Here is a 55,621-nt window from a genome sequence, read left to right as displayed (position 1 = left end):
TGCAGGAGGTCGCGGAGTCCTGCGACGTGGCGCGGAAGGTCGGCGCGAAGATCGAGCCGAACCTGCCGTCCTAGTCGGACAGTCCGGCGCTGACGATCGCCACGACGTGGCCGAGGTCGGAGCCCCGCCCGGTCGGGTTCAGCGAGTACACGACGCGGTGCCGGAGATCCCGCGTGGCGAAGAAGCCGTTGTCCCAGCCGGGACGCGAACCGGTCTTGCCCCACGCGTACTCGCCGTTCGCGAGCCGGTAGCGCATCAGCCCGCCGACGCTGAAGCACGCCTCGGTGCCGAAGCAGTACTTCGTGTTGGTCGCCGCTCCCGGCACGTCCGGCACGTCGAACAACAGCTTCTGCTGAGCCGGGGGCAGCAGACGGCCCCGGAACAGAGCGATGAGGAAGCGGTCGAGGTCGGCAGCGGTGGAGATGATGCCGCCCTCCGCCCACGGGTACGGGCTCTGCTCGGTCACGTCGTCCCCGTTGACGAACACCTGCGCGTGCGGTGCCGGAATCGCCGGGCCGTCGGGCAGGCTCGTGTGCCGCAGCCGCAACGGCCGGATGATCCGCCGCTCCAGCTCGTGGGTGAACGAGTGGCCGGTGACTTCCTCGACGAGCAGGCCGAGCACGAGCGAGTTGAGTCCGTTGTACTGCTGCTCGGAACCAGGGGCGGGCGGTACACCGGTGGCCCCGGCGAACGAGGCGGTCAAGGCGTCCCGCGGCGCCACCGACTTGAGCCACCACCCCGGCCCGTCCAGCGGGTTCGGGGTGGCGGCCGGCTTGGGCAGGCCGCTGGTGTGGTTGAGGAGCTGGCGCACGGTGACGCCGTCGTACTGGCCGGGCAGCAACCCCGGGACGTACCGCCGCGCCGGTGCGTCGAGGTGGACGCGGCGCTCGGCGACGAGCTGCAGCACCACGGTGTTGGTGAACACCTTGGTGACGCTGCCGATCCGGAAGTGCGCGTCGGCGGTGACCGGACCGGCCGCAGCGCCAATGCCGTCGTGCCTGACGAGCGCACCCGCGACGATGTCGTCAGGCAACCCGTCGAGGAGGTCACGGGTGGCAGCCGTGGCGGGGAACGCCGCGCTGACCGCGAAAGTTGTGGCCAGAACGGCGGAAGTGAGACGTTTGCGCATGGCGACGACTCTGCGGGGCCGGGCCGCCGACGCCCATCGGTGATCACCCCGGTCGTTCCCCTGACCCACCCCTGGGATCAGGCGTGCCTGGTGCTGTCGTCGAGGTTCAGCAGCTCCACGGCCTTGGCCCGCATCTCGACCTTGCGGATCTTGCCGGTGACCGTCATCGGGAACTCGTCCACCACGTGCACGTAGCGCGGGATCTTGTAGTGGGCGAGCTTGCCGGTGCAGTACTCGCGCACGGCCTCGGCGGTCAACGGCTCCGAGCCGTCGCGCATGCGCACCCACGCCATGAGCTCCTCGCCGTACTTGGCGTCGGGCACGCCGATCACCTGGGCGTCGAGCACGTCAGGGTGCGTGTAGAGGAACTCCTCGATCTCGCGCGGGTAGATGTTCTCGCCGCCGCGGATGACCATGTCCTTGATGCGCCCGGTGATGTTCACGTAGTCGTCGTCATCCATCACCGCCAGGTCGCCGGTGTGCATCCAGCCGGCCTGGTCGACCGCCTCCGCGGTTTTCGCGGGCTCGTTCCAGTACCCGAGCATCACTGAGTAGCCGCGGGTGCACAGCTCCCCCGGCACCCCGCGCTCGACCGTGCGGCCCGTTTCCGGGTCGACGATCTTGACTTCCAGCTGAGGGCCGACCCGGCCGACCGTCCCGACGCGACGGTCGAGTGAGTCGTCCACGCGCGTTTGCGTTGACACCGGGGAGGTTTCGGTCATGCCGTAGCAGATGGAGACCTCGCGCATGCCCATGCGTTCGACGACCTGCTTCATCACCTCGACCGGGCACGGGGAGCCCGCCATGATGCCGGTGCGCAACGACGACAGGTCGTAGTCGCCGATCAGGTCGAGCATCGCGATGAACATCGTCGGCACGCCGTAAAGCGAGGTGCAGCGCTCTTCCTCAACCGCCGCAAGGGTTCGAGCCGGGTCGAACGCCGGTGCCGGGATCACCACGCACGCGCCGTGGCTGGTGGCCGCGAGGTTGCCCATCACCATGCCGAAGCAGTGGTAGAACGGCGGGACCACGCAGATGCGGTCGTTCTCGGTGTAGCCCAGGAGCTCGCCGACGAAGTAGCCGTTGTTGAGGATGTTGTGGTGGCTGAGCGTCGCACCCTTGGGGAATCCCGTGGTGCCGGACGTGTACTGGATGTTGATCGGGTCGTCGCGGTCCAGCTCGACGTCGGGGATGACCTCGTCAGTCCACTGTGGATCGTCGATGAACACGACGTGCTGCAACGACGAGCAGCGCGGCTGGACCTCGGCGATCATCGCGGCGTAGTCGGAGGTCTTGAACGACCGCGCGGACACGAGGGTGTGGATGCCCGCCTGGTTCAGCACGTACTCCAGTTCGTGCACCCGGTACGCGGGGTTGACGTTGACCAGGATCGCGCCGATCCGGGCCGTCGCGTACTGCACGAAGACCCACTCCGCGCAGTTCGGCGCCCAGATGCCGACCCGGTCGCCCTTGCGCACGCCCAAAGCCACGAGCCCGGCAGCGGCGCGGTCGACCTCGACGCTGAGCTCCGCGTACGTCCACCGGCGATCTGTGGCCTTGTCGACAAGTGCCTCGCGGTCACCGAAGCGCGCGACGGTCGCGGCGAAGTTCGCATGGATCGTGTCGCCCAGCAGCGGGGCGGTGGACGTGCCCGAGGAGTAGCTGGCGGTCATCCACCCGACCGTAGTCAGGCCTCGACGTATGGCAAGGGGACGACCAGGCACGGACCGCCGCTGTAGAGGCCGGCGTCGATCGCCAGGACCTTGTCGTCGGCGTACAGGAGAGGGCCGTCGATCTGCTCCGGCGACACCCCGAGTTGATCAGCGATCACGCTGTGGCCGTGCACGATTTTGCTGCCACCCAACGTCGCGAGCAGCTCGTCTGCGATTTCCGGACCCTGCGGACCGCGGAACGCGTACCGGGTCGTCATCTTGCGCCAGCACTCCCACCAGTCGACGAGATCGTCGCCCTTGAGCACCTGGCGGACGGCCTCGTTGACCTCCTCGATCGAGGACCCCCATTCGAGGTAGGCCGCCGTGTCGGAGTGCATCAGCAGGTGGTCGTCGCGCAGCTTCAGCACCGGCCGCGTCGTGAGCCACTCGACGTGCTCGTCGGTCAGCCGGTCCTGGTCGCTGCGCAGGCCGCCGTTGAGCAGCCAGCTGCGCGCGAACGACCGCGGCCCCATGCTGTCCGGCACCTGCTCGTCGCCGAACCGGTACATGCCGAGCAGCAGCACCTCGTGGTTGCCGATCAACGAGTTGACCACGCCGCCGGCCTCGGCCGCCTCCGCGCTGAGGCGCATGACCAGGTCGATCACGCCGACACCGTCGGGACCGCGGTCGACGAAGTCGCCGAGGAACCACAGCTCGGCCTCGCCGCCGGTCCAGTGCCCTTCCTCGTCGCACAGCTCGGCGACGTGCAGGGCTCTGGTCAGTTCGGCGAGGTGCCCGTGCACGTCACCTACGACGTACATCGGGCGTCGATCCGTGTCCACGTCCGCGACGATAGGTGATTTGTCCTCGCGCGTCAGTGGCCAGGCCAGTTCAGGCGGTCGCCGGGCTGCGCAGGACGCGGTCCCAGTCGACGGTCCTCGCCCAGTCGGCGTAGCTGTGCCAGGTCACGCCGGGGTGATCGGCGTGGAGCGTGTCGATGTCGAGGAAGTCGGTGTTGTCCTCGAACCGCTGGAACATGTCGGCGATCTCGGCACCGGCCCACTGGCGCACCTGGTCCAACGGCATCTGCCGGTAGGGGATCTCGCGGCCGAGCACGTCGCTGAGGATCCGGGCCGCCTGCTCGCCGGTGACCCGGTCGGAGGCGATGTCGATCCGCTTGCCGACGAACCGGTCCGGATGCTCGACGGCGTGCACGGCGAGTCCGGCGATGTCCCGGACGGTGACCTGGTCCAGCGGCTTGCCCGCGGAGAGCGGGTTGACGAGGACGCCGTCGGCGAGCCGGCTGAAGCCGACGTTGAGGACGTTCTCCATGAAGTACACCGGCCCGAGCACGGTCGCCCGGACCTGCTGAGCGCGCAGGTGGGCCTCCACGAGCTGCTTGCTGTCGGCGTGGTCGATGTCGGTGGCCGCCAGCCGGTCGGCGCCCCGCACCGATGAGTAGACGAGGTGCGCATCGGTCTTCGCGGCGACGTCGACGAGGAGACGGCCCTGGGCGACCTCCTCGTCCTTGCCGCCGGAGCCGAACGGCACGGACAGCCCGAAGATCGCGTCGACGCCGCTGGCGGCACCGGCGAGTGCCAGAGGGTCCGCCAGGTCGCCGGCGACGAGCCGTGCACCGGCGGCGACCAGCGCCAGCGCGGATGGCGACTCGGGTGAGCGGACGTAGGCAGTGACGTCGTGGCCGTGGTCGAGCAGCAGCTCGGCGACGGCGCCGCCCTGCCTGCCGGTGGCGCCGATGACGAGAACGGAGGTCACGGATGCTCCTTGATCGCGATTGGTGAACGACCGCGATCCTCTGGCCTCAACTTTGGTTGAGGTCAAGTGCTACGTTCCCGATCATGCCGAGGGCTCGCACCACGTTCCACGAACTGACCGTCGGACAGGTCGCGGAACGCAGCGGCGTCGCCATCTCCGCGTTGCACTTCTACGAGCGCAAGGGCCTCATCCGCAGCACCCGCACGACCAGCAACCAACGCCGCTACAGCCGGGACACGCTGCGCCGGGTCGCGTTCATCCGCACCTCGCAGAACGTCGGCATCCCGCTGGCTGCGATCAAACAAGCCCTGGACCAGCTGCCCAGCGAACGCACGCCGACCCGTGAGGACTGGACGCGGCTGTCGAAGGGGTGGCGCGTCATCCTCGACGCGCGCATCGCACAGCTGCACGCGCTGCGGGACACCCTGGACGACTGCATCGGGTGCGGCTGCCTCTCACTGCGGGCGTGCCACCTGCGGAACCCGCGCGACGTGCTGGGCCGCGACGGGGCAGGCGCCCGCCGCCTGCCGCCCCCGTCCGAACGTCAGGAAGCCCAGTCGCCGAACGGGTCCTGGGAGTGACCGACCAGCTCGGCGATCGACTTCAGCACGCGCGTCGGCCGGTACGGGTACATCTCCGCGTGCTCCGCGGTGAAGATCCCGGACAGCACGAGGATGGTCGACAGGCCGGCTTCCAGGCCTGAGCGCACATCGGTGTCCATCCGGTCGCCGATCATCAGCGCGTTCTCGGAGTGCGAGCCCAGCGCGCGCAACGCCGACCGCATCATCAACGGGTTCGGCTTGCCGACGTAGTACGGCTCACGGCCGGTGGCGCGCTCGATCAACGCCGCCACGGCGCCGGTCGCGGGCAGCGAGCCCTCGCGGGACGGCCCCGTCGAGTCGGGGTTGGTCGCGATGAACTTCGCGCCCTCCTCGACCAGCCGGATGGCCTTGGTGATCGCGGTGAAGCTGTAGGTGCGGGTCTCGCCGAGCACCACGTAGTCCGGGTCGCGGTCGGTCAGCACGTAGCCGATCTCGTGCAACGCCGTGGTCAGGCCGGCCTCGCCGATCACGAACGCCGAGCCGTTGGGGCGCTGCGAGTCGAGGAAGCGCGCCGTGGCCAGTGCGGACGTCCAGATCGACTTCTCCGGGATGTCGAGGCCCGTGCGCTGCAACCGCGCGCGCAGGTCTCGTGGCGTGTAGATGGAGTTGTTGGTGAGCACGAGGAACGGGGTGTCGGAAGCGCGCAGCTCCGCGACGAACTCGTCAGCGCCGGGGATCAGGTGCTCTTCGTGAACCAGAACACCGTCCATGTCCATCAAGTAGTGCCACATGGCCTAAGTATCGATCACGCGCTTGCGGAACGTCTCCAGCGAGAGCTGGAGATAACGCTCGATCACCTGGAGTTCATCCGCGTCGAAGTGGCCGAGCACCTCGACCAGGCTCTGCTGGGCCGCGGCGAAGAGATGCCCGAACTTTTCGAGCTCACCCGGCGTGACCTCGACGAGGACCTTGCGGCGGTCGTGCGGATCCCGGACACGGCGGACGAAACCGGCACGCTCCAGACGGTCGATGACACCCGTGACGGCGCCGGTGGAGAGACCCGAGAGTTCGGCGATTCGACCCGCGGTGAGCGGCCCTTCTGCCCGGATGGCGAGATCGAGGCACTTCTCGTCGGTCGCCGACAGGCCCATCTGCTCGGCGACCTTCGTGTGGAACATGACGGTGAGCGCGCTCTGCTCACGCATGTACCAGGTGAACCTCTCGAGCGCCTCAGGTTCCATGTCGAACATCTTAGCCGCTAAGACAATTCCTTGTGACAGTGCTCCAAACGGGCGGAACGTGAGAAAGCCTATTTGTAGCGTCATCCACAAGAGGTTGTTCATTAGTCTTGATGGGGTGACAGCAGTGGACTTGGGACTACCGATCGTGCGCAGCACCCCGGACGGGTCGGCACGACCGGACACGCCGCTGCTCGTCGACAGGTTCGGCCGGGTCGCGAAGGACCTGCGGGTCTCGCTGACCGACCGCTGCAACCTGCGCTGCACCTACTGCATGCCCGCCGAGGGCCTCGACTGGCTGCAGAAGGACGAGCTGCTCACCGACGCCGAACTGATCCGCCTGATGCGGATCGCCGTGGTCGACCTCGGCGTCACGGACATCCGCTTCACCGGCGGCGAGCCGTTGCTGCGGCGCGGCCTGGAGCAGGTCATCGCCGCGACGGCCGAGCTGGAGCCGCGCCCGCGCATGTCGATGACGTCGAACGGCATCGGCCTGTCCCGCCGCGCCCAGTCGTTGAAGGACGCCGGCCTGAACCGGATCAACGTCTCGCTCGACACCCTCGACCCCGACCGGTTCGCCACGCTGACCAGGCGCGACCGGATCACGGACGTGCTGGACGGCCTGGACGCGGCCCGCGCGGCAGGGCTGGAGCCGGTGAAGGTCAACTCCGTGCTGATGCGCGGCGTGAACGAGGACGAGGCCGTCCCGCTGCTGCGCTTCTGCGTCGAGAACGGCTACCAGCTGCGGTTCATCGAGCAGATGCCGCTCGACGCGCAGCACGGCTGGACGCGCACGAACATGGTCACGGCCGACGAGATCCTCACGATGCTCTCGACCGCCTACACGCTCACACCCTCGGAGACCCCGCGCGGCGGTGCGCCGGCCGAGCGCTGGCTGGTCGACGGCGGCCCCGCGACCGTCGGTGTGATCGCGTCGGTGACCAGGCCGTTCTGCGCCGCCTGCGACCGCACCCGGCTGACCTCCGACGGCCAGATCCGCAACTGCCTGTTCAGCCAGGGCGAGACCGACCTGCGTGCGCTGCTGCGCGACGGCTCCCCCGACTCCGCGATCGCCGACGCCTGGCGTGCCACGATGTGGGCGAAGGCGGCCGGTCACGGCATCAACGAGGCGGGCTTCCACCAGCCCGACCGTCCCATGAGCTCCATCGGAGGATGACGTGACCGCCGTGAAGATCCGTTATTTCGCGGGGGCACGCGCTGCTGCCGGGGTGGCCGACGAGGACCTGCTGCTCGACACCGCCGAACCCACCGTGGCGCTCGTCGTGAGCACCATCGGCGAACGGCACGGCGCGCAGCTCGGCAAGGTCCTCGCCGCGTCCAGCTTCCTGCTGGACGGCGTGGCGGTGCGCGACACGTCGACGCGCGTGCCCGCTGGCTCTCAGCTGGACGTGCTGCCGCCGTTCGCGGGCGGCTGAGCCTCCAGCTTCCGCTCCCACGCCCGGCGTCCGGTCACGCGGGCCAGCTCCAGCGCACGCAACCGGCACCGTTCGGCTTCTTCCTCGTCACCCATCGCCCGGTGCACCTCGGCCAGTTCGGCCAGCGCGGGTACCTGCCAGACGCGCAGCTGCCCGCGTTCTGCCGCGGCGACGGCCTCGATGGCGCGCGCGAAGGCCTCGTTGAGGTGCCCGAGCGCGCGTTGAGCCGCGGCGAGACCGGTCAGCGCGCCGACCTCACCACGCAGAAAGCCGACTTTGCGGCACAGTTCGAGCGCCTCCTGGTGATGCGTCACCGCGTCTTCGAGCCGGCCCTGCGCGCGCGACGCTCGTCCGAGGGTGTTGAGGGCGTCCGCCTCGGACTTCGGATCGCCGTTCTCGATCGCCAGCGCGAGTGAGCGGCGGGCACCTGCCTCCGCCTCGTCGAAACGGCCGCGTTCGAGGTCCAACGACGCGCGGGTGTCGAGCGTGCGGAGGACGAACACGACTCCCAGCGACGGGTCGTCGAGCATCGGAGCGACTGCGTCGAGGTGCGCTGCGGCTCGATCGATGTCGCCGACGAGGAGGTTGCCGTCGGCGAGGTGTCCTTCCGCGAACGCGATGCCGCGCGGAATGCCCTGCTCGACCGACAGCCGCACGACCTTCTCGGCGTACGAGATGCCGAGGTCGAGCGGTCCGAGGTCCATGTGGATCCCGCTGAGGTTGTAGAGCGCGGGCGGGCTCTCCCCCATGATCTGCAACGCCTCGCTCACTGCGTCGGCAGCGACGGAGAGGCGACCGTACTCCCAGTTCACGATGCCGAGGTTGAGCAGCAACGCACCCAGCGTCTGCTCGTCGCCGAGCGGCCTGGCCGCCTCCACCGCCGCCTCGAACTCGGTCAGCGCCTCGGCGAACTGGCCACCCCGCCAGTGCGCGAGCCCGAGTGAGCCGCGCATGGAGGCCTCGGCGGCGCGGTCCTGGTGCCTCCTGGCCGCGCGCAGTCCCGTCTGAGCCGTGGCGACCCAGTCGACGAGATGGCTGTGGAAGTAGAAGTAGGCCCGCATGGCGTCGGCGAGCTGCCACGTCACGGGCTGGTCCGCGGCCGCGGCGACCGCCGCCACGGCGCCCGCCCGTTCCGCGTCGAGCCAGGCGAGCGCCTCGGCCGTGCCGGTCAGGTCGTGCCGCGGCACGTCGTCCGCGATCGGCGGCAACGGCAGCCTGCTGAACTCGGGGTGCAGCACCCGGCCGGCCGCGTCCGCGTTCACGAGGTAGTAGTCGTGCAGCCGGCCGAGCTCCGGCTCGCCGAGCCGCACCGCGTAGATGCGGAGCAGGTCGTGCAGGGAGTACCGGTCCTGCGCGCGGTGGACGAGGTTCGCGTCGACCAGCTGGCCGAGCGGACCCGCCGCGTCCTCGCCGAGCAACGCCGTCGCGCCGCCGACCCCGAAGTCCGGTCCCGGCACGTGTCCGAGCAACCGGAACAACCGTTGTGCCGCAGGGGATTGCGCGCGGTAGGAGAGGTCGAAGGTCGCCCGCACCGCCGCGTCGCCCTCGATCTCCAAGGCACCCAGCCGGTCGTCACCGCGCAGCTCGGTCAGGTAGTCGGGCAGGTGTCCGTCCGCCACGTTCGCCGCGGCGATCCGCAACGCGAGCGGCAGGTGCCCGCACAGCCGGGCGAGCTCGGCCCGTTCGTTCCGGCTGCCGCCGATGTGCAGGTGCGCCAACAGGTCCTGCGCCTCACCGTGGCCGAAGACGCCGATCCTGAGCTGCTCGTGCTCCGGCAGGTCGCTGCGGCTGGTGACGATCACCTTCGTGCCCTCGCCGCCCGGCAGCAGCGGGCCGAGCAGCTCGCGGGTGGCGTTGTCGATCACGACCAGCACCGCGCGATCAGTGGTCATCCGTTGGTACAACTCGGTTTGCGCCGCCAGGTCGACAGGCACCTCCTCGACGCCGAGCGCGCGCAGGAACCGCGACACCGCCTGCTCCGGCGTGACCGGGGCGCCCGGTGAGAACGCGCGGAGGTTCACGTACAGCTGGCCGTCGGCGTACCGCTCGCTCAGCCGGTGCGCGATGTGGACCGCCAGCGACGTCTTGCCGACACCAGGCGGCCCGGTGATCGTCAGCACCGGCGCGGTCGAGCCGAGAGCTCGGGCGATTTCCTCGGTGCGGCCCACGAAGTCCGGCAGATCGGCAGGCAGCTGGCGCGGGCCTGGCTTGCGCGGCACGAGCCGGTAGCCGGACGGCTCGGTGACCACCTCGTCGGTCACGCGCAGCCGCTGCACGAGGTTGCGCAGCGCGCTCCGGGGGTTCGACGGCTTGTCGTTGCCCCAGACGGCGTCGATCAGCTCGTCGAACGGCACCGGCTGCCCTGGCTTGGCCGCCAGTGCCGCGCGCAACGCATCGATCCTCATGGGTTCATCGTGCCGAACTCGCGCTCAGCCGCCGTTCCCATTCCTTCCGGCCGGTCAGGCGGGCCGGCTCCAGTGCCTCCCGCCGGTACCGCTCGGCCTCCACCGCATCGCCCGCAGTCGCATGAATCTTCATCAGCGCGGCCAGTCGCGACTCCTGCTCATGCGGACAGCATGATCCGGCCGCTCGAGAACCGTCCCTCGACGGGTGACGAGGGCGTCTCCGATGGCCCAACACGCGTGAGCCATGCCTCACTTTGAGTGATAGATCTCGGCCGATCTCAGAATGGAAACGGACCGATAACGACATATTTGACCTGCGGTTTTGTAGGGTCAGCACAACGTTCCAAAACGTTACTGTGATACGCGTCACAGTCGAATACGTTTGGTGCGAGGTCGGTCGGTTACGTACCGTCGCTCCTCGGCTGGACCCGACCAGCCACGAGCAAGACCGGAGGACCGAGCACCGAACCCAGTCCGAGGGTTCTCCGGAACGACCCCGAGCGAGAGAAACCGCCGGACTGGGACGCAGGAACATACCGGGCCCGAACCCGAGTTCCTGGCCGCAGGTGTGGTGGACCGAGAGGCACATGGCTTTCAACCGAGGCAAGCAGGGCAAGCAGGGTTCCGCCGCTCGCACTATCGCCAAGGTCGCGGCCGTCGGCATCATCGCCGGCGCCCCTCTGGGCCTGGCCGTTGGCACCGCCAACGCCGCCCCTGGAATGGACTGGGACGCACTCGCGCAGTGCGAGGCCAGTGGCAACTGGGCCGCCAACACCGGCAACGGCTACTACGGCGGTCTGCAGTTCACACCGAGCACCTGGAAGGCGAACGGTGGTACGGGCAACCCGGCCAACGCTTCGCGCGAGGAGCAGATCCGCGTCGCCGAGAACGTGCTCCGCACGCAGGGCAAGGGCGCTTGGCCGTCGTGCAGCCAGCGCATCGGGGCCTACGCGGGCAAGGCCGCGCCGGCCCCGAAGCAGAAGCAGGCCCAGCCGCAGCGCAAGGCGCAGCCGCAGCAGCGCACGGCCGCCCCGGTGCAGCAGGCGCCGGTGGTCTCGCTCGCCGCTTCGAAGACGAACCCGAACGGCAACTACGAGGTCAAGCCGGGCGACACGCTGTCGAAGATCGCCGAGGCGAACAAGGTCGCCGGCGGTTGGCAGGCCATCGTGGAGAAGAACAAGGACTTCCTCACGAACCCCGACCTGATCTTCCCGGGCCACAAGATCCTGATCTGAGCAGGGTTGTTGGCCGATTGATCGTCTGGCCCGCTGTTGTGGGCTGACACAGGACCAGGGATCTCACCGTCACCCCCCGACGGTGAGGTCCCTGCCTGCGTTTGTGGGCGCCGGGTTGCGGTTTGGTCGCCTTGCGTTGGTGGTTGCGCAGGTCGCCGGACGGGCTTGGGTTGCGTCGGGCTGGTTGGCTTGCGGTCATTACCGCTGGTCCGCGGTGGCACAGCCCTGTCCGGCTCGCTTCGCATCGCCACACGGAGTTGCCTTCGGCCCGCATTGCCATAGGAACATCGGCTCGGCGTCGCCATCGCCGCTTGCCTTCGGCTTCGCGAGATGTAGACGGAATCCTCGTGGCTCGCTCCCGGAATAGCGTCACCGAGTACCGCCAATACCTGAGCTAGCTAGCTTGGTCGCCGCGCCAACATCGGCTCGCGACCTCGCCGGTCCGCCATGGCTCACCATGCGGGCTGGCCGCGCCACCCCGGCCCACCATGCGGGTCGGCCGCGCCTGGTCGGTACGCCACGGTCCACCGTGCCGCTGGCTGGCAAGCTGCCCACCCCGGCAGGTTGCGGGTCGGGTCAGGGGCAGTTGACCCACTCGTCCGTGTTGTCGGAGAAGACCTGGCGCTTCCACACCGGTAGGCGGGCCTTGACCTCGTCGACCAGGTCCGCGCACAGCGAGAAGGCTTCCTTGCGGTGTTCGGCGGCCACCGCGCAGGCCAGGGCCACGTCGCCGATCTTGAGCGGGCCTACTCGGTGTGAGACGGCGATGCCGTGCACGCCCGAGTACTTGTCGGCCAGGGAGGCGACCACCTCGGCCACCACGTCCGCTGCGGACGGGTGGGAGTGATATTCGAGTTCGAGTACCGAGCGGCCGCCGTCGTGGTCGCGGACCACGCCGGAGAAGGTGACGATTGCGCCTGCTCGGTCTGAGGTGACCAGGGCCTCGTGTTCGGCCACTGAGAGGGGGTCTTCGGTTACGACTGCCCTCAGGACGACGCTCATTTGTGGTCACCTCCGCGCAGTTGGTCCAGGGCATGCTCCACGACGGTGGCCAGCACGTCCAGGCCGTCTCGGACTCCGCCGGTCGAGCCCGGCAGGTTCACGATCAGGGTTCGGCCCGCCACGCCTGCCACGCCGCGGGACAGGACCGAGCCCGGGACTCGGGGCCAGCCCGACATGCGGATCGCATCGGCCAGGCCCGGGATCTCGTAGTCGAGCACCGAACGAGTGGCTTCCGGGGTGCGGTCGGTCGGGTTGATGCCGGTGCCTCCCGTGGTCACGACCAGGTCGGCGCCCGAAGCGACCGCCTCCGACAACGCCTGCTTGACCGGGTCGCCGTCTGGCACGACTACCGGTGAAGAGACCGCGAAGCCGCGATCCGCCAACCAAGAAACGATCAGCGGGCCGCTGCGGTCCTCATAGACACCCGACGAGGCTCGGTTCGAGGCGGTGATGACCACTGCCTTCACGGACGCTCCCACAGGCCCGACTTGCCGCCTTCCTTGCGTTCGACGCGGACGGCGTCCAGGGAGGCGGCCGGGTCCACGGACTTCACCATGTCGTGCAGGGTCAGACCGGCGACCGAGACCGCGGTCAGGGCTTCCATCTCGACGCCCGTGCGGTCGGTGGTGCGGACCGTGGCCGTGATCAGGACTGAGTCCGCGGCCAGGGCCAGGTCCACCACCACCGACGACAGCGAGATCGGGTGGCACAGGGGAACGAGCTCCCAGGTGCGCTTCGCGGCCATGATGCCCGCGATCCGCGCGGTCGCCAGGGCGTCGCCCTTCGGCAGGCCGTCGGAGCCGAGCAGGTCAACCACCTCGGCGGTCGTGTGCAGGATCCCGGTGGCCACGGCCGTCCGGGTGGTCTGCTCCTTGCCGGAGACGTCGACCATGCGGGCCGCGCCTTGTGAGTCCAGGTGGGTGAACTGCTTGGTCATACCGCGATCGTATGCCGCGACCGGAGGAAGGGCCCCTACGAAGTCGCGGCCTTGCGGACGGCGTCGGCCACGGCGGGCGCCACGGTGTTGTCGAAGACCGACGGGACGATGAACGACGCGTTGAGCCGGTCGCCGTCCACCACGTCGGCGATGGCCTGCGCGGCGGCCAGCAGCATCGCGTCGGTGATGGTGCGGGCGTGCGCGTCCAGCAGGCCGCGGAAGACGCCGGGGAACGCCAGCACGTTGTTGATCTGGTTCGGGAAGTCCGAGCGGCCGGTCGCCACGACGGCGGCGTGCTGCTGGGCCTCCATCGGGTCGATCTCCGGGTCCGGGTTGGCCAGGGCGAACACGATGGCGTCCTTGGCCATCGTCGCGACCTGCTCCGCGCCGAACAGGTTCGGGGCCGAGACACCGATGAACACGTCGGAACCGACCAGGGCGTCGTGCAGCCGGCCCGACTGGTTCTCCTTGTTCGTGGAGGCGGCGATCGACTTCAGGTTCGCGTCCAGGCCGGGGCGGTCGCGGTGCACGATGCCGTCGACGTCCACGGCGATGATGTCGCCCGGCGTCTGGGCCTGCAGCAGGCGGATGATCGCGGAACCGGCCGCGCCGACACCGCAGACCGTGATGCGGCAGTCCTTGATGTCCTTGTTCACGACCCGCAACGCATTGCGCAACGCGGCCACGACGACGATCGCGGTGCCGTGCTGGTCGTCGTGGAAGACCGGGATGTCGAGCTTCTCGCGCAGGCGGGCCTCGATCTCGAAGCAGCGCGGTGCGGAGATGTCCTCCAGGTTGATGCCGCCGTACACGGGAGCGATGAGCTCGACCGCGCGGATGATCTCCTCGGTGTCCTGGGTGTCCAGGCAGACCGGCCAGGCGTCGACGCCGGCGAACTTCTTGAACAGGGCCGCCTTGCCCTCCATCACCGGCAGCGCGGCGGCGGGGCCGAGGTTGCCCAGGCCCAGCACGGCCGAGCCGTCCGTGACGACGGCGACGGTGTTGCGCTTGATCGTCAGGCGGCGCGCGTCGTCCGGGTTCTTGGCGATGGCCTCACACACACGGGCCACACCCGGCGTGTACGCGCGGGAGAGGTCGTCACGGTTGCGCAGCGGAACCTTGGACGAGATCTCGATCTTGCCGCCGAGGTGCACGAGGAACGTGCGGTCCGACACCTTGCGGACGACGATGCCGGGCAACGTCTCCAGCGTGTCGGTGATGTCCTTGGCGTGGTTCGCGGACAGGGCGTTGCAGGTGAGGTCGATGACGACGCGGTCGTTGTGCGACTCCACGACGTCGAACGCCGTGATCACCCCGCCCGCGCGGCCGACGGCCGACGTGAGGTCACCCGCGGCGCTCGCTGACGGCGGCGCCTCCAGGCGAACGGTGATCGAGTAACCAGGGCCGGGGACCGGCATCGTCTTCCTCCCACGAAGTGCAGCTCAAGCGGGAAGTGAGCCTATCCCCGGCCCATTTGCGGTACTCACGCGACTCGACAGAGTTAAGACGGCTCTGACAGTCGCGTGTGTCCACTCAGGACTTGTTGATCTCGGTCACCGGGTGCGTGTAGCCGAGGTCCTCGACCGGCAGCGGGAACGTCACCGTGCCGAACGGCGAGAGCGCACCCTGCACGTCACTGGTCAGTTCGGTGACGGGGTGGCCGCCGTCGGGGCCCTCCGGCCAGTGCGGGTCGACCCGTCCAGGGCGTCCTTTCGCCACGTTCTCCTCCTCGGTGATGCCCAATGACGCGACAAGTGTGACAGAGCACGATGTGAAGTCGACCGGCCCATATACCGTGGTGAGAATGTCCGGCATCACTCTCGCCGACTGGCTGCGCGCCCAGGACGACGCCGCTCTCGTGGCACTGCTGCGCGCGCGTCCTGACCTGGCGACGCCCCCACCTGCCGATATGTCCGTGCTCGCGACACGGGTCGGCACCAGGGCTTCGATCGCGCGCGCCTGCGAGGACCTCGACACGTTCACGCTCGCGGTCCTCGAAGGCCTGGTCGTGCAGGGCGCGGACGCCGAGCCCGTGGCGTTGGCCACACTGGCCGGGGTGCTCGGGGCTGACGTGAAGCCGAAGCCGCTCAAGCAGGCCGTCACGAAGCTGAGGTCTCTCGCGCTCGTGTGGGGCGATGACGACGCGATGTCCGTCCCACCCGTCACGCGCGAGGCGTTCGGCACGTATCCAGGCGGGCTGGGCCGCGCGACCGGGCAGACGTACGACCTCAACGGCATCACCGAGGGCGAGCAGCGGGTCCTGCAGAAACTCGCCGCCGGACCGCCCATCGGCGACACCAAGGACGCCTCCCGGGTCGTACCGCTCGAGAAGGCCGAGACGCCCGTGCAACGTCTCCTCGCGCGCGGTCTGCTGCTGCGGCGCGATCCGGGCACCGTCGAGCTGCCGCGGGAGATCGCACTCCAGTTCCGCGGCGAACGACCACTCGGCCCGATCCAGGTCGCCGAGCCGAAGCCCAAGACCGCGAGCCTCCAGCAGTCGAGCATCGACGCCACGGGCGGCGGCGAGGCGCTGGAGCTCGTCCGGCACGTCGAGAACCTGATCGCGAGCTGGTCGGCCGAGCCGCCGCCGGTGCTGCGGACCGGCGGGCTGGGCGTCCGCGAGCTGCGCAAGGCCGCCAAGGACCTCGACGTCGACGAACGCCGCGCCGCCCTGCTGATCGAGCTCGTGGTCGGCGCCGACCTGGCCGCCAACACCGAGGCCGCCGAACCGGAGTGGGTGCCGACGACCAAGGCCGACGTGTGGCTCGCCGCCACCGCCGAGGTCCGCTGGGCCACCGTCGCGCACGCCTGGCTGGACCTGCCGAGGTTGCCCGCGCTGGTCGGCCGCCGCGACGAGAAGGACAGGCTCTTCACCCCGCTCGCCGACGAGATCCGCCGCGCACAGGCGCCACGGGACCGCCGGTGGGTCCTCGACGCGCTGGCCGCGTTCCCCAAGGGCACGGCGATCGCGAACCCGGCCGACCTGGCCGCGCTGCTCGGCTGGCGGGCACCGCGCCGGGGCGGACGGCAGCGCGACGAGCTGGTGCGCTGGACGATCGAGGAGGGCACCGCGGTCGGCGTGCTCGCCCTCGGCGCGATCACCAGCGCCGGCCGCGTGCTGCTCGACGAGGGCCCCGGTCACGCCGCCAAGTCGCTCGGGGACGCGTTGCCCGCCCCGCTCGACCACGTGCTGGTGCAGGCCGACCTCACCGTCGTCGCGCCCGGCAGGCTCGAACCGGACCTCGCCGACGAGCTGGCCCTCGTCGCGAACGTCGAGTCGGCGGGCAGCGCGACGGTCTACCGGATCAGCGAGACCACCGTCCGGCGCGCGCTCGACGCCGGACGCACCGCTGATGAGCTGCACGAACTCTTCAAGATCCGCTCACGCACGCCGGTGCCGCAGTCGTTGACCTACCTGATCGACGACGCCGCCCGCCGCCACGGCAGGTTGCGCGGCGGCGCGGCGGGCTCGTTCCTGCGGTGCGACGACCCGGTGCTGATCAGCGAGGTCCTCGCGCATCCCGAGGCCGCCCGGCTGGAGCTGCGCCGGATCGCGCCGACGGTGCTGGTGAGCCCGTTGCCGCTGGCAGACGTGCTGGACGGGCTGCGCTCGGCCGGGTTCGCCCCGGCAGCGGAGGGCCCGGACGGCCAAGTCCTCGACCTGCGACCGGGCGGGCGCCGGACCACGCCCAGGCAGCGGACCGCCCGCAAAGTCACGTCACCGACCGTGCCCGCCGACGAGCGGCTGGGTGAACTCGTCCGGCTGGTCCGGGCCGGTGATCGTGCCGCCGCGACACCACGGGGTGAACGCGTCGCGGTCCCCGGCCACCTCGGTGCCGGGCCGTCCGCCACCCTGTCGTTGCTGCAGCAGGCGGCACGGGCGCGACGCAGAGTGCTGGTCGGGTTCGTCGACTCCCACGGCACGGCCGCGCAGCGCGTGGTCGAGCCGCACGTGGTGGGCGGGGGCGTCCTCGAGGGCTACGACCACAGCTACGGAGAGGTGCTGCGGTTCCCTCTTCATCGCATCACGTCCGCCGCATTGGTGGACGAGGGCTGACGTTCGGTCATCCCCCGGACGAACCGGACGTCCACCCTTGCGTGTCTGCGTGGCGACCTAGCGTCGAGTGGCGTGAGCGTTTCACGACGCTCGCTCGACGAAGGAGGAGCAGCGCAAATGGCCATCACCCGGTGGGCGCGTAGAGCGGTCCTCACCGCAACGGCATTGGCGTTCGCCTTGCCGTTCACAACAGGAACAGCTCAGGCCGACCCGATCATCGAGGTTCTCGGGGACAACAACGTCAACGTGACCGTTGGTGCCTACAACAACAACGTGAACTCGATCCCGGTCAGTCTGGGCGCGGGCGCGAGCCTCAACACGGGCAGCGGCATCACTCTCGACCTCGACGAGAACGAGGGCATCCAGCTCGCGGTGGACCTAGGCCACGCGGAGATCTGGGCCGACGCGTCGGTCGGCGTGCCGTTCACGCACATCGGGGTCGAGGCCGCTGCCGCGGCAACGGTCGCCGCACCCTCGGCGCATGTCGCCGTCGCACCACCGCCGGCCGCTGAGCCCGCGATCGCCCCGCCGCCGACACCTCAGGTGGCCGCACCTCCGGCACCTGAGGTCGCCGCACCTCCGACACCACAGGTGGCCGCGCCGCCCGTCGAACCCGAGGAAGAGCCGGTCCTCGAGTCCGCGGTCACGATCACCGACGACACCGCGGGGCTGACCGACCAGACCAAGGGCGACGACGAGGAAGACGACTGCCCGGAAGAAGTGAAGCCGTCCTGCCCGAACATCACTGCGCTGGGCATCCTCAGCGTGTGCCTGCTGCCGAACCTGGTTCAGCTCCACATCTGAGCCGACGGCAAAGCTGATCCGGAGGGAGGCCACCACGACGAGGGCGAACTGAATCAGACCGCAACGAGGCGAGCGCCGCACCCGAAGGTGGCGCTCGCCTCGTCGCACGTTCTGCGGTTGTCCCCCGGTGCGGGGAGGTCAGCCGGCGCGGACGGACATCCACTGGCGCATCGCGTGCTCCACCAGCGTGATGAGCGTCTGCTTCGTCGACTGCCGGTTCCTGGCGTCACACGTCACGATCGGCACGGACTCGTCGATCGTCAACGCCTCGCGGACGTCCTCCAGTCTGTGGTGGAGGAGCCCGTCGAAGCAGTTGACACCCACGACGTACGGCAGCTGCCGGTCGTCGAAGAAGTCGATCGACGCGAACGCGTCGGCCAGACGGCGGGTGTCGACCAGCACGATGGCGCCGATGGCACCCCGCACCAGGTCGTCCCACATGAACCAGAACCGGTGCTGACCCGGCGTACCGAAGAGGTACAGGATCAGGTCGCTGTCGAGCGACACACGGCCGAAGTCCATCGCGACCGTCGTGGTGACCTTGTTGGGCGTGGCGGAGAGGTCGTCCACCCCCGCGCTGGCCTCGGTCATCACCGCCTCGGTGGTCAACGGGACGATCTCGGACACCGAGCCGACGAACGTCGTCTTGCCAACACCAAAGCCACCCGCCACCACGATCTTGGCGGAGGTCGTCGGCTTCCGTGCGCCCTCGGCGCCCTGGGGACTAGAGCCTGCGAAGCCCACTGAGCACCCTCTCCAGGAATTCCATGGAAGGCCGGTCCCCCACGACCAGACCGCCCTGGTGAATCAAAACCAATCCCATGCTTGCCATGTCGCCGATCAACACCCGCACGACGCCAAGAGGCAAGCGTAGGAGTGCCGCGACCTCGGCCACCGACCGCGTGTCCACACACAGCCCGCAGATCGACCTGTGCTCAGGAAGAACTGCGGCATCCCGTTCGAGGCCACGCTCGCTGGTCGAGATCAGCGCCTCGATCGCAAGGTCGTAGTCGGGCCGTGTGCGCCCACCGGTGCGCGTGTACGGCCGCACCAGTGAACCCGAGTCCGCAGAAGAAGTTTCCTCCGGACGCACAGCAGGCTGCGCGCCGGTGGTGTACACCGGCTGCGGCCCGGTGGTGTACGGCAGCTGTTCCGGCACCGCGTCCGGCATCTCGTGCTGGCCGAAGAGGTCCGCACCGGGGCCACCGAACAACCCGGTGCCGTACCCGTCTATGTCGAACCGGTTCGGCACGTCGTCGTACGGATACGACGACGAGTCATCCACCTCACGCTGAGACATATCGCCTAGCCCTTGCCCTGTAACCCGCTCATCGTGGGGTGCGTCCTCGGCTTCCTCTGGTTCTTGGGGAATCGCGTCAGGCTCGTCGAACTGGAACCCACCAGCGGCCCACTCCTGGTAGTTGAAGTTCCTACCGAAGCCCCGGCCTCTAGCGCCAGATCTTCCAGCCATCTCTTCTCACCCCTGAACTTCAAGTGAGGTCTAGCGACGGACCACGCCCTGAAGCTGCGCGCGCAGCTCAGGGGTGAGTTGTTGGCCGACTCTCTCCACCAAAAGCGTCATCTCGTAGGCCACCAGACCGATGTCACAGTTTGGTGCCGCGAGGACGGCGAGACACGAACCGTCACTGATCGACATGAGGAACAGGTAACCCCGCTCCATCTCGACCACGGTCTGGTTGACCCCGCCTGCCTCGAAGCAGCGGGCAGCACCCTGTGTGAGGCTGACCAGTCCGGACGCGACGGCGGAGAGCTGCTCTGCACGGTCCCTGGGCAGGCCCTGGGACCCCGCGAGCAACAGCCCGTCCGCGGACACCACGACGGAATGTGCCACGCCGGGCACCCTCCGCACGAAGTCGGTGATAAGCCAACCAAAGCTGCCTGGCTGCGCTGCGGTCGTCACTCCTGCTCCTCGTTCTGCCGGCTCGACTGGTCACCAGCGTATGCCTCGATCAATGCGTGCCGGCCCTTTCGGACACCACTTTGCAGACTCGACATCCGTCCGCGCACCGCGTCAGCGGAGCGGGGCGGCAGCGGCGGGCGCTGTGCTGTCTGCGTCAGGGACTGCGGCTTCGGCGCCGCAGATCCTGGCACGAGCTGAGCCTTCGGCGTCCGTTTCGGCAATCCTGCCGTTGTCTTCGTCTCCGGCGCCTTGTTCAACAACGCCTGAGCCGCTTGCCATCCCTCATCGGCAGGCGATTGCCAGGCCGACTCGGAAGTGAGTGCCGCCGCTGGAGTCTCCTCCACAACGGGCTCCGGTTCCACAACTCGCTCCTGCTCGGCGGGTGCGGTCACTGCTTCCTCGACCGCAGGCTGCACCTTTGCGCGCGGCTGGCGCACGGGCAGGCCAGCGGCCGACGTGGTGGTGGGTGTCACCGCCGGTACAGGCTTGCGGGTACGGGTCGGGAGCTCCGGCTCCGGCCCGTCCGACAGCGGAGGGGTCGTGGGCGGCTCGTCGATGTAGTCGACCCTGCTCTTCTCACCCTTGTCGACGCTGCCGAGGCCGGACTCCACACGTCCGTTGGCTTCGGCCGGTGCGTCCTGCTCAGCGGCCGCGGGGACCGGCTGAGCGGCGGACGCGGACGTCTCGCTGCCGACCGCCTGGAACCACTGCGACAGGACCGCCTCGTAGATCGGCAGGCGCTCCGTCGGGGCGTCCAGGTCGTGCTCGATCTGCTTGCGCGAGGCTTCCGAGGTGCCGTTGCGGTGTGCCATCCCCAGGTCGAGGCGGCCCTCGTCGACCGAGGCGCGCGAAACGCCGTTGGCCGCGGAGTGCTCGTCCTCGATCGGCGGGATCGGCACGAACTGCGTGGTCTCGTAGCCGGGCTCGAAGGAGATCTCGCCGTCGTCCTCCTGCCGGTCCTCGTAGGCCGTGAAGAGGGTCGGTTCGCCGAAGGAGCCCTCCGGCTCGACCGCCGCCAGCTGGTCGCGCCGCCACCGCTCGGACGGCGTCGAGTCCTCGATCGGCGTCTCGTTGTAGACGGGGATGCCCGTCGCGCCCGCACCGGTGTCGGTGAGTGCGCTCGGGACGAAGCTGACCGGGATGCTCGGGCTCGACTCGTCGATCCTCGGCATGGAGCCGGTGGGCCCGCCGAACGCGCCGGCGATACCGCTCGCCCTGGTCGCCGTCGTGCCGATCTCGGTGGTGTGCTCGGCGGGCGACGGCGCCGGTGCAGGCGACATGCCGAACGCACCCGCGATGCCGCTGCCGGACGGCGGGGTCGAGGGAGCTGCCTGGCCGGGGAACGCGATGAGCGTCTCCGGCACGATCACCAGTGCGGTCGTACCGCCTTCGATGTCCTCGTTGCCGCGCAGGCGGACCTTGATGTCGTGGCGCTTGGCGAGCCGCGCGACCACGTACAGGCCCATTCGGCGGGAGACGGCGACGTCGACGTCCGGCGGGTCGGCCAGACGCTCGTTGGCGTCGAGGATCTCCTGGTCGCCCATGCCCACGCCGCGGTCCTGGATCTCGATCGCCAGCTCGCCCTTGCGGGTCTTGGCCGTGCGAACGGTGACCTTGGTGACCGGGTCGGAGAACGCCGTGGCGTTGTCCAGCAGCTCGGCGATGAGGTGCACGAGGTCGTTGACCGCGCGGCCCTGGACGGTGAGGTCCGGGGTCTGGCCCACCTGCACGCGGGCGTACTGCTCGACCTCGGAGACCGCGGCGCCGAGGACCTCGGCGGCCGGGACGGGCCGGGTCAGGCGCCGCGACAGGTCCGTGCCCGAGAGAACCAGCAGGTTCTCCGAGTTGCGGCGCATGCGGGTCGCGAGGTGGTCCAGCTCGAACAGCGAGGCCAGCTGGTCCGGGTCCTGCTCGTCCTGCTCCAGGCGGTCGATCAGGTTCAGCTGGCGTTCGACCAGCGCCTGCGACCGGCGGGAGAGGTTGACGAACATCGCGTTGACGTTGTCACGCAGGAGGGCCTGCTGGGCGGCCAGTCGCACCGCTTCACCGTGCACCGCGTCGAACGCGCGCGCCACCTGACCGACCTCTTCACGCGTGTGCACCGGCACCGGCTCGACGGCGTTCTTCGCCGCCTCCTCCGGGTTCGGGTCCGCGAGGATGCGCTCGACCGCGTCGGGGAGTCCGTGGTCGGCGACGTCGAGGGCGGTGCGGCGCAGCGTGCGCAGCGGGTTGAGGATCGAGCGGGCGACGAACAGCGCCATCAGCAACGCGAGCGCGAGGACCACGAGCACGATGCCGGACTGGATGTAGGCACTGCGGCGGGCGTCGCCGGCGGCCACGTCCGTCTTGTTCTGCAGCTGCTCGACCAGCAGGTTCTCGACGTCACGGGTCAGGTTGACCGTCAGCGTGGCGGCGATGTCCCACTTCTCGGACGTCAGCTGGGTGAAGTCCTTCTTGCCGGTCGCGGACTGCTGGTTGATCGCCGATTCCTGCATGTCGTTCGCAGTGTCGACGATGAGGCCGGTGACGGTGTCGTCGTAGATCTTGGCCTGTTCCGGCGTCGCGGACTTGCGGAAGTCGTTGCGGGCCGCCTCGAGCTCCGCGTCCGCGGCCTGCAGGGAACGCAGCTGGGACGGCGTGAACGCCTTGCGCTGGAAGACGTCCAGGAGGATCGCTCGCTTGAGCGACTCCTGCTCCTTGATGCGCGCGATGGCGTTCGTGGTCAGGTGCAGTCGCACCAGCTCGGGGTCGTTGATCTCGGAGATCGTCTGTTCACCGAGGCCGATGAGGGTCTCGATGGACTCCGAGTAGGTCCGCTGGACGGCCTCTGCCGGGTACTGCGTGTCGCGCACCGAGTTGCGGAGGCTGTTCAGGCGGTTGAGCTGGTTGAACGCGACCTGGAAGCGCTCGACGGCCTTCGGGTTCAGGTCGGAGCTCAGCTCGGAGATCCTGTTGCTGAACGCCTCGCTGGTGTCGTTGACGCGGCGCAGCTGGCGCTCGAGGACGACGCGGTCGACCTTCTTGTTCGACGCGACGTAGCTGACCGACAGGTCGCGTTCGCGCTGCAACTGCTGCACCAGGTCGGCGACCGCCGTCTCCAGGCGGATCTGGTTCGCGAGGTTGTTGAACTCCGTCGCGTTCTGAAGGTCGGTGCGCACGCGCAGGCCACCCAGGGCGAGCGCACAGACCGTCGGGATGAGCAGCACGGCGAGCAGCTTTGTGCGCAACCTCCAGTTGCGCAGCCGCCATGGCGCGGATCGGGCAGGTCCTGATCCGGGTCCGGTGCCGATGTCGGTCTTCACCACGTCCGGTGTCGCCGTCACGGTGCCGTTACCCAGCGCAGCCAGTCCGTCACCCGATTCGGGCCTTTCGGAGCGTGTGGTGTCACCCACGCCAAACTGGCTGGGACCTCTCTCACGTCGGGCCACTCTGGGCTTCCTCTTCCAGCAGCAGTGTCCCGGTCTCTCCCCAGGACCGAGCATGGACTCGTCAAACGGGCCGAATTGCAGCACAGAGGTTGTTCGCCCGGTGAGGCGCCCTACCCCGTTCTGAAGACACGATCCTCTACTGCGACCTGTGCCACCCGGCGGGGAGCGTAATGGCCACCCCCTCCTCGGGGGAAGTCTCCAGAAGCACTCACCGTATCGAGACGGGGTGTCGTTTCATACGTTCAGGTGGTTAACATCCCCGGTTGTCGGCACGCCGCACGTCCGTCCGAACGCCCAGTTGGGACTGCGGACTGCCTGGTCCGTGGCGACACTCACAGATCAAATCGATGCTACTCAAGGCCTACCGGCGAGAGGTGCCATGGCTACCCGAGCCAAAGCTCTGCGGCTTGCTGCAGTGCTCATCACGTGCGTTCTGACCGCGAGCTGCAGCCTGTTCGGAAGTTCGTCGAACGGCGGCACCGCAGACGTCGAACGCAACGTCCTGCGCATCGGCGTGCTGCCCGTCGTCGACGTGGCCCCGCTGCGCATCGCGCTGACCGAAAAGCTGTTCGAGAAGGCGGGCCTGCAGGTCAACCTGGTCACCCAGCCGAGCGAGGCCGAGGCCATCAAGCAGCTGGACACCACGCTCGACATCACGTGGGCGACCCACGTGAGCCTCTTCCGCTCGGTCGCCGAGGGCACCGAACTGCAGCTGCAGGGCGAGGCCTACCAGGCGGGTCCGAACTCGATGGCGCTGGTCACGGCCGCGTCGTCGGACTACGACGACCCCGGCAAGAAGCAGGCGCCGCGCATCGGCGTGAACAGCGAGACCGACATCGGCGCGCTGACCACGCGTGCCGTGCTGGACACCGCCGCGGTCGAGAAGCAGAAGATCAAGTTCGCCTCGATGCCGTTCGGCGAGATGGAGAACGCGCTGACGGCCGGGCAGATCGACGCGGCGTTCATGATCGAGCCGTTCATCACGAAGGCGCAGCGCAACATCGGTGCGAAGATCCTCACCGACACCGCGCGCGGTCCGACACTGGACTTCCCGATGTCCGGCTACGCGTCGTCCAAGAAGTTCGCTGAGCAGAACCCGAAGACGCTGAAGGTGTTCCGGGACGTGCTGCGCCAGGCCCAGCAGCGCGCGCAGTCCAACAAGCTCGCCGTGCAGGACTCGCTGACCAGCTACGCGGACGTCGACGGGCCGACCGCGGCGCTCGTGTCCGTCGGCACGTTCCCGTTGTCGCTGAACCCGATCCGGCTCCAGCGGGTCGCCGACATGATGGACACCGAGGACGTGCTGTCCGGTCGTCTGGACGTGCAGCAGCTTTTGCCGCCGGGTACGACGAATTAGTTGCAGCTCGACATGAAAAAAGTGAAAGAGGCGGGCCGATTTTCACGGCCCGCCTCTTTCACTTCGCTCACTTGCCTTCGACCGCGGTCACGCAGTAGGTGATTCCGGGCGACGGTTCGGCGTAGGAAACGGCAGTTGCCTCACCGCACTCGGCGGTCGCGGCCTTGACCATCTTCTCGATCTTGAGAATCTTCGTGATGGCGAACTCGTTGGGGGCGGCCGGGCACTCGACGACCTTCATGCCCTCCATGTTGATCTTGACGAGTTCTTCCTTGTAGCACTTGCCCTCTTGGAGCTTCTCGACGAGGCAGAGCTTCATGCCGGAGCCGCGGCGGCCGCTCTCGCTGTACTCGGCGTAGTCCTCGCTCGGGCACGCTTCGGTGGTCGACTTCATGGCCTTGGCGATGAAGTAGTTCGCCTCGGTCGCGCCGCAGTCGACCTTCTTGTACTCGGGCCTGACCGTGGTGCCCGTGACGCTCGCGCAGTCTCCGGGCTTGGCGTCCGGCCCGCTGATGGCGCTGATGCCGCCGCCGATGAGCGCCTTCACCAGGAAGACACCGCCCGCGACCAGCACGAACGCCAGGATCGAGCCGATGATCTTGCCGGCGCCGCTCTTCTTCGGTGGCTGCGCGTACGGCATGGGCTGGCCGGGCGGCATCTGACCGGGAGGCGGGCCGTAGGGGTCACCGGGAGGCGGTCCGTACTGGCCGGGCTGACCCTGCGGCTGGTCGTACGGGTCGGCCGGATAACCCTGCTGCTGCGGCGGCGGGCCGTACTGACCGGGCTGGCCTGGCTGACCGGGCTGCTGACCGTACGGCTGCTGCGGCTGCCCACCGGGAGGCGGGCCGTACGGCCCTGGCTGCTGCGGGTAGTTGGGGGTGGTCACTGGATTCCTCTCCGATGGACTGGCAAAGACGCGAAACCGGAGCCGATGGGACCGACTCCGGTTTCGAAAGCGTGATAGGCCGGACCATTCGCGCGAGCTGCTTACGCCGAACAGCCCACGCCCCCCGACACGGCCGGAGGAGAGGTTGCCACGCGGGCGAGGAATCCGCCGGGGCTTTACGGAAACGTTACGGCCGCTTGGTAGCCGCCCGTTCGCTGGGCGCGACGGAGGCAGCAGAACCGGGCGAATCCGGTTGCTTCGGCGGCTGGAACCGGGCCGCGAACTCGGAGAGGGCGTAGATCGCGACCGCCGCGACGACCAGCGTTGCCCCGTAGGTCAGCACCTGCTTTCCCAGGCTCGTCCTGGGCGCGGCCTCCTCGTTGATCACGCCGCAGAGGTTGCCACGTGGACTCCGCCGAGGAAGGTGCTTTACGCGAAGATCACTGCTTGTCGCCGCGTTCGAGGCAGAAGGTGACGGCGGGTTCCGGGAAGACCGCCGCGCGCGAGTCACCGCACGCCGCGCGGTCGGTCTTGCCGGTGAGCACCTTGGCGACCTTCACCGAGTCCTTGGTGGTGCAGGCGACCTTGGCGATGCCGCTCTGGGGGTTCTGGCCGTAGCAGGAGCCCTCGACGAAGTTCGGCATGAGGCAGAGCGTGGAGTCGCCCGTGTAGGTCGAGTAGTCCATGCCACCGGACGGGCACTTCTGCTCGTTGAACGGCAGGATCTTGGCGATCTTGACGGTCGCCTGTTCCGAGGCGCAGTCGAGCGCCTGGTACTTCGGGTTGTCCTGCGAGCCGGAGATGCGGGCGCAGTCGCCGACCCTGGCCGCCTCGGTCGCGTCGCCGAGCTGGTTCAGCACGAACCCGCCGAGCAGGACGAGCGCGAGAACAACGGCGATACCCAGGCCGACCTTCTTCATGGCCTGGGTATCGGCGTCAGTCGATGATCAACTCAACCGAGTTCACCCGATCAGGAACCTTCGTGCACGCCCATGCAGTAGACCGAGGCCGGCTCGCTGAAGCGCAGCTCGCTGGAGCCCTCCGGGCACGTGGTGCCCTCCTCCGGCAGACCGTCGACCTTCTTCACGATCTTCACCGGCGACTCGGTGGTGCACGCCTCCTTCTTGAAGGCGCCGTCGTCACCGGACGTGTAGCAGTTGCCCTCGGCGAGGTTCGGCATCAGGCACAGCGAGTCGCCACCGGACTTCACCGGCTCGTAGATGCCCTCGTCGGGGCACGGGTCGTCGGAGCTGTTCAGCACCTTGGCGACCCGGTGCGTGGCCTTCGCGTCGCCGCAGCCCTGCGACGAGACGTTCCACTCGCCGTCCGGCTTGTCGACGTCCTTCGGCGCGGCGCTCACGCAGTCGCCGACCTTGGTGCCGTTGAGCGCTGTGAGCGCCCACACACCGCCGCCGACGAGGACCACCGCCAGCACGCCGACGATGACGAACTTCAGCCAGTTGTTCTTCTTGGGCGACTCGTCGGTCTCGGTCTCCTCCGGAGCCGGTGCCACCGTGGCCGGTGGCTCGACGGGATCAGTCGACTCGGTGCTCATGCGCGAGAAAGTACGTCACGTCGTGTTGGCTGGGTGTGTCGCCTCACACTTGCCAGTTGACGCAGGTCGAACGCGTTTGGCGCCGTCAGGGAGACTTGTACCCGTGACCGATGGCCCACTGATCGTCCAGTCGGACAAAACGCTGCTGCTCGAGGTCGACCACCCGCTCGCCGACGACGCGCGCACGTCCATCGCGCCGTTCGCCGAGCTGGAGCGCGCGCCTGAGCACGTGCACACCTATCGCGTGACGCCGCTGGCCCTGTGGAACGCCCGCGCGGCCGGGCACGACGCCGAGCAGGTGGTCGACGCGCTGGTGCGGTTCAGCCGCTACCCGGTGCCGCAGCCGTTGCTGGTGGACGTCGTCGACACGATGAGCCGGTTCGGGCGGCTGGTGCTCACCAACAACCCGGCGCACGGGCTGGTGCTGCACTCGAACGACCGCGCGGTGCTCGAAGAGGTGCTGCGCAACAAGAAGATCGCGCCGATGTTCGGCGCGCGGATCGACGACGACACGGTGATCGTGCACCCGAGCGAGCGCGGGCGGCTCAAGCAGCTGCTGCTCAAGGTCGGCTGGCCGGCCGAGGACCACGCCGGGTACGTCGACGGCGAGGCGCACCCGATCGAGCTCGACGAGAAGGACTGGAAGCTGCGCGACTACCAGCGGCTCGCGGCGCAGGCGTTCTGGGCGGGTGGCAGCGGCGTCGTCGTGCTGCCCTGCGGCGCGGGCAAGACGCTGGTGGGCGCGGCGGCGATGGCCGAGGCGCAGGCGACCACGTTGATCCTGGTCACGAACACCGTGGCCGGGCGGCAGTGGAAGCGGGAGCTGATCGCGCGCACGTCGCTCACCGAAGAGGAGATCGGCGAGTACTCCGGTGAGCGCAAGGAGATCCGGCCGGTCACGATCGCGACCTATCAGGTGATCACCCGCAAGTCGAAGGGCGAGTACAAGCACCTGGAGCTGTTCGACTCGCGCGACTGGGGCCTGATCGTCTACGACGAGGTCCACCTGCTGCCCGCGCCGGTCTTCCGGATGACCGCGGACCTGCAGTCGCGTCGCCGGCTGGGCCTGACCGCGACGCTGGTGCGCGAGGACGGGCAGGAAGGCGACGTCTTCTCGTTGATCGGGCCGAAGCGCTACGACGTGCCGTGGCGCGACATCGAGGCGCAGGGCTGGATCGCTCCCGCCGAGTGCACCGAGGTCCGGGTGACGCTGACGGACAACGAGCGGCTGCAGTACGCCACGGCCGAGCCGGAGGAGCGCTACAAGCTCTGCTCGACCGCGCGGACGAAGATCCCGGTCGTGCGCAGGGTGCTCGACCAGCATCCCGACGAGCCGGCTCTGGTGATCGGTGCTTACCTGGACCAGCTGGACGAGCTGGGCGAGGAGCTGGGGGCGCCGGTGATCAAGGGATCGACGAAGAACAAGGAACGCGAGGAGCTGTTCGACCAGTTCCGCCGCGGCGAGCTGCGCACTCTCGTCGTGTCGAAGGTCGCCAACTTCTCCATCGACCTGCCCGAGGCCTCGGTCGCCGTCCAGGTGTCCGGCACGTTCGGGTCGCGCCAGGAGGAGGCCCAGCGCCTCGGCCGGATCCTGCGGCCGAAGGGCGACGGGCGGCAGGCGCACTTCTACTCGGTCGTCGCGCGGGACACGCTCGACACCGACTACGCGGCCCACCGGCAGCGGTTCCTGGCCGAGCAGGGCTACGCGTACAAGATCGTCGACGCGGACGACCTGGTCGGATGACGTTCTGGTGGATGTGGAACCCGGCCGGGACCGTGCCTGCGCGGCGGTTCCGGTCGGAGGAGTCGCTCGCCAGGTCGGCGCCGGACACGCAGGTGGTCCGGTCGGACGACTTCACGTGTCCTGATCAGCGCCGGCGTGCCACAGCCGTGCGGTCGGACTTCCTGCGCGTGACCGGTGATCCGGTGCAGGTGGCGCTGGTCGAGCAACGGCTGTGGACGCTGCTCGTGACCCTGCGCCGGTCGCAGCCTCTCCGGGACGCGCTGGCGACCGCCGTGCCCAAGGCGGGACGGGCGGCGCTGGTGGCCGAGCCGTCGCGCGAACTGGCCGAGTTCGACCGGCGCTTCGACCAGTTCGCGGCGGCGTTGCAGGTGCTGATCGCGGATCCGTCGCCGGAGCAGCTACGCCACACCGCGGCTTTGGATTAGCTTCGGGATCTCCGCGACGCTGCTCAACAGGTGCGTGTGCCGGGCCGCACCGAGTTCCTCGGCGGTTTGGCTGCCGCTGAGGACCCCGACCACGAAGCCCGCACCCGCGTTCATGCCCGCTTCCAGGTCGCGAACGGTGTCGCCGGCGGTGAGGACGCGACGCACGTCCGTGGCGCCGGTCAGCCCCATCGACTTGAAGATCATGTACGGCGCCGGGCGGCCTGCGGGCACACCGTCCACGGTGACGACCGCGTCCACCACGCCGTCGCGCCACCCCAGGACGTCCAGCAGCCCGTCGACGACAGGCTGGTCGAATCCGGTGGTGAGGGCGACCTTCACCCCGTTGGACCGCAACCACGCCAACGTCTCCGGCACACCGGGCAACGGCTCCGGCGGTGTCTCCGCGTAGAACTTCGCCAGGCGGTCGTGGAAGTCGGCGAACTCGGCGTCCACATCGGAGCGCCCGAGCATCGACGAGATCGCCTCGCGCTTGTCGGCGCCCATCCAGCGGTGGACGTCGGCGGACGAACCTCCGGCCGTCTCAACGGTTTCGGCAAGTGCGCGGTACACCAGCCCGTGCTCCTGCACGGTCGTGCCGGCGATGTCCAGCACGACGAGGTCGACCTTCACGAAGCCCTCCAGTCCCGCAGCAGCGCCGGGTGCGCCTGCTGGGAGTTCTCGATCGAAAAGCTGACCAGGTCCGGGCGGTAGCGGTCGTCGGAGTGCTCGACCGGGCGACCGTCCACACCGGACGCTCGCCGCCGTTCCCGCAGAAGTGGGGCGCCCACAGCGACTTCGAGCAGTTCGCTGTCCGTCTCGTCGGCCGCGACTGCGTCGATCTGGTGCCGGGCGATCGTCATGTCGACGCCCTGCTCCCCCAGGTACTGGTAGAGCGAGCCGCTGTCGCAGTCGAAGTCGAACAGCAGGCGCCCCACGGACTCCACGAACGTCGTGCGCTCCAGCATCGTCGGCCGGCCGTCGATCAGCCGCTGCCGCAACAACTGCACGACCGGTGTGCCCTCGTCCAGCGCCAGCGCGTCGGCGACCTCCGCGGAGGCCGGGCGGCGCGCGATCTCCAGGGTTCGCTGGCCCGGCACGTGTCCGAGGCCCGCGGCCCAGCTGGAGAACGACAGGAACGTCTCGAACGGCTGCGACAGCGTGTGCCTGCGCACCACCGCGGGCTTGCCGCGGCCGCCGCCGATCATGCCCTCCGCCCGCAGCGCCGTGAGAGCCTGCCGGACCGGCGCGCGCGAGGCGTTCCACTCCGCGCACAGCTGCGATTCGGACGGCACGGGATCACCGACGGCCAGCTCACCCGAGGCGATGCGGCGCCGCAGATCGGCCGCAATGCGCTCGTGCAGGGGCATCTCCATGGCTTCAACGATACATGTCATAACAAGTCTGAACACCAAGTGAACACATCAGGACGGCCATTGATTCTGCTTTGACCGCCGCTCATCGTTCTTGTCATGACAAGTGTGGACCTGGTGGTCGTCGGCGCGGGCGTCGTTGGGCTCGCGCACGCTTGGCACGCGGTGCGACGAGGTCTGTCCGTCACTGTGGTCGAGCGCGACGAGCACGCGGTCGGGGCCTCCGTGCGCAACTTCGGGCACGGCTGCTTCACCGCTCAGGACGGGGTGGCCTACGAGTACGCGATGACCGCGCGCGAGGAGTGGCTGAAGCTCGCTCGCGAGGCCGACTTCTGGTTGCGTGAGTCCGGCACGGTCGTGGTCGCACGTCACGACGACGAACGCGCTGTGCTCGAAGAGTTCGCATCAGTCCGTGACATCGAGCTCACCGAAGAAGGTGCGTTCCTGCCGTTGGACATCCGCGTCAACCCGCGCGAAGCCGTGCACGCGATCGCCGCGCTACTGGCCGCACGCGGCGTCACGTTCCATTGGTCGACCAACGTGCTCACGGTCGAGCCGGGCCACGTCCGCACCACCCGCGGCACGATCAGGTGCCGCGCGGCGGTCGTCGCGGTCGGGCACGACGTCGACAGGTTCTTCCCCCACCTCGCCGACGACCACCAGATCCAACGCTGCCAGCTGCGCATGCTGCGCGTCGCACACAGCGGCGTGATCGAACCGGCCGTGCTGACCGGATTCTCGATGCTGCGCTACGACGCGTTCGCGCGGTGTCCCAGCATCGAGCAGGTCCGCGAACGGCTCACGCGTGATCATCCCGAGCTCGTCGAAGCCGGGCTGAACCTCATGTACACCCAGCTCCCCGACGGTTCGCTGACGATCGGCGACACCCACCACTACAGCCGCACGGTCGATCCCTACCGGCCGGAGCACCTCGACGACCTGGTGCTCACCGAGACGGCCCGGCTGCTCGGCGTCCCCGCGCTGCACGTCCTCGAACGCTGGCGCGGCATCTACGCATCGGCCCCGGAACCCTTCCTGACCGCGACGCCCGCTCCCCGGATCCGGGCCGTCTCGGTCACTTCAGGCATCGGCATGACCACCGCGCTCGGCCTCGCCCCTGCCGTGCTCGACGACCTCCTCCAGGAGCTGTGATGAGAGTCCTCAGCGTCGTACTCGCCGCGACACTGACCCTGACTGCTTGTGGCCCAACGAACTCCGCTTCGAGCGGTGACTGCCCGAACGGTCGCGTGCGCTTCGGCGTCGAGCCGTACGAGGCGCCAGACAAGCTCAAGCCCGCCTACGAGGTGCTCGCCAAGGCGTTGACCACCAAACTCGGCTGCGAGGTCGAGCTGCAGATCGTCGACGACTACGCGGCCGAGGTGCTGGCCATGCGCAACGGCAAGCTGGACGTAGCCCAGTTCGGGCCGCTCGGCTACGTGTTCGCCGCCCAGAAGGCCAAGGCCGAGCCGCTCGTCTCGTTCGCCGACGGCACCGGCAAGCTCACCAGCTACACCGCCGGCATCTGGGTCGCCGAGGACTCGCCCGCGCAGAAGACCGAGGACCTGGCCGGGAAGTCGCTCGCGCTGAGCAGCGTCGGTTCGGCGTCCGGCGACGCGCTGCCCCGCTACGGCTTGAAAAAGGCGAACGTGGCCGGCGTGAAGCTCGACTACGCCGGTGGCCATCCGGAAGCGATTCTCGCGCTGATCAACGGCAAGGTCGACGCCGCCGAGATCAACAGCCAGCAGCTCGCCACCGCGAAGGCCGCGGGCACGTTCGACTCCTCGAAGTTCCGCCAGATCTGGAAGTCCGAGCCGATCCCGAACGACCCGATCACCGTGCGCGGCGACCTCGACCCGGCGTTCAAGGACCGGGTGCGCAAGGCGTTGCTGGAGCTCTCGCCGGGCGACGTCGAGAAGGTCGGCGCGTTCCTCGACGTCACCCCGCCGGGACCGCTCGTGCAGGTGAACAACGACACGTACAAGGTCCTGTTCGACCTCGCGACGACGTTGGGCCTCAAGGAAGAGGACGTCTGATGCTCGCGATCCGCGGCCTGCGCAAGACGTTCGGCGGCCGCACCGTGCTGGACGGCTTCGATCTGACGGTCGAGGCCGGGGAGTTCGTGGCGCTGCTGGGGCCGAACGGCTCCGGCAAGTCCACGGCGCTGCGCTGCGTGGTCGGGCTGGAGACCCCGGACGGCGGCTCGGTCTCCGTCGACGGGAACGCCGCCATGGTGTTCCAGAAGATCCACCTCGTCGGGCGCCGCACTGCGCTGGACAACGTGTGCTCCGGCGCTCTTGGCCGGTTGCCGTTGCACCGCTCGGTGTTCTTCGGACAGGACGTCCGGGAGGAGGCCGTGCGGTGCCTGGACCGGGTCGGGCTCGCGGACCGGGTGTTGGAGCGGTGTGCCCGGCTTTCCGGTGGGCAGCAACAACGTGTGGCGATAGCGCGGGCGTTGTGCCAGCGCGCCAACGTGATCCTCGCGGACGAGCCGGTGTCGGCGTTGGACCCGCAGGCCGCCGTGCAGGTGATGGAGTTGCTGGTGGAACTGGCGAACGACGGTCTGGCCGTCGTGGCGGTGCTGCACCAGCCGGAGCTCGCGCGGACCTACGCACATCGGATCGTGGAGATGGGGGCTTTCGCATGACGATGGCGGTTCCCAAAAGGCGATGGCCGTCGTCCACGGTGTGGATCGTGGCCGCGGTTGCCGTGGTGGTGCACGTGCTTGCCTGGCAGGCCACGGAGTTCTCCCCCGCCGCGCTCATCGCGGGCTGGGAGGGCATGGCCGACTTCCTCGCCGAGTCGCTGCCACCCGATCTCTCGGTGCTCGGCAAGTCCCTCGAAGCGGCCGTGACCACCCTCTACATCGGACTGCTCGGCACCACGTTCTCCATCCCGTTCGCTTTGCTGCTGGCACTTCTGGCGTCACGAGCGACGACTTCCGCGGCCTGGGCGCAGCAGGCGGCACGTGCGGTGCTGTCGTTCCTGCGCTCGGTGCCGGACGTGGTGTTCGCGCTGATCTTCGTGACGGCCGTCGGGCTCGGTCCGTTCGCGGGCGTGCTGGCGTTGGTGTTCCACAACACCGGCGTGATGGGCAAGCTCTGGGCGGAGGCGATGGACGAGAGCGACCGCGGGCCGCGCGATGCGTTGCGGGTGACCGGCGCGTCCGGTCCGCAGATCGCTCTGCACGCGGTGCTCCCGACGGTGATGCCGTCCCTGGCAGGACTTCTGCTCTACCGGCTGGACGTGAACGTGCGGTCGTCGCTCGTGCTCGGCCTGGTCGGCGCGGGCGGGATCGGCTTCCTGATCAACCAGTCGATCAAGCTGTTCCGGTTCGACGAGATGGTCACGCACATCCTCGTGGTGCTGCTTCTGGTTGTTGTGGTCGACCAGGCTTCGGGGTTCGTGCGCAAGCGGCTAGGTGCGTGATCTGCTGGCCATAACGGGCGCCCTGGCGGACGGTCACCGTGCCGTCCGCTGCGACCTCGCAGGGGTTGTTGGCCGTGCACTGTTCGCCGTTGTCGTTGCCGGTGCTGTGCACACCGACGACGGTGCTGCCGTCGCGGAGCACGATCGGTGAGCCCGAACCGCCGTGCGACGGCTTGCATTCGGGGTCGTAGCGGTAGGCGTTGTCCTGCGTGTAGCCCTCTTCGCGCAGGTGCGGGACGACGGCGTCGATCGTGCACTTGAAGCGGTTGCCGTTGCCCGACGAGATGATGTCGACCTGCTCGCCCGGCTTGGCGGACCGACCGGCCAGCTTGAAGATCTTCACGCTCTTCGCGTGGAGCTGGGCGTAGGTCTGGCCGAGGCGGTACAGCGCGGTGTCGGTGCCGGACATGGTCGCGTGGACCAGGTGCGTCGTGTGCGCCTTGGCCTGCAGGTAGCCCTGGCGGTCGCCGATGGTCACCGGGATCTCGATCGCGACGTCCCGCAACGTCTGGCCCGGCGCGGGGCGTTCCGGGACGCAGTGGCCGTTCGTGAGCAGGAGTGCGTGATCGCTGAGCCTGGTGCGGTCGGTCTTCACCACGGACGCGGAGCAGGGACCGATCGACGCGGCGCCTTCGAGGTTCGGCACCGGGGTGTCGGGCGGGTTGATCTTGCCGGTGACGACGTCGTTGATCCAGCCCGTGAAGTGGTGGACGTCCGTGTACATGACCGGCCGGTCGTCGCCGCCGGAGCCGCTCACGATGCCGGCCATCACCCAGCGGTCGCCGTCGCGGACGAGTCCGGGGCCACCGGAGTCCATGTTCGTGGCGGCGACGCTGCCGTCCAGCGCGCCGATGCAGAGCTCGCGGTCCGCGTGGATGCCGTCGCAGGCCTGCACGGGCTGGATCACGGTGTCCGCCTCGCGCAGCTTCCGCGGGTAGCACTCGGGTGCGCGGCGGTCGCACGTCATGCCCCAGCCGAGGATGCGCGTCCTGGTGCCCTCGGCAGGGCGGACCCCTGGCAGGGCGACCGGCTTGGTCTTCGCCGGCTTCTCGAGCTTCAGCAGGCCGATGTCGCCCTCGTGGACCGGGTAGTTCGAGTAGGTGACGAACCGCTCGACGGCGATCACCTCGCCGCCGCTGCCGGCGTCCGTCGTGCCGAGCCGGACCGTCCAGTTCTTCGGGCGCCCGACCTGGGCGCCGCTGGGGTTGTTCTTGGTGCAGTGGCCCGCGGTGACGGCCCAGCTCGGGGCGACCAGCGTGACGCCGCACGTGTGGCCGTCCACGCGCGGCGAGTCGGGCCGCTGCAACGACCCGGAGAACGGGTAGGGCGCCGGTGCCTCGACGCCGCCGCGAATGGCATGGGCAGGGACGACGGTGTTGATCACCGCAGTGAGCGCGAAGATCGTCGTCAGGAGCGCTTTTCGCATGTCGCAGAGGGTTTCGGACCCGTGTCCGCGCCGGGTGATGGCTGGACAACAACTGCGCACGGAAGGTCGTTACGCAACGATGACGTCGCAAGAACGTCCTCATGAGACCCGTCCGGAAGGCTGGAGGTCATGCCGCGCGTACTGCTGATCGAGGACGACGAGGCGGTCCGAGAGGGACTGTCGCTCGCCCTGACCTACCAGGGACACACCGTGGACGCGGTGCGCACGGGCGAGGAGGGCCTCGAACTGCTGATGAGCGTCGCGCCGGACGTGGTCGTGCTGGACCTGATGCTGCCGGGCGTGGACGGGTTCGAGGTGTGCCGGCGGATCCGCGCGTCCGGTGACCTCCCGATCATCATGCTGACCGCGCGCAACGACGACATCGACGTGGTCGCGGGTCTCGAAGCGGGCGCCGACGACTACGTCGCCAAACCCGCGCAGGCCCGCGTGCTGGAGGCGCGGATCCGGGCGGTGCTGCGGCGGTCGTCCGTCGCGACGCCCGAGGTCGTGGCCGAACGCCACGGCGACCTGACGATCGACCGCGACGGGCTCGTCGTGACGCGGCTCGGGCGGCCGGTGTCGCTGGCGCCCACCGAACTGCGGTTGCTGCTGGAGCTCTCTGGCTCGCCCGGCCGCGTGATGTCGCGGCAGCAGCTGCTGGAGTCCGTGTGGGACCAGGGCTACCTCGGCGACTCGCGGCTGGTCGACGCGTGCGTGCAGCGGCTGCGTTCGAAGATCGAGGACGACCCGGCGGCTCCGGTGTACGTCCAGACCGTGCGGGGCTTCGGCTACCGGTTCGGGCCGCTGTGACGCTGCGTCTGCGGTTGCTGCTCGCCTTCGCCTTCCTGAGCGTCGTGACCGCCGTCGCGGTGTCCGGCGCCGGCTACGTGCGGGCGCGGGACGCGATCGTGCAACGGGCCCAGGACAACGCCGTCATCGAGACGACCAACCGCGTCGAGCAGCTGTACCCGTTGCCTGTCCGGCAGCCGGATACCGCGTTCCTGGAGCGCATCGCCGGCAAGGTCTCCGGACGTGAGGGGTCAGCCCTCGCGCAGGCGCGGGGTCTGTCGGCGGGCTCGATGCCCGCTTCGGTGATCACTCCTGAACTGCGGGCCCTGGTGTCGTCCGGACGCGTGGGCTGGCAGCGGGTGCCGTATGTGGGCGCGGTGTGGCTCGTCGTAGGCATGCAGGTGCGGGATTCCGGCGGCGGCGCTACCGGCATCGAGGTGTACGTGCTGCGGCCGTTCACCTCCGAGATCGAGGTCGTCGGCGAGCTCGAGCGCAACGCGTTGCTGATCGGCGGCGCCGGGCTGCTGCTGGCCCTGGGGATGGGGTTCTTCGCGGCACGCGGGGTGCTGCGGCCCGTCCGGGACCTGCGGATGGCCGCCATCCAGCTCGGGCAGGGCGACCTCGCCGCGCGGGTGCCGGTGCGGGGCAGGGACGAGCTGGCCGAGGTGGCCACGACGTTCAACAGCACGGCTGCCGCGCTGGAACACCACGTCGGCGAGCTGCGGCGGATGGAAGCCGACGCGCGGCGGTTCGTGGCTGATGTGTCGCACGAGCTGCGGACGCCGTTGGCCGCGATGACCGCGGTGACCGACGTGCTGGACGCGGAGACGGGTTCGTTGCCCGGAGTCGCCGGGCAGGCCGCCCGGTTGGTGAACCGGGAGACGCTGAACCTCACGCGGCTGGTCAACGACCTGATCGAGGTCACGCGGTTCGACTCGGGGACGGCTGCGTTGGCGCTGGACGACGTCGACGTGGCCGAGGTGGTGTCGCGGACGCTGCAGATGCGCGGGTTCGAGGTGTCGGCTTCGTTGCCGTCCGGGGTGCGGGCGCGGCTGGATCCGCGGCGGTTGGACGTGATCGTGGCGAACCTGGTGGGGAACGCGTTGCGGCACGGGGCTGCGCCGGTGACCGTGTCGCTGTCGGTTGTGGAGTCTTCCTTGGTGATCGAGGTGGCGGACTCGGGGCCCGGGCTGCCTGCGGACGTGTTGCCGCACGTGTTCGCGCGGTTCTACAAAGCCGACTCGGCTCGCGGACGGTCGGAGGGGTCGGGGCTCGGGCTGGCGATCGCCTGGGAGAACGCCCGGCTGCACGGAGGGACCTTGATCGCGGCGAACCGACCGGGTGGAGGCGCGTTGTTCACGCTTCGGTTGCCGCTGGGAGGCACGTCGTGAGGCCCAAAACTGTCGGTGCCGGCTGGGATAATGGATTCAGGGGGCCCCCCTGGAGGGGACCCTTGCGTCAGCTTGTGGTCGTTCTCCTCCTCGTCACCGGATGCGGAATCCGGCCGACCGAACCCATCCCCGGCCTGGAAGCCCCGAGCGGCCCGGTCGAGAACACCTCCCCCGCGCTCTACTGGGTGTCCGAGAGCAGGGTCGTCCCGGTCAACCGCCCCCAGGGCAGCCTGAGCGGGTTCGACGTCGTCGCCCTGCTGGCCCAAGGTCCCAACGTGCCTGAGCTGAACCGCGGCCTCACCACCGAGGTCCCGTTCGACGCCGCGCCCGCCACCGTCGAGCGCGTGGCCAACGGCCTCGAGGTCAGCATCTCCACCGACGTCTCGCTGCTCAGCAGGGCCGCGGTCCAGCAGATCGTCTGCACGTTGCTCGGCATCCAGGCCGCCGGCACGGTCAACCTGCGAGGTGGCGGCCATTCGCTCGAACTCCTCAAGTGCGCTTGAATCGCGGGCGTGCTCGCCTACTCCATCCCGATGCGCGTCCGGTTCCGCGGCATCACCGAACGCACCGGCCTGTTGATCGAAGGTCCGGCCGGGTGGGGCGAGTTCTGCCCGTTCGAGGAGTACGACGACGAAGAAGCCGTGCCCTGGCTCGCGTGTGCGCTGGAAGCCGCGCACGAAGGTTGGCCGGCACCGGTCCGCGACCGCATCCCGGTCAACTGCACGGTGCCGGTCGTCAGCCCGGATAAAGCGCACGAGATCGTCGCCAAGTCGGGCTGCCAGACCGCCAAGGTGAAGGTCGCCGAGTCCACGCTCGCAGAGGACTGCGCGCGGCTCGAAGCGGTCCGGGACGCGCTGGGGCCACAAGGCTTCGTGCGGATCGACGCGAACATGATGTGGGACGTCGACACGGCCACAAGAGCGATCAAGGCCATGGACCGGGCCGCAGCAGGCCTCCAGTACGTGGAACAACCGTGCCGCACGCTGGAAGAGCTCGCGGAAGTCCGCAAACGCGTCAACGTGCCGATCGCCGCGGACGAGTCGATCCGCAAGGCCGACGACCCGCTGAAGGTGGCCGTGGCGGGCGCGGCGGACATCGCGGTGATCAAGGTGGCGCCGCTCGGCGGAGTGCGGAAAGCCCTCGAAGTGGCCGAGGCGTGCGGGCTGCCGTGCGTGGTGTCGTCGGCGCTGGAGACGTCAGTGGGCATGGCGGCCGGCATCGCGCTGGCGGCCGCACTTCCGCAACTCGACTACGCGTGCGGGCTCGCCACGCTGCAGCTCCTCGACGGCGACGTCACGAGCAACTCGCTCACACCGAGCAACGGCTACCTGCCGGTGCCCGTCAACGCACCGGCTCCTGACCGCATCGCGGAGTTCGCGACCAGCGACGAAGCCTGGAGCAACAGGTACCACCGGGTCCTGAAGAAGATCAGGGCTTAGACCGCGAGAGCCCCTGCCCGTTCGCCCCCAGGCTGAACACCACGCCCTCGGTCCGGTTGATCGCCTCGGTCCGCCGGTCGTTCGCGGGCACCCGAGTCAGGTCCACCAGCCGGATCGGCGGCCCCAGCTCGACCAGGGTCGGCGTGTAGGACGCCTCGACCACGGACCACCCCTCCGGCCCCTGCTCGAACTTGAACCGCGCGATCACGCCTTCCTCGGTCACGCCACGCGGTTCGGCGTGCCGGGCCACCTCGTTGCCCAGCCCGTACGCGACCCACTTCTTGCCGATCTTCTCGAACGGCTGCACCACGTGCACGTGCGTGCCGATGATCAGGTCGAGGGCCGGGTCGGCCAGCAGCTGGCGGGCCAGGGCCTTCTGGTCCTCGGTGGCGGCGTGCTGGTACTCGGCGCCCCACTGCACGGACAGCACGACGACCTCGGCGCCGGCCTCACGGGCCTTGCGGGCGTCGGCGAGGATCTTGGCCGGGTTGATCTGGTTCGCGCGCCACGGCTGGGGCAGCGGGATGCCGTTGAAGCCGTACGTGAACGAGAGCTGCGCGACCTTCACCCCGCCCGCGTCGAGGATCAGCGGCGCAGCGGACTCCTCCGGCGTGCGGAACGAGCCGGTGTGCTTCAGGCCGACGGCGTCCATCGCGTCCAACGTCGTCTGGATCGCCGAGACACCGCGGTCCAGCGTGTGGTTCGAGGCGGTCGAGCAGGAGTCGTAACCGACGTCCACCAGGCCTTTCGCCACCTCGGGCGGGGCGAGGAAGGACGGGTAGCCGAAGAACGGGCCCTCCTTCTTGCCCAGCGGCACCTCGAGGTGGCACAGCGAAAGATCGGCCTTCAGGGTGTCCTTGACGCCCGCGAACAGCGGCTGGAAGTTGCGTCCTGCCTCGCCGCCGTCGGCGACGGCCTGCTCGGTCAGCGCCGGGTGGATCAGGATGTCGCCGCCCGCGGTCAGCGTGAACGAACGCGGCGGGGGCGGGCCAGAAGAAGTGGTGGTGGGAGGCGTGACGGGCGCGGAGGTGATGACCACCGGTGAGCCCGTGCACGCGGCCAGCGCGAGGCCGGTGACCAGCAGTAAAGCCGGCCACCGGACCACACGCTTCAGCGTGTCCGCCTGCGTCGCAGGATTACGAACAGCACGACGGCCACTGCTGCGGCCGCGATGGGTAGCACGCGCTTCAACACCGGAACGCCTGCCGTGTCGATCAGGTCGATCGGCTCGTCGGGGACCACTCGGAGATGCTGCTGTTGCGCCACCTCGTCAGCATCCACGGAACCCAGCGTGCTCGCCAGGCATTCCGCGAACTGGTCGACGAGCTTGCCGCTGACCTCGGCGATCAGGCCGCGACCGAGTTGCGCCGGACGGCCCGTCACGCTCAGATCCGTCTCGACCTCGACGCTGTCGCCCACTTGGAACGTGACAACAGCGGACGCCGTGCCGTTGCCGCGGGTGTCCTTGCCCGACGCTTTCAGCACCGCGCGACGCAGCACCGGGTCGATCTCCACGAACTCGCCGCTGCCCCGGTAGAGCAGCTGCACCGGACCGAGCTTGACCTTCACCTCCCCGTTGAACGTCTTGCCGTCGACCGAGGTCAGCGTGGCGCCGGGCAGGCAGGGCGCCACGCGTTCCGGGTCGAGCAGCGCCTCCCAGACCTCCTCGGCCGGGGCAGGCGCGGTGAACGAGTGCGTCAGCTTCATCCCGCTACCGCCGCCATCAGGGCCCGGTCGGTCAGCACCCGAGCCAGGTTGTCCTTGTAGCTGTCACCGGACGACGCCCGCAGAGCCGCCGACGAGATCGACTCGGCCGTGGCGGGCTGGCCCACGAGAGCGGCCTCGACGTCAGTGGCACGCACCGGACCTGCACCGACATTGGTCAGACCGACCCGAGCAGCCGCGATCGTGCCGCCGCGAACCTGCACGGCCGCCGCGACCGCGACGATCGACCACGCCTGCGCGACCCGGTTGAGCTTCTCGTAGTGCGCGCCCCAACCGGTGTACTTCGGCACCCGGACGTCGATCAGGATCTCGTCGGGAGCCAGCGCGGTCTCGAAGTAGTCGACGAAGAACTCCGACGCGGGCACCTCACGCCGCCCGGAAGGCCCGGCGATGATCATCACGGCGTCCAGCGCGAGCGCCGGCGCCAGCAGGTCGCCCGCCGGGTCCGCGTGGCACAGCGAGCCGCCGAACGTGCCGCGGTGCCGGACCTGCGGATCGGCCACCGTGTCCGTGACCAGCTTCAACAGCATCGCGTGGTCCTGGATCAGGTGGTCGCGCTGCACCTCGTAGTGCGTGGTCATGGCACCGATGAGCAACGAGTCGCCGTCGTCGCGCACGCCCGTCAGCTCGGTCAGCCCACCGATGTCGATCAACGCCGTCGGCGCGGCCAGCCGCATCCGCAGCACCGGCACGAGCGACTGCCCGCCCGCGATGATCTTGGCGTCCTCACCTTCCTGAATGAGCATCCGCACGGCTTCGTCCACACTGGACGGACACAGGTACTTGAACTCCGCCGGGATCACGACTGACCTCCCTGCGCATCGATGGAACCGAGCCCACCCGCGGCAGGTGTGGACGCATCCGCCGCGCCACCCTGCAACGCCGTCCAGACGCGTTCAGGCGACAACGGCATCTCGATGTCCCGCACGCCCAGATGCCGCACGGCGTCCAGCACGCCGTTCACCACCGCGGGCGTCGACGCGATCGTGCCCGCTTCGCCGACTCCCTTGACGCCCAACGGGTTGGACGTCGCCGGCGTCGAGGTGCGAGCGGTCATGAACGCGGGCAGATCGGCTGCGGAAGGCACCAGGTAGTCCGCGAACGTGGCCGTCGTCAGCGTGCCCATCTCGTCGTGGATGGCCTCTTCGTACAACGCCTGCGCGATGCCCTGAGCCAGCCCGCCGTGCACCTGACCGTCGACGATCAACGGGTTGACCACCGTGCCGACGTCGTCCACGGCGACGTACGACCGGATCCGGACCATGCCGGTCTGCGTGTCGACTTCCGTTGCGCACAAATGGGTTCCGTGCGGGAACGAGAAGTTGTCCGGGTCGAACGTGGCGTCGGCGTCCATGCCGGGTTCCATGCCCTCCGGCAGGTCGTGCGCCACGTGCGCGGCCAGCACGACGTCGCCCAGAGTGCGCACCGTGGAAGTGCCGCGGACGGAGAACGAACCGGTGGCGAACTCCACGTCCGCCTCGTCGCACTCCATCATGTGCGCGGCCAGCCGCCGTGCCTTCGCGAGCACCTTGTCCGCCGCGTGCACCAGCGCGGTGCCACCTACCGCCAGCGAACGCGAGCCGTAGGAGTCCATGCCCCGGTGCGACGAGGCCGTGTCGCCGTGCAGCACCTCGACGTCCTCGAACGGCACACCCAGTCGGTCGGCGACGATCTGCGACCACACCGTCTCGTGGCCCTGCCCGTGCGGCGAGGTCCCGGTGATCACCTCGACCTTGCCGGTGGGCAGCATGCGGATCGACGCGGACTCCCAACCGCCTGCGGCATAACGCAAAGCGCCCAGCACGCGGGACGGTGCGAGGCCGCACATCTCGGTGTAGGTGGAAATTCCGATGCCGATCTGCACCGGGTCACGAGAAGAACGACGCCGTTGCTGTTCCTCGCGCAGCGCCTCGTAGTCGAACAGCTCCATCGCACGGGCCGTCGCGGCCTCGTAGTTGCCGGAGTCGTAGGTCATCCCGGCGACCGTGGTGAACGGGAACTCCTCGTGCTTGATCCAGTTCAACTCGCGGACCCGCATCGGGTCCATGTCCAGCTCGACCGCGAGCTCGTCCATCATCCGCTCGATCGCGAACGTCGCCTCGGGCCGTCCGGCACCGCGATAGGCGTCCGTGGGCACCTTGTTCGTGAACACGTTGGTGCACACGAACCGGTAGGCCGCGAACTTGTAGATCGCGTTGAACATGAACGCGCCCAGGATCGGGATGCCCGGCGTGACCAGCCGCAGGTACGCGCCCATGTCGGCGAGCAGCTCGACCTTCAGGCCGGTCACCGTGCCGTCGCGGCGGGCGGACAGGGTGATCTTCTGGATCTGGTCGCGGCCGTGGTGCGCGGACAGCATCGACTCGGTGCGCGACTCGGTCCACTTCACCGGACGGCCCATCCGCCGCGCGACCAGCAGGCAGAGCAGCTCCTCCGGCGTGACCTGGAGCTTGCCGCCGAACCCGCCGCCGACGTCCGGCGCGATGACGCGGATCTTGTGCTCGGCGATGCCCGTGACGGCCGAGAGCATCCAGCGCAGGATGTGCGGGATCTGCGTTGCCGACCAGACCGTGAACATGCCGGCGCTCGGGTCGACGACGACCGAACGCGGTTCCATGAACGACGGGATCAGCCGCTGCTGCCGGAACGTCCGCTCCAGCACGACCTCGGCGGACGCGATCTCGTCCTCGACGTTGGTGCCGCTGCCGGCTTCCGCCGAGTCGAGCACCCAGGTCGCGCACTTGTTCGTGCCGAGATCGGGATGTACGAGATCCTGGTCCTGGAGGGCTTCTTCCAGGTCGAGCACGACCGGCAGCTCGTCGTAGTCGACGTCGATCGCGGCCAGCGCGTCCGCCGCGCGATACGCGTTGTCGGCGATCACCAGAGCGACGGCCTCACCGGCGAAGTTGACCTGGTCCACGGCCAGCGCGGGCGCGGCCGGTGCCTTCATGTCCTCCGTGATCGGCCACGCACACGGCAGCGAACCCTGCTCGGCGGCCAGGTCCTCACCGGTGAGGACGATCGCGACGCCGGGCATCGCGGTCGCGCGGCTGCAGTCGATGTGGCGGATGCGGGCGTGTGCGACGGGACTGCGCAGCACGGCCATGTGCAGCATGCCGGTCAGCTGGATGTTGTCGGTCCACGTGGTCTGGCCGGTGATCAGCCGGGCGTCTTCCTTGCGGAGCCGGGCCTTGCCGACTTCCGGCTCGGCGGTGGCGGTCATTCGCCACCTACCGGTTGTTGCGCGGTGACATGTTCATCGCTGTGCTGTTCGATCTTCGGACCGGCGCCCGGCTTCATCCGCTGAGCGGCGTCCTGGACCGCACGAACGATGTTCTGGTAGCCCGTGCAGCGGCAGAGGTTGCCCTCCAGGCCCTTCCGCACGGTCTCGTCGTCGGGATCCGACTCGTCGGCGAGCAGGTCGATCGCCTGCATGATCATGCCGGGGGTGCAGAAACCGCACTGCAGCGCGTGGTTGTTGCGGAACGCCTCCTGCACCGGGTGCAGCTTGCCGTCGCGGGCGAGGCCTTCGATCGTGGTGACCTCGTGCCCGTTCGCCTGCACGGCGAACATCTGGCACGACTTGATGCTGTGACCGTCGAGGTGCACCGTGCAGGCCCCGCAGTTGCCGGTGTCGCAGCCGACGACGGTGCCGGTCTTGCCCAAACGCTCCCGCAGGTAGTGGACGAGCAGGAGGCGGGCCTCGACCTCGTCGGCGTAAGTCACTCCGTCGACGTTGACCGAGATCTTCATCAACCCTCCCAGGGGGTGGTGGGCCATTGGTGACGAGGGTCACCTCAGCCTCCTCCCCGTTCCCAGGTTCAACAACACGATCAGTGGTGGATCGATTCACCAAGATCGACCAGGCGCCGGCCGGATCCGTTCCACCGCAAGGAAATGATCTCGGCGGCGATCGACACCGCGGTCTCCTCCGGTGTCCTGGCACCCAGATCCAGGCCGATCGGCGACGCCAGCTGTGCGAGCTCGCTCTCGGTCAAACCCGCTTCCCGCAACCGTTGCAACCGATCTTCGTGCGTACGGCGGGACCCCATCGCCCCGACGTAGCCGACCTTGAGCCGCAACGCGACCTCCAGCAGCGGCACGTCGAACTTCGGGTCGTGCGTGAGCACCGCGATCACCGTGCGTTCATCCAATTTGGACGCTTCAGCCTCCAGGTACCGGTGTGGCCAGGCCACGACGACCTCGTCCGCCTCCGGAAAACGGCTGCGGGTGGCGAAAACCGGCCGCGCGTCGCAGACCGTCACGCGGTAGCCCAGGAACGCGCCGAGCCGAGCCATCGCGGCGGCGAAGTCGATCGCACCGAACACCAGCATGCGCGGCGGCGGCTCGAACGAGTTCACGAAGACGCTCATGCCCTCACCACGGCGCTGGCCGTCCGGGCCGTACGCCAGCACTCCGCTGCGTCCGGACGCCAGCATGCCGCGCGCGTCGTCGGTGACGGCGTCGTCGATCCGCGCAGACCCGAGGCTGCCAGCTCGACGGTCCGGCCAGATGACCATCCGCCGGCCGATGCCGTCCGGGTGCTCGATCACGGTCGCGACGGCCACCGGCTGCTCGGCCCGCACAGTCTCAACTACCTCGCTGAGCTGCGAAAACGAGTCGGCGTCGATCTTCTCGACGTAGATGTCGATGATTCCGCCGCAGGTCAGCCCGACCGCGAACGCGTCGTCGTCGCTCACCCCGTACCGCTGGAGAACCGGCTCGTCGGTGGACTGCGCGAGGTCGTAGACAGCGCCCTCGACGCACCCGCCGGAGACGCTGCCGACCGCCTCGCCGTCCTGCGTCACGAGCATCGCCGCACCCGCCGGCCGCGGCGCTGAACTGAAGGTCGCGACGACGGTGCCGACGCCGACGGTCTCGCCGTTCGCCACCCGATCCGCGAGGTCGAACAGGACATCACGCATTGCGCACTTCCTTCAGCAGCTCTTCCAAGGCGTGCACGCTGTGGCCGGCGACCATCCGGTCGACGTGCGGGAGCGCGGCCAGCACGCCCTGCTGGACCGGCCGGTAGCCGGACTTGCCCGCGTGCGGGTTGGCCCAGATGACCTGGTGACTCACCCGTCTCAGCCTCGCCATCTCGGCCGCCAGCAGGGTTGGGTCGCCCCGCTCCCAGCCGTCGCTGAACAGCACGACCACCGCACCTCGTTGCCGCCACTGCTGGTTGAACCGCCGCAGCGCCTCACCTAGCCGCGTGCCGCCCTCGTAGTCCGGGATGGCCCGGCCGGCGGCCCGCAACGCACGTTCCGGGTCGCGTTCCTTGAGCTGCCTGGTCACGCGGGTGAGCCGGGTGCCGATCGTGCGCACCTCGACGGGCATGGCGTGCGCGATGACGTGCGCGAACCGCAGCAGCGCGTCGGAGTAGGCGGCCATCGAGCCGGAGACGTCGATCAGCAGCACCAGTCTGCGAGCCTTCACGCCTCGCCTGCGGTGCCGTGGCAGGGCGATCTCCCCGCCGATCTCGATCATCGCGCGGACGGTTCTGGCCAGGTCCATGCGGCCACGGCGGGCCTTGCGGAGCCTGCGCGACCGTCGGCGTGGCGGGAGTGGCTTCAAGCGGGCCAGCAACGGTGCCGCGTTGAACTCGGAGATGTCCTTGTGGCGCAGCACCTCCACGTCGGAGGCCGCGACGCCGACGGTGACCGAGTCGAGCTCGATCGTCGTGCGCGGACGTGGTGGCGTGCCGCCGAAGTACGCCCGGTACGCGGCGTCGTAGCGCGGCAGGTCGTCCGGGTCGGCGCAGAGCGTGAGGCGCCCGGCCCAGTAGAGGTCGACGTGCGCGGTGGCCTGCAGGTACGCCTGGACGCGATCGGGCCCGCACTGGAGTCCCGCGCCCCGCAGGACGCGCGTGAACCCCACGCAGGCTTCGGTCACCCCACGATTGTGCTCCCGATGACGCGATCCGCGTCCTCGCGGTACTTCAGCACGGCACCGAGCGTCGACGCGTCCGGTTCGGTCCGTCCCAGCGCCTGGAGTGCACGCGCCCAGTCGAGCGACTCGGCCACACCGGGCGGCTTCATCAGGTCGAGCCCGCGCATCTTCCGCACGGCCTCCGCGACCTGCTGCGCGAGCCGTTCGTCCAGGCCGGGCAGGGTGCGGCGGAGGATCGCGACCTCCCGCTCCAGTGACGGGTGCTCCAGCCAGTGGTAGAGGCAGCGGCGCTTCAACGCGTCGTGCACCTCGCGGGTCCGGTTCGAGGTCAGCACGGTGAGCGGCGGCGTGGAGGCCCTGATCTCGCCGAACTCCGGGATGCTGACCGCGTTCTCCGAGAGCACTTCGAGCAGGAACGCCTCGAACTCGTCGTCCGCCCGGTCGATCTCGTCCACGAGCAGCACGCACGGTGCGCTCTCCAACGCCTGCAGCAACGGCCTGGCCAGCAGGAACCGTCGCGTGTAGAGGGAGGCCTCGTCGACCTCGCCCCGGGTTTCGAGGACCCGCAGGTGCATGAGCTGGCGCGGGTAGTCCCAGTCGTACAGCGCCTGCGTGGCGTCGATGCCCTCGTGGCACTGGAGGCGGATCAGCGGGACGTCCATCGACTTGGCCAACGCCAGTGCGAGCGAGGTCTTGCCGGTGCCCGGTTCGCCTTCGAGGAACAGCGGCCGGCCCATCGCGACCGCGAGGAACGCCGCCGTGGCGATGCCGCCGTCCGGCAGATATCCCGCGCGGTCGAGCCCTGACGCCAGTTCCTCAGGGGACTCCATGACGTCAGATTAGGCCCTTTAGGGTGAGTGCATGGGGTCAGTGAAACAGGTCCAGGTCACCTTCGACTGCGCGGAACCGGTGCGCGTCGGCAAGTTCTGGTGCGAGGTGCTGGGGTACGTCGGTCCGGCCGACCACGACGACGACTCGTGGTACGCGGCCAGCGATCCGTCCGGGGTGGGGCCGCGGCTGTTCTTCCAGCGCGTGCCCGAGGGCAAGATCGTCAAGAACCGGGTGCACCTCGACGTGCGGGTCGGCACCGGGCTGGTGGGCCAGGAGCGCCTCGACGCGCTAGAAGCCGAGTGCGCTCGGCTGCTGCCGCTCGGCGCGGTGCGCGGGCAGCTGCTGCTCGCCGACGGCGTCAACGAGTCGTGCCTCAACATGCAGGACGTCGAGGGCAACGAGTTCTGCCTCGACTGAGACATCTCTGGGCCCTGAGGATCCGGCCCGGAATCAGGGTCGGGTTCCGGGTGGTCACCGATGTGGCGGGGCTGCGTTTCGGCGAACCTTGAGCCATGACGAACAACGTGCTCAACGAAGCCACTGACCAGGTCAAGAAGCTCCGCCGCAGCCGGAGCGACAAGATGATCGCCGGTGTCTGCGGCGGCGTGGCCAAGATGATCGGGGTGGACGCCGCGATCCTGCGGATCATCCTGGTGGCGGCGACGCTGCTCGGGTTCGGCACCGGCGCGATCCTCTACGTCGCCGCCTGGATCCTCATGCCCGAGGAAGACGCTGCCGTGTAGACCAGGGCGTGATCACCGTGGCAAACCAGGAATCCCAGGTAGTCGTTGCCAGGGGTGGGGACCAGTGAGGGGCCGGTACTCCACCCCCAAGGCGTCGAGCCTGGGCAGATGGTGTTCCTCGAGCCGTTGCACGAAGTTCGGATCCTTCTCCGCCGGGGACCACACGACCTCGGCGAACGCGGCCAGCCTCGGGAACGCCGCGTAGTCCACCCGCCGGGCCGAGTCGAGGTGCTCGGTCCAGATGTTCGCCTGCGCCCCCAGCAACCGGCCGGGTTCTTCGCCGGTGAGCCCAGCGGGCACCGGTTCCCACCCGTAGATCTTCTCCAGCGTGGTCACCGTGCCCACCGGAATCGGCTCGTCCGGCGACTCCGACTGCCGGTAGTCCAGGTACACGAACTCCTCGGGGCACATCACCACGTCGTGGCCCTCGCGCAACGCCGTGACGCCGCCGGCGACACCGCGCCACGACGCGACGATCGTGCCCGCCGGGAGTGGGCCCGACTCCATGACCTCGTCCCACCCGTACGGCCGTCGCCCGGCGCGCAAGACGTGCTCGGCGATCGCGCGGACCAGTTCGCCCTCGTGGCCGGGCGCCTCGTCGCCGCCGAGCCCGATGACCTCGCCGGGGAACACGTCCATCAGCTCGTCGAACACGTTCCGGTAGAAGTCCGCAGTGGACTCTGCCGTGTTCAGCACGCGTTCGTTGATACCCCAGTCCGTCCAGACTCCGCCGCCGTGCACACCGAGCTCCGGGTACGCCGCGATGGCCGCCTGCGAGTGGCCGGGGATGTCGATCTCCGGGACCACCGCGATGTGCCGCTGCCGCGCGTACTCGACGATCTCCCGCAGGTCGTCCTGGGTGTAGAAACCGCCGTGCGGACGGCCTTTCATGCCCGCCGAGCGCCGGTCGCCGAACCGCGAGTCCTCCCGCCACGACCCGATCTCGGTGAGCTTCGGGTAGCGCTTGGACTCGAAGCGCCAGCCCTGGTCGTCGGTCAGGTGCAGGTGCAGGACGTTGAGCTTGTGCGCGGACAGCAGCTCGACCCACCGCAGCACCTCGCGCTTGGGCAGGAAGTGCCGTGCCACGTCGAGCATCACGCCCCGCCACTCGAACCGCGGGTGGTCGACGATCTCGCAGGCGGGGATGACCGCCGGTCTGTCCCCCGCGACGCGGAACGCCTGCGGACCGAGCAGCTGCCGCAGGGTCTGCAGCGCGTTCATCTCGCCGGCCGCGTCGTGCGCCTCGATCAGCACGCCGTCGTCGGACGAGAGCAGCCGATAGCCACCGGGCGGGCCGTCGACGAGCACCGTCTCCCAGCCCTGGTAGGCACAGAGTTTTCCGCCGTCCACATAGGACACGGGGCGCGGGAGGAGGTTCATCCCTTCACCGCCCCGGCCAGTCCGGACACCAGGCGGCGCTGCACGAGCATGAAGAAGATGAGCACGGGGATGGTCATCAGGGTGGAGCCCGCCATGATCGCGCCCCAATCGTTCTGGTCGGGTTTGACGAACACCTGGAGAGCCAGCGGCAGGGTCTGGTTCTCCACGGCCGAGATGATGAACGTCTTGGCGAACAGGAAGTCGTTCCAGGCGTGGATGAACGACAGCACCGACGTCGCCACCAGGCCGGGCGCGACGAGCGGGAACAGCACCTGCCAGAGGAACCGGAACCGCGAGGCGCCGTCGAGGGTGGCGGCCTCCTCCAGCTCCACCGGCACCGCCGCGACGAACCCGCGCAGCATCCAGATCGCGAACGGCAGGCTGAACGCCAGGTGCACCAGCACGAGCGAGCCGAGGTGGTTCAGGCCGAACGCCGGCACGCTGTCGCCCACCGACCGCATCAGGAAGAACAGCGGCACGGTCAACGCCTCGACCGGCACCATCTGCACGACCAGCAACATGATCAGCAACGTCGTCCGACAGCGGAACCGGAACCGGGTCAGCGCCGTGGCGGCCAGGAACGAGATGAGAATGCTGAGCGCCACCACGATCAGCGCGACGACCACGCTGTTCAGGAAGTAGCGCCCGAAGTTCGCGACGGTCAGCGCCCGCGTGAAGCTGTCCAGCGTGGGCCGGGTCGTCCACGGCACCGGGTCGGCCGAGATGATCTCGTCCTCCGGCTTGAACGCACTCAGCACCATCCAGAACAGCGGGAACGCCACGACCGCGGCGACGACGAGGACGAACGCCTCGGTGATCCAGCGCCTCACAGGACCTCCCCGGACCGGCGCAGTGCGCGCAGGTAGAACAACGTGATCGCCAGCAGCAGCACGGTCATCACGACCCCGATCGCCGCGCCCAGGCCGTACTCGGACGCCGCGAACGCCTGCTGGTAGGCGTAGACGTTGAGCACGAGGTTGCGCCCGGCGATGCCACCACCGTTGGTCATCACGTAGATCTGCGTGAACACCTTGAAGTCCCAGATGATCGACTGGATCGTCACCACGAGGATGATCGGCCGCAGCAACGGCAGGGTGACGCTCCAGGCCGTCCGGAACGCCGATGCGCCGTCCAGTGCCGCCGCCTCCAGCACCTCGCCCGGAATCGCCTTGATGCCCGCGTAGAGCGTCACCATGACGAACGGGAACGAGCACCAGATCACCTGTGCCGCAACGAGTCCGAACGCCGTCCACTTGTCGAACGTCCAGGAGAAGCCCTGGATGCCGAGCACCTCGTTGACGAACCCGAAGTTCGCGTCGAACAGGAAGAGCCAGATCGTCGAGCCGGCGACGGCGGGCGTGGACCACGCGCCGAGCGCCGCCAGGAACAACGTCATCCGCACCCAGGTCCGGACGCGCGTGGCCAGGATTGCGAGGAATGCGCCCACAAGCAGCGTGCCGACCACGCAGACCGCCGCGAACGCGACGGTCTGCCCGAGCACCGTCCAGAACTGCTGGCTCCCCAACAGGTTCTGGTAGTTCCCGAGGCCCAGGAAGGTGAGCGGCGCTCCACCGCTCACCTGCTCCTGGCCGTAGTCGTAGAGCGAGATGAGCACCAGCTGGTAGATCGGGTAGGCCAGCAGGCCGCCCAGGACCAGCAGCGCTGGAGTCAGGTAGGCGAACGCGGTCCGCCCCTGACCTTTGGCCGTCATGCTCACGATGCGAAGGCCGCGTTCATCGTTTTGGCGGCGTCGGCGGTGGCCGTGTCGACGTTCTTCGCGCCGGTGACGACCTCCTGGATCATCGTCGGCACCACGGTCTGCGCCTCGATCTTCGCCCACGCCGGCGTGACGGGAACGAACTTCGTGCCGGACTGCAGCGTCTTCGTGAACGGCTCCAGGAACTTGTCGGAGTCGCTGACCTGCTTCTGCACGTCTGCGAAGGTCGGCAGGTTGCCCATCGCCGTGTACATCTTCTGCTGGTACTTCTTCGACGCGAGCAGCTGCACGAACTCGTTCGAGAGCGTCTTGCGCTGGGTACCCTTCAGGACGCCGAGCAGGTTGCCGCCGGCGAACGCGGGTGCGATCGAGCCCGCGGTCTTGCCGGGCAGCGGCACGACGCCGTACTTGCCGGCCGCACTCGACGCGTCGACGGACTTGCGGTTGAAGTCGCCGCCGATGGTCATCGCGGCCTTGCCCGCGCGGAACTGCTCGACGCTCGCGTCACCGCCGTTGCCCGCGCAGGTGGCCGGCGGGCAGATGTCGTCCTTGATCAGCTCGGTGTACTTGGTGACACCGGCCTTGGCCTCGGCGCTGTCGATCGCGGCGGTGAACTTGCCGCCGTCCTGCTTGGCGAGGTCGCCCCCCTGCGCCCAGATGAACGGCAGCGCGGCGAACAGGTACTTGCCGCCGGCGGAGATGCCGATCAGCTCGGGCTTGCGCTGCCTGATCTGGCGGGCCAGCGGTGCGATCTCGTCGAGCGTCGTAGGCGGCTTGAGGCCGAGCTCGGTGAAGACGTCGGTGCGGTAGTAGAGCGCGCGGACGCCGACGAACCACGGCACGCCGTACGTCTTGCCGTCGACCTTGGCCGTGTCCAGGATCGTCGGAACCAGGTCCTTGGACTCGCTCCAACTGCTGAGGTCGAGCTCGGAGAACCCGCCCGCGGAGACGTAACCCGCGAGGTCGGTGTTGCCGAACTCGGCGACGTCCGGCGCGCTCTTCGGGTCACTGAAGGCGGCTTTGAAACGCTCCGCCCGGCTGGACACCTGGATGTACTGCACGTCGACGGTGACGCCGCTGTGCTTGCCCTGGAACTCGGTGATCGCCTCCTTCACCACGGCTTCCTTGGGCCCCCGGTTGACCTCGTCGAACAGCCAGACCCGCAGCTGTCCGGTCTTCTCGTCGGTGCTGGTGTTCGTCGGTCCGGACTGCACCGGTGCGCAGGCGACCACCGCGCCCACGCCCAGCACGGCCACGAGTGTCTTCAGCCTCATCGCGCCCTCCGCATTGCACATGTTGCAACGGCCATTTCACAGGAAGCAACGTGACTGTAGAACGGTCCAGGGCAAGGGTCTAGACCAGACGACTGACCCATTCCCGAACTGATGCGCTGGCGACCGGCTCGTCCCACCCTCCAGGCCGGACCGCGCTGCCGACGTGGAAGCCCGTCACGCCCGCTGCCAGCAGTTCTGCGACGTGGTGCTGCTGGAGGCCGCCACCGACGAGCAACGCGGGCGGCGCCTGACCGACGAGCTTCTTCAGGTTCTCCATGCCGTCTGCGACGCCCTTGGCGCTGCCGGCGGCGAGAACGGTGTCGCAACCGAGGGTCTGCACGGTGGCCCACGAGCGGAAGACGTCGTTGGAGTTGTCGAGCGCGCGGTGGAACGTCCACCCGCAGCCCTCCAGCTCGGCGACGAGGTTGAGCGTGACGCCCTCGTCGATCTCGTTTTCGGCGTCGAGGAAGCCGAGCACGAACTCGGTCGCGCCCGCCTCCCGCAGCTCCCACGCCTGCCGGCGCAGCTGCTTGAGGTTGCCGGGCGCGAAGCCATTGGCGTCCCTGAGCATCACGCGGATCGGGATGTCGACGGCCTTCCGCACCTCTTTGAAGGTGGCGATCGACGGCGTGAGCCCGTCCGAGGCCATGTCCGCGACGAGTTCCAGGCGGTGCGCGCCACCCTCCTGAGCAGCCACGGCGTCCTTCGCGTTCAGTGCGATCACTTCGAGAATCGGCATGGTCTAGACCATAGCTTTTGCCGGGAACGAGGCAATCGATTCGTGCGTCCGAGATGTATCTGCTCGCCTCAGTTCCGCTCCTACTGAGTAACGCATTGTTCAGGCGTGGAGTGAGCGTCAGCCGGTTCGAGGGGTGCCGGCTGGCGCAAGCTCCCACTACTGGCGGCCCGTGATCCGGAGGGGGAATCACGGGCCGCTGGCGTACTCGGAGGAAGATGAGGTCGACTGCGGCGGCATACTGCTCCATTCGAGTGAATTTTGTATCTACCGCCCAGTTAGCCCTTCATGAGTTGGCGGACGGCGCTGACAGGGCGGCCGATCGGAGGTGCTGCGTGGACGAGCTGCACACGGCGGATGACCGTCCGCCGTGGGACGGACTTGAAGGCACCGAACGGCACGCGGTGTGTGTGGCAGCCGCGCGCGAAGGCAACCGCGACGCACTGGACGTCCTGGTGACCGAGCTGACCCCACTGCTGTGGCACGTGGCCCGCGGCCAGGGCCTGGACCGAGCCGCGGCGGAAGACGTCGTGCAAACGGTGTGGCTCGCGTTCTTGAAGAACATCGAGAACATCAACGAGCCCAAAGCCCTGGTCGGCTACCTGGTGGTCACAACGAGGCGTGAAGCACGCCGAACCTGGACACCCAACAAGCGTGAGACGCACCTGTCCGACGAATACGCCGAACAGCTCGAGTCCGACACCGGCCTGCCCGAGGACGTGACGCTGATGGACGACCGCGACCGCAGGCTGTGGCTCGCGTTCGGCCGCCTCACCACGAGGTGCCAGGAACTGCTCCGGCTAACCGTGCTCGCGGGTCGCGCCGAGTACCGAGCAGTCGCCGAGGCACTCGCCATGCCCCACGGCAGCATCGGTCCGACCAGGGGACGGTGCCTGACACTGCTGCGCAACTACCTGGAGACGGAAGGAGGATCGCGGTGAACGAGATCGACCCGCGCGACGACCGCAGGGGCCTTGAGGACACCGCCGTCCTCTCCGAACTGAACAGGCTGGTCGACGAGCTCGACCCACCCCCAACCGACCTGGTGGACCGGATCAAGTTCGCGATCGCTCTGGAATCCCTCGACGTGGAAGTCGCGCGGTGGGAACGAGCGGGCTCGTTCGCGGGCGTGCGCGGCGGCCAGACCGGCACGATCACGTTCACCGTCGACAACCTCACGCTGATGGTGAACTTCACCTCGACCGGGTCCCGACATCGAATCGACGGCTGGCTGGTGCCGGCCGGGGAGCACACGGTCGAGGTCCGGGTTGCCGATCACAAGTCTTCGACGACTCGGGCGGACGACGGTGGGCGGTTCGTGCTGCCTGACGTGCCGACCGGGACCACGCAGATTCTGGTGCACCTGGTGGACTCGCGCGGGGAGCCTGGGCGGACCGTGGTGACGCCAACGATCATGCTGTGATGTTTTGACGGGCTGACTGGGGTTTCCTGGGGTTGTGCGGTTGCGTTCCAGCGTGGTTGCTTGGGTGGCCTGACGGGCTTTGGTTGCGTCATCGCCGCTTCGCGACGATCGCGATTGGGGCTTGACTTCGGGGCCCTTTCGAGGCGCTGCGTCGGGCGGAAAAGGACGGATGCTTCGCAGCCGTCCGATCCGCGAAACGGTAGCACCTCGACCCCGAAGTCAAGCCCCAATCGCAGGCGTGCGTGGTTGCGTCGAGTTGTTTAGCGTGCGGTCATTACCGCTTACCCGATGACGCATTGCCCTGTCCGGCTCGCTACGCATCGCCACACGGGGTTGCCTTCGGCCCGCGTTGCCATAGGAGCATCGGCTCGGCTTCGCTATCGCCGCTTGCCTTCGGCTTCGCGAGATATAGATGGAATCCTCGTGGCTCGCTCCCGGAATGGCGCCAGCGGGTATCGCCGACGTCCATTGCGGGCGAGCCAGTGGGCCCGCCCGTCATGCCGCTGCGGTGTGGAGGAGATTGCGTCTCGGCC

Annotated in this window: 58 protein-coding genes (1 of these 58 cut by a window edge); 22 read left to right on the top strand and 36 right to left on the bottom strand. The window is 68.9% G+C overall.

Annotated elements, in window-relative coordinates; translation table 11 throughout:
- On the top strand, positions 1–74 hold the final stretch of the coding sequence (locus DI276_RS31780) for a DUF3558 family protein (protein WP_112270229.1). The gene continues 448 nt to the left of window position 1, outside the view; the window shows 74 of its 522 coding nt (coding positions 449–522); the start codon falls outside the window, past its left edge; the stop codon is at positions 72–74.
- Here the strand turns inward: DI276_RS31780 and DI276_RS31775 are convergent.
- The 4 genes from DI276_RS31775 to DI276_RS31760 form a co-directional block, all read right to left on the bottom strand.
- Positions 71–1,129, bottom strand: a complete 1,059-nt coding sequence (locus DI276_RS31775; RefSeq protein WP_112270227.1) for a serine hydrolase domain-containing protein — start codon at positions 1,127–1,129, stop codon at positions 71–73. The two genes, DI276_RS31780 and DI276_RS31775, sit on opposite strands and share 4 nt — an antisense overlap.
- A gap of 77 nt (positions 1,130–1,206) precedes the next feature.
- Positions 1,207–2,802, bottom strand: a complete 1,596-nt coding sequence (locus DI276_RS31770; protein WP_112270225.1) for an AMP-binding protein — start codon at positions 2,800–2,802, stop codon at positions 1,207–1,209.
- A 14-nt stretch (positions 2,803–2,816) separates the two neighbouring features.
- Entirely contained in the window at positions 2,817–3,602 is a 786-nt protein-coding gene (locus DI276_RS31765; RefSeq protein ID WP_112270223.1) for a metallophosphoesterase, read from the bottom strand.
- Positions 3,603–3,672: 70 nt separating this feature from the next.
- Positions 3,673–4,557, bottom strand: a complete 885-nt coding sequence (locus tag DI276_RS31760) for an NmrA/HSCARG family protein (protein ID WP_112270221.1) — start codon at positions 4,555–4,557, stop codon at positions 3,673–3,675.
- An 83-nt stretch (positions 4,558–4,640) separates the two neighbouring features.
- Between DI276_RS31760 and soxR the strand changes: the two genes are divergently transcribed.
- Complete coding sequence (soxR, locus tag DI276_RS31755) at positions 4,641–5,138, top strand: redox-sensitive transcriptional activator SoxR (protein WP_112270219.1); 498 nt, start codon at positions 4,641–4,643, stop codon at positions 5,136–5,138.
- Here the strand turns inward: soxR and DI276_RS31750 are convergent.
- Together DI276_RS31750 and DI276_RS31745 are read right to left on the bottom strand one after the other, a co-directional pair.
- Positions 5,102–5,890, bottom strand: a complete 789-nt coding sequence (locus tag DI276_RS31750) for an HAD-IIA family hydrolase (RefSeq protein ID WP_232837058.1) — start codon at positions 5,888–5,890, stop codon at positions 5,102–5,104. The two genes, soxR and DI276_RS31750, sit on opposite strands and share 37 nt — an antisense overlap.
- A gap of 3 nt (positions 5,891–5,893) precedes the next feature.
- Entirely contained in the window at positions 5,894–6,340 is a 447-nt protein-coding gene (locus tag DI276_RS31745) for a MarR family winged helix-turn-helix transcriptional regulator (RefSeq protein WP_112271346.1), read from the bottom strand.
- A gap of 115 nt (positions 6,341–6,455) precedes the next feature.
- Between DI276_RS31745 and moaA the strand changes: the two genes are divergently transcribed.
- Entirely contained in the window at positions 6,456–7,514 is a 1,059-nt protein-coding gene (gene moaA, locus DI276_RS31740; RefSeq protein ID WP_232837057.1) for a GTP 3',8-cyclase MoaA, read from the top strand.
- A gap of 1 nt (position 7,515) precedes the next feature.
- Positions 7,516–7,773, top strand: a complete 258-nt coding sequence (locus tag DI276_RS31735) for a MoaD/ThiS family protein (RefSeq protein ID WP_112270215.1) — start codon at positions 7,516–7,518, stop codon at positions 7,771–7,773.
- Here DI276_RS31735 and DI276_RS31730 read toward each other — a convergent pair.
- Complete coding sequence (locus tag DI276_RS31730) at positions 7,737–10,178, bottom strand: AfsR/SARP family transcriptional regulator (protein WP_112270213.1); 2,442 nt, start codon at positions 10,176–10,178, stop codon at positions 7,737–7,739. The genes DI276_RS31735 and DI276_RS31730 overlap by 37 nt on opposite strands.
- A gap of 587 nt (positions 10,179–10,765) precedes the next feature.
- On the opposite strand from DI276_RS31730, the gene DI276_RS31725 reads away from it, so the two are divergent.
- On the top strand, positions 10,766–11,413 hold the full coding sequence (locus DI276_RS31725; RefSeq protein ID WP_112271343.1) for a transglycosylase family protein: 648 nt from the start codon (positions 10,766–10,768) through the stop codon (positions 11,411–11,413).
- Between the two features lie 576 nt (positions 11,414–11,989).
- On the opposite strand, the gene DI276_RS53305 is transcribed toward DI276_RS31725, so the two are convergent.
- From DI276_RS53305 to DI276_RS31700, 5 genes are all read right to left on the bottom strand, one after another.
- Entirely contained in the window at positions 11,990–12,415 is a 426-nt protein-coding gene (locus tag DI276_RS53305; RefSeq protein WP_112270211.1) for a molybdenum cofactor biosynthesis protein MoaE, read from the bottom strand.
- Complete coding sequence (locus DI276_RS53300) at positions 12,412–12,882, bottom strand: MogA/MoaB family molybdenum cofactor biosynthesis protein (RefSeq protein WP_112271341.1); 471 nt, start codon at positions 12,880–12,882, stop codon at positions 12,412–12,414. Before DI276_RS53300 ends, DI276_RS53305 begins: the two co-directional genes overlap by 4 nt.
- A complete protein-coding gene (moaC, locus tag DI276_RS31710; protein ID WP_112270209.1) occupies positions 12,879–13,352 on the bottom strand; it encodes a cyclic pyranopterin monophosphate synthase MoaC in 474 nt (157 codons plus the stop codon). Before moaC ends, DI276_RS53300 begins: the two co-directional genes overlap by 4 nt.
- A gap of 35 nt (positions 13,353–13,387) precedes the next feature.
- Positions 13,388–14,770, bottom strand: coding sequence for an NAD-dependent malic enzyme (locus DI276_RS31705; RefSeq protein ID WP_112270207.1), 1,383 nt, complete (start codon positions 14,768–14,770; stop codon positions 13,388–13,390).
- A gap of 115 nt (positions 14,771–14,885) precedes the next feature.
- Entirely contained in the window at positions 14,886–15,071 is a 186-nt protein-coding gene (locus DI276_RS31700) for a hypothetical protein (protein ID WP_109633120.1), read from the bottom strand.
- 85 nt (positions 15,072–15,156) lie between these two features.
- On the opposite strand from DI276_RS31700, the gene DI276_RS31695 reads away from it, so the two are divergent.
- Together DI276_RS31695 and DI276_RS31690 are read left to right on the top strand one after the other, a co-directional pair.
- On the top strand, positions 15,157–17,409 hold the full coding sequence (locus DI276_RS31695; RefSeq protein WP_112270205.1) for a helicase-associated domain-containing protein: 2,253 nt from the start codon (positions 15,157–15,159) through the stop codon (positions 17,407–17,409).
- Between the two features lie 117 nt (positions 17,410–17,526).
- Positions 17,527–18,213, top strand: coding sequence for a hypothetical protein (locus DI276_RS31690; protein ID WP_112270203.1), 687 nt, complete (start codon positions 17,527–17,529; stop codon positions 18,211–18,213).
- A 138-nt stretch (positions 18,214–18,351) separates the two neighbouring features.
- Here DI276_RS31690 and DI276_RS31685 read toward each other — a convergent pair whose 3' ends face one another.
- The 4 genes from DI276_RS31685 to DI276_RS31670 are packed head-to-tail and all read right to left on the bottom strand — an operon-like array spanning position 18,352 to position 23,457.
- Complete coding sequence (locus DI276_RS31685) at positions 18,352–18,957, bottom strand: GTP-binding protein (RefSeq protein WP_030470877.1); 606 nt, start codon at positions 18,955–18,957, stop codon at positions 18,352–18,354.
- Positions 18,938–19,684 carry a DUF742 domain-containing protein gene (locus DI276_RS31680; RefSeq protein WP_112270201.1) on the bottom strand — a complete coding sequence of 249 codons (747 nt, stop codon included), beginning with the start codon at positions 19,682–19,684 and terminating at the stop codon, positions 18,938–18,940. The genes DI276_RS31685 and DI276_RS31680 overlap by 20 nt, the downstream gene beginning before the upstream one ends.
- A 30-nt stretch (positions 19,685–19,714) precedes the next feature.
- Entirely contained in the window at positions 19,715–20,134 is a 420-nt protein-coding gene (locus tag DI276_RS31675; protein WP_030470879.1) for a roadblock/LC7 domain-containing protein, read from the bottom strand.
- Complete coding sequence (locus DI276_RS31670; protein WP_232837056.1) at positions 20,131–23,457, bottom strand: sensor histidine kinase; 3,327 nt, start codon at positions 23,455–23,457, stop codon at positions 20,131–20,133. The genes DI276_RS31675 and DI276_RS31670 overlap by 4 nt, the downstream gene beginning before the upstream one ends.
- Before the next feature lie 484 nt (positions 23,458–23,941).
- Here DI276_RS31670 and DI276_RS31665 point away from each other — a divergent pair, with 484 nt between their 5' ends.
- Positions 23,942–24,919, top strand: coding sequence for an ABC transporter substrate-binding protein (locus tag DI276_RS31665; RefSeq protein WP_112270197.1), 978 nt, complete (start codon positions 23,942–23,944; stop codon positions 24,917–24,919).
- Between the two features lie 67 nt (positions 24,920–24,986).
- Here the strand turns inward: DI276_RS31665 and DI276_RS31660 are convergent, their stop codons facing one another.
- The 4 genes from DI276_RS31660 to DI276_RS31645 form a co-directional block, all read right to left on the bottom strand.
- On the bottom strand, positions 24,987–25,805 hold the full coding sequence (locus DI276_RS31660) for an LppU/SCO3897 family protein (RefSeq protein ID WP_112270195.1): 819 nt from the start codon (positions 25,803–25,805) through the stop codon (positions 24,987–24,989).
- 187 nt (positions 25,806–25,992) lie between these two features.
- Positions 25,993–26,193, bottom strand: a complete 201-nt coding sequence (locus DI276_RS31655; protein ID WP_112270193.1) for a hypothetical protein — start codon at positions 26,191–26,193, stop codon at positions 25,993–25,995.
- Positions 26,194–26,245: 52 nt separating this feature from the next.
- Positions 26,246–26,725: an LppU/SCO3897 family protein gene (locus tag DI276_RS31650; RefSeq protein WP_112270191.1), complete on the bottom strand. Its 480-nt coding sequence runs from the start codon at positions 26,723–26,725 to the stop codon at positions 26,246–26,248.
- A gap of 50 nt (positions 26,726–26,775) precedes the next feature.
- Positions 26,776–27,360 (bottom strand): LppU/SCO3897 family protein, encoded by a 585-nt coding sequence (locus DI276_RS31645; protein ID WP_112270189.1) that lies wholly within the window; start codon positions 27,358–27,360, stop codon positions 26,776–26,778.
- A 103-nt stretch (positions 27,361–27,463) separates the two neighbouring features.
- Here DI276_RS31645 and DI276_RS31640 point away from each other — a divergent pair, with 103 nt between their 5' ends.
- Both DI276_RS31640 and DI276_RS31635 read left to right on the top strand, forming a co-directional pair.
- Complete coding sequence (locus DI276_RS31640; RefSeq protein ID WP_112270187.1) at positions 27,464–29,104, top strand: DNA repair helicase XPB; 1,641 nt, start codon at positions 27,464–27,466, stop codon at positions 29,102–29,104.
- Positions 29,101–29,529: a hypothetical protein gene (locus tag DI276_RS31635; protein WP_112270185.1), complete on the top strand. Its 429-nt coding sequence runs from the start codon at positions 29,101–29,103 to the stop codon at positions 29,527–29,529. The genes DI276_RS31640 and DI276_RS31635 overlap by 4 nt, the downstream gene beginning before the upstream one ends.
- On the opposite strand, the gene DI276_RS31630 is transcribed toward DI276_RS31635, so the two are convergent.
- Positions 29,503–30,159, bottom strand: a complete 657-nt coding sequence (locus tag DI276_RS31630; RefSeq protein ID WP_198681033.1) for a phosphonatase-like hydrolase — start codon at positions 30,157–30,159, stop codon at positions 29,503–29,505. The genes DI276_RS31635 and DI276_RS31630 overlap by 27 nt on opposite strands.
- A complete protein-coding gene (locus DI276_RS31625; RefSeq protein ID WP_112270183.1) occupies positions 30,156–30,902 on the bottom strand; it encodes a GntR family transcriptional regulator in 747 nt (248 codons plus the stop codon). Before DI276_RS31625 ends, DI276_RS31630 begins: the two co-directional genes overlap by 4 nt.
- 96 nt (positions 30,903–30,998) lie before the next feature.
- On the opposite strand from DI276_RS31625, the gene DI276_RS31620 reads away from it, so the two are divergent.
- The 4 genes from DI276_RS31620 to phnE are packed head-to-tail and all read left to right on the top strand — an operon-like array spanning position 30,999 to position 34,325.
- Entirely contained in the window at positions 30,999–32,051 is a 1,053-nt protein-coding gene (locus tag DI276_RS31620; RefSeq protein ID WP_112270181.1) for an FAD-dependent oxidoreductase, read from the top strand.
- Positions 32,051–32,932 carry a phosphate/phosphite/phosphonate ABC transporter substrate-binding protein gene (locus DI276_RS31615; protein ID WP_112270179.1) on the top strand — a complete coding sequence of 294 codons (882 nt, stop codon included), beginning with the start codon at positions 32,051–32,053 and terminating at the stop codon, positions 32,930–32,932. The genes DI276_RS31620 and DI276_RS31615 overlap by 1 nt, the downstream gene beginning before the upstream one ends.
- Positions 32,932–33,543 (top strand): phosphonate ABC transporter ATP-binding protein, encoded by a 612-nt coding sequence (locus tag DI276_RS31610; protein ID WP_112270176.1) that lies wholly within the window; start codon positions 32,932–32,934, stop codon positions 33,541–33,543. Before DI276_RS31615 ends, DI276_RS31610 begins: the two co-directional genes overlap by 1 nt.
- A 47-nt stretch (positions 33,544–33,590) precedes the next feature.
- Positions 33,591–34,325, top strand: coding sequence for a phosphonate ABC transporter, permease protein PhnE (phnE, locus tag DI276_RS31605; protein ID WP_232837055.1), 735 nt, complete (start codon positions 33,591–33,593; stop codon positions 34,323–34,325).
- On the opposite strand, the gene DI276_RS31600 is transcribed toward phnE, so the two are convergent.
- Entirely contained in the window at positions 34,243–35,751 is a 1,509-nt protein-coding gene (locus DI276_RS31600; RefSeq protein WP_112270172.1) for a trypsin-like serine protease, read from the bottom strand. The two genes, phnE and DI276_RS31600, sit on opposite strands and share 83 nt — an antisense overlap.
- Positions 35,752–35,880: 129 nt before the next feature.
- On the opposite strand from DI276_RS31600, the gene DI276_RS31595 reads away from it, so the two are divergent.
- The 4 genes from DI276_RS31595 (at position 35,881) to DI276_RS31580 (ending at position 39,370) form a co-directional block, all read left to right on the top strand.
- Positions 35,881–36,561, top strand: a complete 681-nt coding sequence (locus tag DI276_RS31595; protein ID WP_112270170.1) for a response regulator transcription factor — start codon at positions 35,881–35,883, stop codon at positions 36,559–36,561.
- Positions 36,558–37,931 (top strand): sensor histidine kinase, encoded by a 1,374-nt coding sequence (locus DI276_RS31590; protein ID WP_112270168.1) that lies wholly within the window; start codon positions 36,558–36,560, stop codon positions 37,929–37,931. Before DI276_RS31595 ends, DI276_RS31590 begins: the two co-directional genes overlap by 4 nt.
- A 74-nt stretch (positions 37,932–38,005) precedes the next feature.
- Positions 38,006–38,434 carry a GerMN domain-containing protein gene (locus DI276_RS31585; protein WP_112270158.1) on the top strand — a complete coding sequence of 143 codons (429 nt, stop codon included), beginning with the start codon at positions 38,006–38,008 and terminating at the stop codon, positions 38,432–38,434.
- Positions 38,435–38,443: 9 nt separating this feature from the next.
- Entirely contained in the window at positions 38,444–39,370 is a 927-nt protein-coding gene (locus DI276_RS31580; RefSeq protein ID WP_112270156.1) for an o-succinylbenzoate synthase, read from the top strand.
- Here the strand turns inward: DI276_RS31580 and DI276_RS31575 are convergent.
- The 8 genes from DI276_RS31575 to DI276_RS31540 form a co-directional block, all read right to left on the bottom strand.
- On the bottom strand, positions 39,360–40,475 hold the full coding sequence (locus DI276_RS31575; protein ID WP_112270154.1) for a CapA family protein: 1,116 nt from the start codon (positions 40,473–40,475) through the stop codon (positions 39,360–39,362). The two genes, DI276_RS31580 and DI276_RS31575, sit on opposite strands and share 11 nt — an antisense overlap.
- Before the next feature lie 5 nt (positions 40,476–40,480).
- The gene (locus tag DI276_RS31570) at positions 40,481–41,077 is read right to left on the bottom strand and encodes an SRPBCC family protein (RefSeq protein WP_112270152.1); all 597 of its coding nucleotides are present in this window, start codon (positions 41,075–41,077) and stop codon (positions 40,481–40,483) included.
- Positions 41,074–41,898 carry an FAD binding domain-containing protein gene (locus tag DI276_RS31565; RefSeq protein ID WP_112270150.1) on the bottom strand — a complete coding sequence of 275 codons (825 nt, stop codon included), beginning with the start codon at positions 41,896–41,898 and terminating at the stop codon, positions 41,074–41,076. The genes DI276_RS31570 and DI276_RS31565 overlap by 4 nt, the downstream gene beginning before the upstream one ends.
- Positions 41,895–44,318 (bottom strand): xanthine dehydrogenase family protein molybdopterin-binding subunit, encoded by a 2,424-nt coding sequence (locus DI276_RS31560; protein ID WP_112270148.1) that lies wholly within the window; start codon positions 44,316–44,318, stop codon positions 41,895–41,897. The genes DI276_RS31565 and DI276_RS31560 overlap by 4 nt, the downstream gene beginning before the upstream one ends.
- Positions 44,315–44,848, bottom strand: a complete 534-nt coding sequence (locus tag DI276_RS31555) for a (2Fe-2S)-binding protein (protein WP_112271337.1) — start codon at positions 44,846–44,848, stop codon at positions 44,315–44,317. Before DI276_RS31555 ends, DI276_RS31560 begins: the two co-directional genes overlap by 4 nt.
- 80 nt (positions 44,849–44,928) lie before the next feature.
- Positions 44,929–46,020: an XdhC family protein gene (locus tag DI276_RS31550; protein ID WP_112270146.1), complete on the bottom strand. Its 1,092-nt coding sequence runs from the start codon at positions 46,018–46,020 to the stop codon at positions 44,929–44,931.
- The gene (locus DI276_RS31545; protein ID WP_112270144.1) at positions 46,013–46,987 is read right to left on the bottom strand and encodes a vWA domain-containing protein; all 975 of its coding nucleotides are present in this window, start codon (positions 46,985–46,987) and stop codon (positions 46,013–46,015) included. The genes DI276_RS31550 and DI276_RS31545 overlap by 8 nt, the downstream gene beginning before the upstream one ends.
- On the bottom strand, positions 46,984–47,814 hold the full coding sequence (locus tag DI276_RS31540; RefSeq protein ID WP_112270142.1) for an AAA family ATPase: 831 nt from the start codon (positions 47,812–47,814) through the stop codon (positions 46,984–46,986). The genes DI276_RS31545 and DI276_RS31540 overlap by 4 nt, the downstream gene beginning before the upstream one ends.
- Positions 47,815–47,845: 31 nt before the next feature.
- On the opposite strand from DI276_RS31540, the gene DI276_RS31535 reads away from it, so the two are divergent.
- On the top strand, positions 47,846–48,232 hold the full coding sequence (locus tag DI276_RS31535) for a VOC family protein (RefSeq protein WP_112270130.1): 387 nt from the start codon (positions 47,846–47,848) through the stop codon (positions 48,230–48,232).
- A gap of 95 nt (positions 48,233–48,327) precedes the next feature.
- Complete coding sequence (locus DI276_RS31530; protein WP_112270128.1) at positions 48,328–48,558, top strand: PspC domain-containing protein; 231 nt, start codon at positions 48,328–48,330, stop codon at positions 48,556–48,558.
- A 12-nt stretch (positions 48,559–48,570) separates the two neighbouring features.
- Here DI276_RS31530 and DI276_RS31525 read toward each other — a convergent pair whose 3' ends face one another.
- From DI276_RS31525 to DI276_RS31505, 5 genes are all read right to left on the bottom strand, one after another.
- Complete coding sequence (locus DI276_RS31525) at positions 48,571–49,938, bottom strand: beta-N-acetylhexosaminidase (RefSeq protein ID WP_112270126.1); 1,368 nt, start codon at positions 49,936–49,938, stop codon at positions 48,571–48,573.
- Positions 49,935–50,768 (bottom strand): carbohydrate ABC transporter permease, encoded by an 834-nt coding sequence (locus DI276_RS31520; protein ID WP_232837054.1) that lies wholly within the window; start codon positions 50,766–50,768, stop codon positions 49,935–49,937. Before DI276_RS31520 ends, DI276_RS31525 begins: the two co-directional genes overlap by 4 nt.
- Complete coding sequence (locus DI276_RS31515; RefSeq protein WP_112270124.1) at positions 50,765–51,649, bottom strand: carbohydrate ABC transporter permease; 885 nt, start codon at positions 51,647–51,649, stop codon at positions 50,765–50,767. Before DI276_RS31515 ends, DI276_RS31520 begins: the two co-directional genes overlap by 4 nt.
- Before the next feature lie 2 nt (positions 51,650–51,651).
- Complete coding sequence (locus tag DI276_RS31510) at positions 51,652–52,929, bottom strand: extracellular solute-binding protein (protein WP_112270122.1); 1,278 nt, start codon at positions 52,927–52,929, stop codon at positions 51,652–51,654.
- A gap of 79 nt (positions 52,930–53,008) precedes the next feature.
- Positions 53,009–53,668, bottom strand: a complete 660-nt coding sequence (locus DI276_RS31505) for a copper homeostasis protein CutC (protein WP_112270120.1) — start codon at positions 53,666–53,668, stop codon at positions 53,009–53,011.
- Positions 53,669–54,000: 332 nt separating this feature from the next.
- On the opposite strand from DI276_RS31505, the gene DI276_RS31500 reads away from it, so the two are divergent.
- Positions 54,001–54,606 (top strand): RNA polymerase sigma factor, encoded by a 606-nt coding sequence (locus DI276_RS31500; RefSeq protein ID WP_109631551.1) that lies wholly within the window; start codon positions 54,001–54,003, stop codon positions 54,604–54,606.
- A 5-nt stretch (positions 54,607–54,611) separates the two neighbouring features.
- Positions 54,612–55,088 (top strand): carboxypeptidase regulatory-like domain-containing protein, encoded by a 477-nt coding sequence (locus tag DI276_RS31495; protein ID WP_408610605.1) that lies wholly within the window; start codon positions 54,612–54,614, stop codon positions 55,086–55,088.
- Positions 55,089–55,621 lie beyond the last annotated feature (533 nt).

Source organism: Lentzea terrae, assembly GCF_003265345.1.
Lineage (GTDB): Bacteria > Actinomycetota > Actinomycetes > Mycobacteriales > Pseudonocardiaceae > Lentzea > Lentzea terrae.
This window is presented reverse-complemented; position numbering and strand designations above follow the sequence as displayed.

Bases quoted from the DNA above. Each gene is read 5' to 3' on its own strand.
- DI276_RS31775 (WP_112270227.1), bottom strand. From the start codon at position 1,129: ATGCGCAAACGTCTCACTTCCGCCGTTCTGGCCACAACTTTCGCGGTC.
- DI276_RS31770 (WP_112270225.1), bottom strand. From the start codon at position 2,802: ATGACCGCCAGCTACTCCTCGGGCACGTCCACCGCCCCGCTGCTGGGC.
- DI276_RS31765 (WP_112270223.1), bottom strand. From the start codon at position 3,602: ATGTACGTCGTAGGTGACGTGCACGGGCACCTCGCCGAACTGACCAGA.
- soxR (WP_112270219.1), top strand. From the start codon at position 4,641: ATGCCGAGGGCTCGCACCACGTTCCACGAACTGACCGTCGGACAGGTC.
- DI276_RS31750 (WP_232837058.1), bottom strand. From the start codon at position 5,890: ATGTGGCACTACTTGATGGACATGGACGGTGTTCTGGTTCACGAAGAG.
- DI276_RS31745 (WP_112271346.1), bottom strand. From the start codon at position 6,340: ATGGAACCTGAGGCGCTCGAGAGGTTCACCTGGTACATGCGTGAGCAG.
- DI276_RS31730 (WP_112270213.1), bottom strand. From the start codon at position 10,178: ATGAGGATCGATGCGTTGCGCGCGGCACTGGCGGCCAAGCCAGGGCAG.
- DI276_RS31725 (WP_112271343.1), top strand. From the start codon at position 10,766: ATGGCTTTCAACCGAGGCAAGCAGGGCAAGCAGGGTTCCGCCGCTCGC.
- DI276_RS53305 (WP_112270211.1), bottom strand. From the start codon at position 12,415: ATGAGCGTCGTCCTGAGGGCAGTCGTAACCGAAGACCCCCTCTCAGTG.
- moaC (WP_112270209.1), bottom strand. From the start codon at position 13,352: ATGACCAAGCAGTTCACCCACCTGGACTCACAAGGCGCGGCCCGCATG.
- DI276_RS31705 (WP_112270207.1), bottom strand. From the start codon at position 14,770: ATGCCGGTCCCCGGCCCTGGTTACTCGATCACCGTTCGCCTGGAGGCG.
- DI276_RS31695 (WP_112270205.1), top strand. From the start codon at position 15,157: ATGTCCGGCATCACTCTCGCCGACTGGCTGCGCGCCCAGGACGACGCC.
- DI276_RS31690 (WP_112270203.1), top strand. From the start codon at position 17,527: ATGGCCATCACCCGGTGGGCGCGTAGAGCGGTCCTCACCGCAACGGCA.
- DI276_RS31680 (WP_112270201.1), bottom strand. From the start codon at position 19,684: ATGGCTGGAAGATCTGGCGCTAGAGGCCGGGGCTTCGGTAGGAACTTC.
- DI276_RS31665 (WP_112270197.1), top strand. From the start codon at position 23,942: ATGGCTACCCGAGCCAAAGCTCTGCGGCTTGCTGCAGTGCTCATCACG.
- DI276_RS31650 (WP_112270191.1), bottom strand. From the start codon at position 26,725: ATGAAGAAGGTCGGCCTGGGTATCGCCGTTGTTCTCGCGCTCGTCCTG.
- DI276_RS31645 (WP_112270189.1), bottom strand. From the start codon at position 27,360: ATGAGCACCGAGTCGACTGATCCCGTCGAGCCACCGGCCACGGTGGCA.
- DI276_RS31635 (WP_112270185.1), top strand. From the start codon at position 29,101: ATGACGTTCTGGTGGATGTGGAACCCGGCCGGGACCGTGCCTGCGCGG.
- DI276_RS31625 (WP_112270183.1), bottom strand. From the start codon at position 30,902: ATGGAGATGCCCCTGCACGAGCGCATTGCGGCCGATCTGCGGCGCCGC.
- DI276_RS31620 (WP_112270181.1), top strand. From the start codon at position 30,999: ATGACAAGTGTGGACCTGGTGGTCGTCGGCGCGGGCGTCGTTGGGCTC.
- DI276_RS31615 (WP_112270179.1), top strand. From the start codon at position 32,051: ATGAGAGTCCTCAGCGTCGTACTCGCCGCGACACTGACCCTGACTGCT.
- DI276_RS31610 (WP_112270176.1), top strand. From the start codon at position 32,932: ATGCTCGCGATCCGCGGCCTGCGCAAGACGTTCGGCGGCCGCACCGTG.
- DI276_RS31600 (WP_112270172.1), bottom strand. From the start codon at position 35,751: ATGCGAAAAGCGCTCCTGACGACGATCTTCGCGCTCACTGCGGTGATC.
- DI276_RS31595 (WP_112270170.1), top strand. From the start codon at position 35,881: ATGCCGCGCGTACTGCTGATCGAGGACGACGAGGCGGTCCGAGAGGGA.
- DI276_RS31570 (WP_112270152.1), bottom strand. From the start codon at position 41,077: ATGAAGCTGACGCACTCGTTCACCGCGCCTGCCCCGGCCGAGGAGGTC.
- DI276_RS31560 (WP_112270148.1), bottom strand. From the start codon at position 44,318: ATGACCGCCACCGCCGAGCCGGAAGTCGGCAAGGCCCGGCTCCGCAAG.
- DI276_RS31555 (WP_112271337.1), bottom strand. From the start codon at position 44,848: ATGAAGATCTCGGTCAACGTCGACGGAGTGACTTACGCCGACGAGGTC.
- DI276_RS31550 (WP_112270146.1), bottom strand. From the start codon at position 46,020: ATGCGTGATGTCCTGTTCGACCTCGCGGATCGGGTGGCGAACGGCGAG.
- DI276_RS31540 (WP_112270142.1), bottom strand. From the start codon at position 47,814: ATGGAGTCCCCTGAGGAACTGGCGTCAGGGCTCGACCGCGCGGGATAT.
- DI276_RS31535 (WP_112270130.1), top strand. From the start codon at position 47,846: ATGGGGTCAGTGAAACAGGTCCAGGTCACCTTCGACTGCGCGGAACCG.
- DI276_RS31530 (WP_112270128.1), top strand. From the start codon at position 48,328: ATGACGAACAACGTGCTCAACGAAGCCACTGACCAGGTCAAGAAGCTC.
- DI276_RS31525 (WP_112270126.1), bottom strand. From the start codon at position 49,938: ATGAACCTCCTCCCGCGCCCCGTGTCCTATGTGGACGGCGGAAAACTC.
- DI276_RS31515 (WP_112270124.1), bottom strand. From the start codon at position 51,649: ATGACGGCCAAAGGTCAGGGGCGGACCGCGTTCGCCTACCTGACTCCA.
- DI276_RS31510 (WP_112270122.1), bottom strand. From the start codon at position 52,929: ATGAGGCTGAAGACACTCGTGGCCGTGCTGGGCGTGGGCGCGGTGGTC.
- DI276_RS31505 (WP_112270120.1), bottom strand. From the start codon at position 53,668: ATGCCGATTCTCGAAGTGATCGCACTGAACGCGAAGGACGCCGTGGCT.